This window comes from Vibrio sp. bablab_jr001, from assembly GCF_016464285.1.
GTDB classification, from domain to species: Bacteria; Pseudomonadota; Gammaproteobacteria; order Enterobacterales; family Vibrionaceae; genus Vibrio; species Vibrio fluvialis.
In genome coordinates this window covers 1-52,744 of the sequence record NZ_JACDWZ010000106.1, presented here as the reverse complement: position 1 = coordinate 52,744, position 52,744 = coordinate 1, and the positions used below count along the sequence as shown (strand labels likewise).

Here is a 52,744-nt window from a genome sequence, read left to right as displayed (position 1 = left end):
ATCGCGCGGGCGATCATCGAAGGCTCGTCGTGGCTGCTGAGAAAAATGATGGGAATCCACTCCTCATCATAACGACGACGAATTTCCTGAGAGACTTCAAAACCGTCCATATCCGGCATCGAAACATCGAGCAGGATCAGTTCAGGTTCAAAACGCGGATAAATATCCAATGCATCACGTCCGCTCGACGCGACCTCGACAGAATGGCCTAATTGCTTGAGGCGAATCGCGAGTTGCATCCGCTCCAGTTGAATGTCATCAACCAGTAATATCCTCATGGATGAGCCGGAACCTAACATCGACACCTCTTTGCAATACAATCATATGCTTACCTATAGCATAACTTTCTCACGCTTTCACTGCTTTATTTGGCCTGTTGTATTGACTTTTCAGCGGAAGTTTTTAGCATTGCCTTTTTCATTAATGGAAACTTTTTCATGTCAGAAACTACACAAACTGAAGCTCCGAAAGTGGACTTAGAAGCCATTTCTCCAGAACTACGCCAGGTGCTTGAATTCGATCAGGTACCCGAAGAGATGTTCTTGATGGTCACCTCTATTCACGAAGTCTCTGAAGAAGCGGTCCGTGAAGCTTGGGATAGCCTGCCAGCTAGCGCACAAAACGTACTGGACAACTTTGAACAGTTCCACGCGCTGATTTCAGTAAGCCAAGCATTTGCTGGCCTAAACGTGATGGAAGAGTTCCCAACCCTGAATCTTCCAAAAGAGATGACTGAGCAAGATAAAGAAGAATACCGTGCTCAGCTGCTGGATCAGGTACTGCACAGCTGTGTGAAAGACATGGTTAAGCAAATTAAGAAAGCGCGTCGTGATGCGATCCTTAAACGTGATTTCAAAGAAGTGTTTCAGAAGTAATCAACATTTCCGATGAATGAAAGCCCGTTGCCTTTGGTGACGGGCTTTTTTGTTGTTGGATACATACCATTCCCTGCCTGCGTTTTCGTTCCTTCTCACTCCCTATTCATCAAGTTGTCACCTTTCGAGTGCAGAATTGCGCTCCATTTTGGACTTTTTGCACAATAAAAGCACACCTTGACGCTCGAACGCTCATTTATTATGATCAAGATCAAAATTGCTTCAGGGAAAACTCCGCTTTTGTGCGGTTTAGTGTTTTCATACGAGCATTAAGATACAAAAACGAAAATCAAGGCCAATAAAATGAAACAGAACTTAAGCTCAACACGTTTTACTGAAAATGAAGTGCTCGACATCATCATTGTTGGTGGTGGTATCAATGGCGCAGGTATCGCAGCCGACGCTGCGGGTCGTGGACTGAAAGTGGGTATGTATGAAGCGCAGGATTTTGCCGGCGCAACCTCTTCTGCCAGCTCTAAGCTTATCCATGGTGGTCTGCGCTATCTTGAGCATTATGAGTTTCGTTTAGTGAGTGAAGCACTTGCCGAGCGTGAAGTTCTGTTGAAAAAAGCGCCTCACATTGTAAAGCCGATGCGTTTTCGTTTGCCGCATCGCCCGTTCCTGCGTCCAGCCTGGATGATTCGTATTGGTCTGTTCCTGTACGATAACCTAGGTAAACGTACTTCTTTGCCAGCGAGTAAGAAAGTTGCGCTGAAGGCAGGCGAAGTGATGAAACCGGAAATGAAAATTGGCTTTGAATATTCAGATTGCTGGGTCGATGACGCTCGTTTGGTGATCCTGAACGCGATTCAAGCTCAAGAGCTGGGGTCAGAAGTGATGAACTACTGCCGCGTCGAACACGCAAGCCGCGACGGCGATATCTGGACAGTGACACTGTTTGATGAGCGTACACAACAACGTTTCGTGCGTAAGAGTCACGCTCTGGTTAACGCAACGGGCCCTTGGGTTAAGCAGTTTTTGGACGAAAGCATCCATGTTCGCTCCCCTTACGGCATTCGCCTGATCAAAGGCTCACACATTATCGTGCCGAAGATTCATAACGAAGAACAGGCGTACATTCTGCAAAATGAAGACCAGCGTATCGTATTCGTGATTCCGTACCTGGGTAAATACTCGATGATCGGTACCACTGACGTGGAATACAAAGGCGACCCGCGCAAAGTGGCAATTTCGCAGGAAGAGCGCCAGTATCTGGTCGATATCGTCAATAAACACTTTGTACGCGAAATCAGCACATCAGATATCGTATCTGAATTCAGCGGTGTGCGTCCTTTGTGTGATGATGAATCCAACTCACCACAAGCGATCACGCGTGACTACACGCTGTCGTTGGATCAACAAGGTGAAGAAGCACCACTACTGTCTATCTTTGGCGGTAAACTGACCACATACCGTAAACTGGCTGAGTCCGCGATGAAGCATTTGTCGCCATTCTTCCCGAACATGAAAACAAACTGGACCAACGAATCTACACTGCCAGGCGGCGAAGATTATGTGTACAGCAACATCCGTAACGAACTGAAACGTCAGTACCCGTTCGTCAACGATGCCACGCTGGATCGCTGGCTAACTTGTTACGGCAGCCGTACCCGCAAACTACTGGCCGATGTCGCATCCATTGAAGATCTGGGTACCCAATTCAGCGATACGCTGTTCCAACGTGAAGTGGACTACCTGATTGAAAACGAATATGCCTACAAAGTGGATGATATTTTCTGGCGTCGCAGCAAATTGGGTATCGATCACGACAGTGCCACGATTGAACAGGTTGCTCAATACCTTGCAAAGTGTCACTCCTCACACGTTGAGCCTGCCCTCAAAGCCGTGATTTAACTTTCGCTCTGTTCAAGCCTTGATTAAAAAAGCCACCTTCGGGTGGCTTTTGCTTTTCTCTCAGCTTTCACTGTGACGCAGCGCTTCCAGTTTGTTTTTCAACAATGCGGGCAACGTATAAAGCAACAGCAAGCGAATAGCGTGGTTAACCATCACAAACGCGGGTTCTAAACCCAGCAGCAGGGCTACCGCGGTCATCGCTTCGACACTGCCCGGAACCCAAGACAGTAGCATGACCATCCAAGGAATTCCGAGTAAAAGAGAGGCGATATAGGAAGTTACAATCGCAACCGACATCCCAATGATGGTGACCATCACCCCCGCTTTTGAATAGGAAACGGCTTCACGCAGTGTAGTCTCGGCCAATCTGGCACCAATCAATACGCCCAATAAAGAGGTGGAAAAGAGCACCAACCATACGGGCACCGCAATGGAAACTGGCGCCATAATCCCGTTACACGCAGCGGCAATGACTAACGAAGCGATCATGTAAGGCGCCGGGATACCGAATCGTACCGATAACTTGCCGCTCACCATACTGATGGCGACGATTCCAGCCAGCACACTCCACTGCTCTAAATCCAGCGTGATACTCTCTTTCACCACTTCCGCAGCATTACTGGAGACAATACCAGCCAGAATAATCAGGATGATTAAGCGCACTGAGTGGGCATAAACGACTTTCGGTGACGGCTTGCTTTCTGATTCACTGATCACCAGTATCGCAGCCATCGCGCCCGGCACTGCTGCCAATAACGATTCGAACGGATTCCAGCCTTCACGTTTATGCAGCCACCAGAAGCTGCATCCCGTTTGCAACATCAAGCAAATCACCAAGCCAACAATCACGGGCACACTGATGGTATGCGCCAATTCAGCGATTGATATCGTCGCGCCAACGCTGATACCCAGCACGACCTGAATAAACATCAGTAACGTTTTAGGGATACGCAACGCATGGTGAAAGCGCTTACGCAGAAGGATCACCGCAAATGCCGACAAAAACAGTCCGGTCAGCGGCAAGGTAACAATCTGTGCAGCCAGAGAACCGACCGCCGCAATCGCCAGAATTTGCGCCAGATTAGTGATAGAAGCTCGTTCGAACATGTTTCGCTCTTTTAATACCACAAGGACAACCATCAAGGTCGCCGTTCATAAGAAGATGCAAGTTGAAATTTTTGTGCTGAATACAATGAACGCCGTCACCTGAGTCCTAAACGCTCTCAATGCGCAGCCATCTGCACAAAAAGGCGAAGAAAAACGGGCAGAGAACGAACAGATAGCAGCGTCGTGCCATTCTACCTCTACCCAAGATCAATTGCATCGACACACTCAGGTCACTGCGCGTAAACAGGGTGATAGCATCGTTTTTAATGCCTGATTAAGATACGCCATGCGCTGAGGTAATACGCGGTGACGTTTGTGTATCAGATATAAGGTTTCATACACTTGGGTTTCGCTCTGCCATACCGCAATGCTGCTCTGATCAACAAAGCTACTGATCGCCGACTTCGGTAACAAAGTAAACCCCAACCCTTTCGCAACAGGTATCAGTATCTGATTGATTTGATTTACATAACTTTTCACTTTGAGACGGGCGGTATCCAGATTGCGAAGCGCTTCATCATCACAGCGTGACAAGTAAAGTGACAAGTAATGCTCCGCATCAGGGTGACTGACTAATCCCAGTTCCAACAGCGTTTCTGCTCGATGGCAGCGCTGCTCATACCCTTTGGGCACCACAATAAACAACGGCTCCTGCCCGATTTCTTCTACTTGCAACATGCTTTGATTAGGCACGTAAGTCACAATGCCCACATCCGCGTCTCCATCCTCGATTTGACGCATGATGCGCAGATTAGGCGCTGCTTCCACTTCAATCGATAACCCAGGATGTTGATGCTGAATATCCAAAAGCTGCGGATATAACGTCAACGCCATCGCTCCCGAACACGCCAACTTATAGCGGCCAGAAAAAGGATCATCCTCACCGAGTTTAATCAGTAGGTTACGTTCATTTTGTTCTTGTTGGCAGGCGTAGTCATACACCATTTTGCCCTGCTCAGTGATCTCAAATGTTTTATTGATGCGCTTAATCAGGGTATGACCACACGCTTCTTCAAGTTTCCTGACATGCTGACTCACCCCTGGCTGGGTCATAAACAGCTTATCGGCGGTCTGGGTAAAGTGACCCGTTTCAATCAGAGTTTTGAAGGTTGCCAACCAGTTCGGATTCAACATAGCTTCACCATAATAATAAATTATCAAAATAAGAATATATGATAATTTTTATCGCATCTACGTTTTGCTTAATCTGTGCCTGTTCCAAAACACAAATCAAAACAAACGAGGTCATTATGTCTAATACTTATCCACGCGTTTTCTCTCACATTGGCATCTCAGTGCCCGATCTGGATGCGGCCGTAAAATTTTATACTGAAGTGCTGGGCTGGTACGTCATTATGCAGCCTACTGAAATTATTGAAGATGATTCAGCGATCGGCGAAATGTGTACCGACGTGTTTGGCTCAGGCTGGGAACGTTTTCGTATCGCTCATCTGTCAACTGGCGATCGGATTGGTATTGAGCTGTTTGAATTCAAGAACCAACAAAATCCGGAAGACAACTTCGAATACTGGAAAACAGGTATCTTCCACTTTGCGGTGCAAGATCCAGACATTGAAGCACTTGCTGAAAAAATCGTCGCCGCTGGCGGTAAAAAACGCATGGCCGCACCACGATTCTATTACCCGGGTGAAAAGCCTTATCGCATGATTTACATGGAAGACCCATTCGGTAACATTCTTGAGCTTTATAGCCACAGCTACGAACTTCACTACTCTGCTGGCGCCTACAACTGATCAAAGTATCAGCCACCTGCTTGATTAACGCAGGTGGCTGATGTTGTTCAAGCTCTGCTTTGACGAGCAGACAGCCACTTTCTGCTCCAGAGCTGATTTAGCTGGCCACACAATACAATCACCAACGCACCAATCAAAACCGGTGTTACCAGAAATGACCAACTTTGCCCGGTTAACATGATCAGCAACGGATTAGCGCCTGCCGGCGGATGCGTAGTTTTGGTCACTAACATCAAACTGATCGCAAACCCTGTGGCAATCGCCAAGCTCCATGGCTCCACGGGCAGCCAATGCACAAATACAAGCCCCACCGACGCCGTAATCAGGTGACCGAAAATCACGTTCTTTGGTTGCGCCAAGGGACTGTCCGGCACACCAAATACCAAAACTGCCGTAGCCCCAAATGGCGCCATTAACCATAGCCCCGCACTGCTCCAGGCATCTGCGTAAGAAAGTAAACCAATCGCACAGGTTGCCGCGAATCCGGCGAGCAAAGCGGACTTCAAATGATTCATTCTGTTTCTCCTTGTAAGTAGACCAACTTGTCTACCAATTTAAAATAGACAAGTCTGTCTACCTATGTCAACATCAATTTTATCGACACGGGAGAAACGTATGAGTGACAAGCGCGAGCAGTTGATCCAAACCGCACTGCTGCTGTTTTATCAATATGGTATTCGGGCGATTGGGATTAACGAAGTGCTCAAACAATCGGGCATTGCTAAGAAAACGCTCTATCACCACTTCAGCAGCAAAGAAGATTTGGTGCTGGCAGCATTGCAATATCGTGATGCCATCTTTCTTGATTGGTTGCGCGGAGAAGTTAAATCCTTTCATCCAGGCTTAGAGGCCATGCAAGGATTGTTTACCGCGCTGGATCGCTGGTTTCACAACGACGTACCAGAACTGAATCCGTTTCGCGGCTGCTTTTTTATCAACACCGCCGTTGAGTATCGGGAAGATAATCCGCATTTGGCCGAGTACTGTCGAGCGCACAAAGCCAAAGTCCGCGACTTAGTGCGTCAATGCCTGACCGACGAACAAGCCCAGCAGGCAGAGTTGCTGGACACGTTGTGTGTGCTGAAAGAAGGAGCCATTGTGACAGCGCAGGTCAACGGCGACATGAATGCCGCCCGGCCCATTCTGAGTTTGCTGCCACGTTTGTTGGCTTAATTATTGGCGCGCGACCAGATTAGTTGGTTGCCCTTTGGCAAACGCCACAACGTTATCAAAGGCATGCTTGAAATAGAGCTCGTAGCTTTGACGCTCGACGTAGCCCAGATGCGGCGTGCACAGCACATTGGTAAGGTTTAGTAACGGCTGCGAGCCTGATTCACAAGGTTCTTGCTCATACACATCAACCGCGGCAAGGCGGGTTGGGCATTCTGTCATTGCACGATACAACGCGTTAGGTTCCACCAGCTCTGCACGACTGGTGTTCACAAACAATGCATCCGATTTCATCGCGGCAAGATCCTGATACGTCACAATGCCGCGCGTGGCCTCATTCAGTCTCAGATGCAACGAGATAATATCTGCGCTGGCGAAGAATTCGGCCTGACTTTCCGCAGCGCTGAAACCGTGCTCACCGGCAAGTTGGCGTGATGCCTCACTGCCCCACACTAACACTGGCATACCAAACACCTTGGCATACTGCGCGATTTTCTGGCCAATTTTGCCATAACCCCAGATACCGAGAGTTTGCCCGGCAAGCACTCGCCCTAGCCCTAGTCCGTCATTTTGCTGCCAATACCCTTGTTGAAACTGCGTTATATACTGCGGAATATGGCGAGAGGCGGACATAATCAGTGCCCAACACAACTCTGCAGGAGCAGTCGGTGAGCCAATCCCCTCTGCGATCTCAACGTCATAGCGATGACACAGATCGACATCAATATGATTACTGATTTTACCCGTTTGGCTGATGAGCTTCAGGTTGGGACAGCGCGCCAGCAATGATTCGGTGATCACGGTGCGTTCACGGATCAGCACCAAGGCATCAAAAGGCGCTAAAGCAAGCGCCAACGCTTCTTCCGTCTCAAACGTGTGGTTAAACACCGTCACGTTATAGCCATCCAACAGTTGAAAGACTTTCAACCCGCGTACTACATCCTGATAGTCATCCAGAATTGCGATCTTCATTGTCATTAGTCCGTTTGTTTCACGTAGTTAATTGGATTTTTGATTTTATTGTCTGATGCGTCACACGGACTTATAGATCAGGTATTCCCCTTTGCCGACCGTGAGCAGACTGGTGGTAAATTCGTCACGCTGTTCAAAGTAGTCGACAAAAGTTTGTATCTCGTTTGCGTGTGAAATGGCGTTGTCGACCACAATCACGCCACCTGGTTTTAAGCGCGCTAACACAGGTTCAATCAATTGAGGATATACACTGCGCTGAGTATCCATAAACACCAAATCAATCTCTTGGGGTGCATGGTGTATCTGTTCAAGCACATCGCCGACTAATATATCGATCGAATGTTCAACCCCAACCCGCTTAAAGTTGGCCATGGCCTCTGCCACTTTATGTTCGCTGCGCTCGATCGTAAAGATTTGCCCGCCTTCAGGCAGTGCAGCCGCGAACCATAGCGTGGAATAGCCATTTGATGTACCCAGTTCCAGTATGCGTTTTACCTGACAGCTTTTGACTAACCAATAGAGAAACTCTCCGGTATCACGGGTGATGTTAAGGTACTTGAAATTTCTATCCTGCTGCTGAGCGTCATTGTTGATTCCCTGCTGTTCCAGTGCATTCAACAGAGTCTGCATCTCAGGGCTGAGTTTGTTTTGCATGTTGCTCCTCCTTCTGCCACACCGTTTACCGCTTTATTGCAACCAGCTAAATGAGCGTCGCAAAAACGCGGTGCCGTTTTCGGTAATGCGTTCACCATGCGCCATCACGATTTGATGGGGTTGCCAGGTCAACATAGTATCGAGATGCTGCTTCGCCTCGCGTTTATGGAAGGTAAAGCTGAGACGCCAATCCAGTGGCATTTTTCCGTGAGGTGCCACCACACCGGCTGCTTTGGCTAGGGACATTTTCCAGCCGCCAAACGCTTTGGGTGAGAAGTTTTCAATCAGGTCAGTCACAATCAGCGTCGCACTAGCGCGATGAAAAAAGACCGCCTCCTGCATCACCTTAGAACCGGTAAAGAGCAGATATGCGAACTCTTCATGCCAAGGGCTAACGAACTCTGCATTCAACACGCCATCAAAGCGGAGATCCGGCCGTTTATCGATCACCTGCTGTGTACCGTAGGTACGAGCATTAGGATAGGCTTGTTGCCAGTCATGGACGAACAGATGGTGCAGATGATTGGGCGCGATCAAGTATTCCACCTCCCCCAACGCATCAATCTCTTGTTGCAGTTCAGGTGTCAGACGAATCGGACTATGAATCCAGAGTTTATAGTTAGCTTGCCTGACCACCGTCATTCGAGTGGTATAAGGCAAAGTAAAGAAAGGCACCGCCTCTCCATCTACAATCCAGATATTTTCGCCAATTGCATGCATGTTGCACCTCTCTGTTGGAGTTTCACACGTTCAGTTGATACACAATTTCTCGTACGACAGGAATGACCGATACCACTAATAAGGTCGCCATCACCCAGTTAAACCATTGTCGTTGCTTTGGAGACTGAAGCCATTTTTTGAGTAACGACCCAAACATCAGCCATACGCCGACACAAGGAAAAGAGACAACAAAAAAGGTCGCCGCGATAGTCAGATTCTGAGTGACAAAGTTTGCTCCTACCGTGGTGAAAGCCGCAATCGCTCCAGTTGCCACCACCCAGGCTTTGGCATTCACCCACTGGAAAAGTGCCCCTTTCATAAAACCAAACGGTTGAGTTTGTGCCGCCGTCTGAATGGCATCCGATGAGCGGGCAATCAACCAGGCAAGATAAAGTAAATAGGCCGTACCGATGCATTTAATGAGCAGGTGCAACATGGGAAAGAGATCAAACAGCTGGCCAAATCCAAGCCCGACCAACAGCAGCATCACCGTAAAACCGACACAAATCCCGGTCAGCAGAGGCAAACTCTTCTTTACGCCAAAGTTAAGCCCCGACGTCATCACCATAATGTTATTGGGGCCGGGCGTAACCGATGAGGAGATCGCAAACAGAATCGTTGCCCACAAATATTCCATATCCCATTCTCCTTAGTTAAAGGGATCTGCTCACCGAGCGGTCCGTTTCAATCCAGTAACGCGCCAGTTCACACCCAAATACATCTCCCCAGATCAGGCTTTCAAACACGCCACCATTGCGTTCAATTACCCCTCTCGACGCCCAGTTGTTCGAGTCCGCGACCAGCAGTGCACGTTCAATGCCTAAATCGTGTGCGTGTTGCAGAGCAAGAGACAGCATTTGGCACCCGGCCCCTTTTCTACGATGTGATGGCGCAACGTCGTAACCGATATGACCACATTCCAGACGCAAAAAGTCATTCTCAATATGGTGCCTGATACGGATGGCGCCAATAACTCGCTCTTCATCATCCACCAGCCAGAAATGGTTGCAAGGCACATAGCCCGGTGGTAAACCAATGCCCCGAGCTTGATCATTAAGTTGCAGCACATATTGTCCGAAATCATGCTGACTGGGTTCGTAATAAGCGGCATTGTCAGGATCATGGGCAACAAAATCCTGATAAAAATTCGCAAATGCACGCTGATAATTGAGATGAGGAGACACTAGTTTCAATACTTATTCCCTTCAGACAAAAAGAGCCCGATTTCGGGCTCTTTAAACATCAAGCGATCCATTAAAACTTAACGACTTCACCCGTCAGCGCGACACCCGCGATTACCGCACCGGCGCCGCATTGGAATGTCTCTTTATTCGAAGTCAGGTTGTTTTTGTAGTTCGATTTGATATTGATCACCGCGTTTCCGCCTTCCTTAACGGCGCGATCTTTCAGAGCCAACATCGCAGAAAGAAATACCCACTGGCACGCTTCTTCATCCGTTTTGTTGAACGAGTTGGTTTTTTTGTTGGTTTTAAACTCACCCATCGCTTTCACCACTTTTGGGTGCTTTTGATCACCAAAGAAAAAGCGAATGTCGTCGCCCAATTTAGCCTTGGCGGCTTCTTGGCTTAACGCATCTTTAATCGAGTAATTACCAATATCATCACGGGCATAAGCCGAAGCAGAGCAAAGCACTAAAGCGGAAAGGATCGCAGGAAGGATCTTTTTCATTGTTTTATCCTGAAAATGGTGGAACTGCGGCAATTGATTTGCCTTGTTAAGAAACTCATACCATATCGGTTTACCAAGCCGCCTGTAAACAACTTATTGATGCAGCAAATCATTTACAGGCTGTAGTTCTCAGTTTCGCAACCGGAAAGAGTCACCTAATCCGCACATTGGCAGATTTCGGTGGTGGTCATGGCTTTAATCGGGACTCGAAAACTGGAGATATGTGACAACACAAAAGAGTGGTGATGACGAATCAGTTCCGCTGAAGCATGCGGTTTATCGTGCGTAGTATGGGCATCGGTTGCCAGTTTGATGGCGTACCCCAATGCTGCCGCACGACGAGTGGTAGTATCAACGCAGAAATCCGAGGCATACCCGCAAATGATCAGCTCATCGATATCCTGCTCTTCCAACAACGAACGCAGATCCGTGTGATGGAACGAATCCGGCGTGGTTTTGCGAACGAACAGATCACCTTCTTCGGTATTCAAATCGTGCTGCAGTTGCCAGCCTTCACTCTCATACTTGAGTTCAGGGTATTCCGGCTCTTCATGCTGAATAAAGATAACGGGATAGCCTTGCTCTCGGGCCCATTTGCTCAGGGTATTGATATTGCGAATCACATCTTTAGCCGCGTAAGGCTTGGGGACAGGTTCGAAAAGGGATTCCTGAACATCGATAATCAGTAACGCTTTATTTTTCATACCACATCTCTCTGAATCTTTGTGCAATCATCTGAATATACTTTCAAATGACCTTAACCTTCTCTCAACAAGCATAATTCACCTTCGGCGATCCTTCATTGTTGAGTTTTATTCCAATCATATTCCATTTGTCTTGTGGTACGTTCTGCCAAAGACATTGAGTCAAGTACTGACACCAGATACAAACTCATATCAATGCCGGCAGAAATCCCGGCCGACGTCGTGATATTGCCGCTGCGAACCCAACGCACCTTTTCCTGCACATCAAGCGCCGGAAACATCGATCTCAAATCGGCGATGTCTTCCCAGTGCGTGGTCACTGGCTGGTCAGTTAAAACACCAGCCTGCGCGAGCAAAAAGGCTCCGGTGCACACAGAAGCCACTTCTTTGGCCTCTCTTGCAGCGCCGCGAATCCAATCGAGAACTTCAGTCTTTTCCAGTTCTGCGGTGTGTACACCACCAACCACAATCAAAACATCAATCGGTGGATGATTCTGGAAGCAATAATGGGGATTCACCAAATACCCACCGCGCGCCTTGACCAAGGTGTCATGTTGCGCCACGAAAAAGACATTCCAATCATTGCCTGCCAAACGTTTTGCTGTACTGAGCACCTCAAACGGCCCGGAAAAATCGAGCACTTCAGCGTCATCATAAATATAAATCGCGATATTCATCCCTGAACCCTTATTTGTTATCTATTCGACACGTTGTGTGTAGTGGTCGAATGCTGTCACCTTCACATAGCCGTGGGATTCATACAGCGCTTTCGCCTGTTCATTATCGACCGCAGTCGCCAGTTTTACTGTGAGCGCCTGCGTCTCTTTGGCATAGTGACTAATATGTGTGAGCAATAGTCCAGCAACACCCTGACGACGCGCCGCAGAGGAAACAAACAGATCGTTCAGATACCACATCCTTTTCATCGCCACCGATGAAAAGGATGGATACAACTGGGCAAATCCGAGCAGCTTGCTGTCGTGTTGCACCACGAAAATCACCGAGTCCCGCGCATCTAACCGCTGCGCGATAAAATCGCGCGCGGCGCTGAGGTTGGCGGGTTGATTGTAGAACTGGCGGTAAGCATCAAACAGTTCCGCCACCGCGCTTAAATCCGAAGATGTTGCTTGTACAACCTGCATCCTTACTTCCTTGCAGTTACAGCACGATTTGCGTCGTGACTTCAGTTTTGACGGAATTCGCAATAAAGCAGTTTTCATGCGACTGATGATGCATTTTTTCCAGCATTTCAAGATTAGGTTGCTTGTCGCCAGAGAAGACCACTTTTGGTTTTAACACCACTTTGGTCAATGCCACTTTACCCTGTTCATTCGGTTCAAGTGTTCCGACTGCATTATCTTCGTAGGATTCGATCACATAACGTTTCTTGGCTGCAATCGACAAAAACACCAGCATATGACAACTCGACAATGCCGCAACCATCGCTTCTTCCGGATCGACGTTGGCTTCCACTGAGAGTGGTAGCGGCACAATGTGAGGAGATGCCGAAGCCGGGACGGTGATGCCACCATCAAATTGCCATTCGTGACCACGACTGTACTGATTATCACTGAACACTTCGTCCGGCTGACGTTGCCACTTGACGGTTGCGCCATACTGCGACATGCATTTCTCCTGTTGCTTAAGTTCTCGATACGGTAGATAGCCACGCGCCAGCGCCTACAAACACGCCGCCAGTCAGACGGTTAAACAGCTTGGCGCGTCCTTTGGCCAGAATCCAGGTGGAAGATTTCGCGCCCAGATAGGCATAAAAGCACAACCACGACAGCTCCATGATCATGAAAGTCGAGGCAAAAATGGCATACTGGGTAAACAGCTCTGCTTGCGGGTCAATAAATTGAGGGAACAAGGCTGTGAAAAACAGAATGGCTTTGGGGTTACTGGCTCCGACGATAAAACCACTCACGTAATGGGAACGATAGCCCGCAACCTGACTGCTCTCGCCATTGGCCATTTCATAGTGATCTTGTGTTGAGGTCAGTGCTTTTAAACCAAGGTATGCCAGATAAGCCGCGCCCAGCCATTTCACCACATTAAAGATGATTTCTGATGAAGCGATAAGGACGCCAAGACCAGTAAACGACAGGGTCATGATTCCCGTAATGGCCGTCAGGCTGCCTAACGCGGTCGCGAACGCGCGACGCCAGCCAGAGACCACACCTTTAGTCATGCACAACAGAGAACTCGGCCCAGGTGATGCAGTTAAAATCAGCACAGCCAGGGCGTAAACCATCCAGGTTTCAATCGACATAGGAAACTCCTTTTCCTGAGTTAATAAATTAGGGTTGCTGCATCATGCCAGTGCAACTGACGATGCCATCTTATGCGGTTTATCCTGACCGCGCAGAAATTCAACCATACGCATAAAACGATGAAATGTTAACCAATTTTTATGCTATGCCGTGCACTAGGCTTAGCCAAGCACGCCACTGGCATACAAGCGCTGATATTCCATAACCGCCAGCTTGTCGGCGTCAGTTTCCACCGCATTTGGATCAATATTCGCCCAGAAGACTTCATCCGCCTCATGACAGGCGATATCGCCGCTCCATTGCGGAATCACGTAATAATGCAGAAGCTGTAACTCTCCGGTCGGGTGATACAGAGAACAGAGGTATACCGATTTTTGTGGGGAAACGGCCAACTCTTCATCAAGCTCACGAAGCAGCGCATCGGTCTGGTTTTCCCCCAGTTCAATATGCCCGCCCGGAATCGCGACGATGTTTGGATCATGCGTTTTCGCGGCAGAGCGCTTTTCCAGCAGCATCTGATCATTCTTAACCAGCAAAAACGACACACATTCAAACACTTCCATTTTGACTTCCTTCTTCGATGATGCCTGTGCTGACTTTACGCCATACTCGGATGAAAACGACTCCAGCTCAACAAGAGCACAGCGGCGAATGCCACCCAAACCAGTGTCGCCAAACTCAGCGTCCACACCAGATTATATTTGTAACTGAAATAGTACACGGAGAGCAGATAGGCAGCATATGGAATCAGCGAATAAAGGCCAAACAGTGCCGTGACGCGCAGCTCCTCCATCGTCCGTTCGCTGCCGACAATATAATGCGCAATCAACGCAAAAGTAGGAAACAGTGGCACTAAACCGGAAATGAAAAAGCTTTTACTTTTAGACAGCAGCGCAATCAGCAAAACCGCAAACGCGCCAAGTAAGCATTTGAAAAACAGAGCGACCATGGATAATCCCTTACAACTGATCTTTCATCCCATACGCGTTGTTTTCTATCATGCCAGCGGGGCAAGCCCGACAACACGGTGACACAGAAAACGCGTATCGCATGTACAAGGGGTCAATATAGGGTTATGCAACCGGATGTGAAAACCAAATTATCACTCTGTGAGAATTCAAAGGCTATGCAAGGTAAATTTCCACTCGCTCTTTACCTCCGCCAATATTCTTCCGCTTGAGACGAATGGCGCCGACTTCGCCCGTCCTTTTCAGATGGGTACCGCCACACGGTACTTTAGCAAACCCCTCAACTTGCCAGTAACGGCGCTCTTCGGTTTCATCGGAAAACGCACTGATGATCGGTGAATCTTGCGCGATGATCTTGTTCGCTTGCTCGGTAAGTTCTGGCAGCAAAGGCGCGATGCTCTCTGGCCAATAGAAATCGATGCGACTCTTATCCTGTGAGATGTGCGCGCCGATTTTCTCAACTTCTGAAAATTTCTGGTAGAACAATTCCAACACCACTTCAGCGGCGAAATGTAACTTCATCAGTTGATAACGACGCGGCCAGTCGATTTGAACCCACACCTCTTCGCCCACACCAAACGCGGCATCTTGCTCCAGGGTATAACGAATGGTTCGCCCTTGTTTTTCAGCCTTTGTCACCGCAATGCCAGCAATGGTACCGCTGTCGCTTTCCTGACCACCAGATTCTGCATAGAAAATGGTTTCTTCCAGTTCAACCTGTGAGCCTTCGACCCAGCTAACTCTGGTTAAATGTTCGGTTTGATAGGGATTAGCCCAAAATTGCTTTTTACACATTCCTTGTGTCTCTCTCATAATATGCAGTGCTGACGCTTAACTGTTTTGTTCGTCTAACACGCGGGCTTTATATGCATTCCACGCCTGCTGCTCTGTCTGCAACGCCACTTTCTGCTGTGCTTTGACTTCGTCCCAACCGATGCCCTGTTCAATCGCGCTGATGCGCTGCTCATATTTTTTGCATGCACGGGCAATCACACTTTCCAGTTTGATCTCACTCTCTTTTTCCAGCGCCAGCAGCAAATTGAGGTAATCCCAAAGAACATCTCCGAGTTCTTCTTCCAGATAGCAGCGTCGCTCGTGAGGGATCTCTTCTTCAACTTCCTGCAGCTCGGATTGAATTTCATGCAGATAGGTCTGAGCGCCCTGAAACCAATCACTGGATTGGTCGATATCGCTTTTGCGCTGCGCAATCGCCAGCAACGCTTCTACGTTTGAGCCCAGCGCCTGAGTTAGTGTTTCCATTGACCTCTCTCTTCGAGAATAACGTTTGAATCCTGCACGACGCGCAAGATGCCATTTTCCAGTACTTGGTATTCGGTATTACCGTTGAAGAAGTGATACCCCAGAAAGCGACAAGGTGTTTTACCATCCTTACACATCAAGTGCAGCGTTTCGCCTTTAAGCGCGATTAGCTTTCCGCTTTCTTTGGCGTGGCCTACATACGTGACATTGTCACAGGAGACATTGCCTTCTTCACACTGCGAAGTCACTTCCACCACATAATGCGGCGTTTCTAACGTGGCACTCAGCACTGGCATCGCCATGAAAGCCAGAACTAAACACCACAGACGAGGTTGAAATTTCAAAACACTTTTACTCACTAGTGACAAACGGATAATTAGACAGCTCAATCAGGTTTCCATCCGGATCGCGCACATACACCGAGCGAATAGGCCCGACAGCACCAGTGCGGGTGACCGGACCTTCTTCAATCTCAATACCATGCTCTTGCAGGGTGACAATAACCATATCAAGCGGCGTGTGAGTGATAAAGCACAGGTCTGCGCTTCCGGCCTGAACTGTGCGAGCTTTGGGTTCAAATTCCGCCCCCAACAGATGGAGATTAATTTTCTGATTACCAAAACTGAGTGCGCGACGTCCTTCACCAAAAGTGACCGGCGTCATACCCAGAATCTCGCTGTAGAATGCGACGGTCGCCTCAATGTCCGCGACCGTCAGCACCCAATGATCTAAATGGCTGATCTGCATATATTATTCCAGCCATTCCAACGCTTGGGCATAATCATCAAAAAATCGGATTTCACCGGAGATGAACCAACTGCCAATCTTGGCCGCTAACTCTTGCCAACCGGGCTTACCATACAGCGCGATCTTATCGAAGTCCGAGCCGTGTTTGAGGCCCAGCTTAAAATCGTCCCACGCGGCGCGCAGCTCCCAGCCTTCCAGCTCAGTGGCATCAAACAGCACTTTGACTTTCGGCTCATTGACTTTTACCAGCGCCGCATCAAGCATGGGTGTCATAATTTCATAGTCTTGATGAGTCAGGGTTCCTACGGCCTTGATGACCACAAAAAACTGTTCATCTACCCTATCTAACCCGATGGAAATGCCGTGTCGTTGAAAACTCATAACGCTTCCTTACACTGTGTATTGGATTACTTTGCCAGTTCAACCCAGGTGCCCTGAGTTAACTGTTCCAGTTCGCTTGAGTGTAGTTCAAACAAGGAGTTCGGCGTGCCAGCCGCCGCCCAAATGGCGTCATAAAGTTTGAGCGCCGGGTCAAGTATGGTGGTCACTTGCGCATGATGGGCAACTGGCGGAACGCCACCGATCGCATAGCCGACTTTCTCACGCACAAAATCAGCGTCCGCTTTGCTCAACTTAATGCCCGTGGCTTGCTCCACTTTGCGTGTACACACCATGTTCGCACCAGACGCAACGATCAGTACGGGTTCACCTGTCGCTTTATTTTTGAAGATCAGCGACTTTGCGATTTGACCAATCGTGCAACCGACCGCTTCTGCTGCTTCCGCCGCCGTACGGGTTGAGGCAGGCATTTGCCTGACCACAAATTGCTGCCCATGGCGGGAGAGAAAATCCTGAACGCGTTGCGATGAGGCTTTGAGATCCTGGCTCATGACGTTGACTTCCTTGTTGATGATTTGACTACAAACATAACGCGCCACCTATGTGGCCGCAACCCGTTTGACCAGCGCTCGGCTTATCTCTGCTCCACGGGTTGTGGTAACAACGCAGCAAAATCGCGGATAGACATGAGCGCACGACTCAGATCGTTGTGGCGGTTAAACTCGTGTTGAATTGCAATCACGTCGCAGCCGCTTGCGCAGCCAGCCTCAATGCCTGCTGTAGAATCTTCGAATACCAGCGCGTCTTTTGCTGCAACATTGAGCCTTTTTAATGCCAGCAGGTAAGCTTCGGGATGCGGCTTGTGTTGGGTGACATGCTCCTGAGTAATGACCAGATCAAACGCTTCGGTTAAATCCAGCGACGACAGGATACGTTCCACCATCCATGTCGCCGCAGAACTGACCACTGCACAGCGTTTATGCTGTCGTTTCAGTTCGGCTATGTAGTTCTTCGCGCCCGGAGTCAGGGTTAACGTTTCATTAAGCAGGCGCTCGTAGTGAGTTCGAAAATGACGGTTGAATTCGGCTAAATCGGGAGAAATACCGGCATGGCGAAAAAAGTGTCCGGTCACCGTTGGCCAGTTTTCTCCCATTACCTGCTTGTAAATATTGTGGTCGACAGTCTGTCCGTACTCCTGGCAAGCCAGTGCTAGCGCCTGACCTTTCAACGGTTCTGAATTCACTAATGTGCCATCCATATCGAACAGATAAGCCTGATAATCCTTCAATGGGAACTCCTTTGACGTTGGCAGAATGGTTTTTGTTTAATTGTCTACGTAGGGCTTCAGCTCCACGACATTGCCTTCGGGATCATCAAGGTATACTGAGCGCCCAAAACCTTGCGCGCCATAACGCTTGGCGAAATCCGAATGCGCAATATTATGACCATCGAGAAAGGTCGCCAGTTCCCCTTCATCGACTGGCGTAATCTGCAAGCAAAAATGATCGACATTGCGTCCGTCCTGCTCAGGCGCTTTACCGCCCAGTTGCCCGAGCTCGCTATCTACGGTCACGATATCGATCAGCGCATTGCCCGCACGAAGCTGTGTGAGCCCCTGCGGAAATTCCCGTTCAAGCTGACAGCCCAGTATGGTTTGATAAAAATGCAGCATCTGATCCAGTTTGGTAGTGCGCAGCACTATGTGGTCCAGCCCGTGTATCTTGATCATGGTTATTCTCCTTAACTCACCCCGCGTGTTTATGCCTTGGCAAACGCCTTGAGCGCATCCCCTTCAAAGCGAAAATACTGTTTTTCCGCCACTTGGGTGGCATGAATTTTCTGATAAAACGCCGCCGCACCCGGGTTGGTGGTTTCCGCGGTCCAGTCGAGGCGCAAACACTGTTTATCCAGCGCTTCTCTGGCAAGGTATTTCATCAACTGCTCGCCCACACCGAGCCCTCGCGCCTGCTGCGATACAAACAAATCTTTCATATACATCTGCCCGGACAAACGCGGCGCGGGATACATAATGGTGTACGTGGCAAAACCAACTATCTGATCATTTACACTGGCCGCAACCAAGCGGACTCCGGAATGATCAGCGAACAGACCGTGTTGCAGATAATCAAGAATATCGCATTCGCTCGCCGCATCGTGACCAAAATAGTAACGTTCGAGCTCTGAAAAAATAGGCACCAGCAAGTGAGCTTGATGCGAAGTGATCGGGAGAATGTTCATGTGATAAATCGTCCTTTTCTTCAGCCATGTATCCGTACTAGAGAATGGCCTTTTTGCTGAAAATGCTTCGCCAAGCTGCGCTTAGTCTCTACAATAGCGCCTCTTTAACGACTTTGCTGTAAATGAATGAAACTGAGTAAACGCCTGCAAAACCTTGATAGCCTCGTCACACAACACTATGACCACATCTGGGACTGCTGTTGTGACCATGGATTTTTGGGCATGACGTTGCTAAAACGTCAGGCGGCCACGCAAGTGCATTTCGTCGATATTGTGCTGGACTTGATGGATTTACTGCACCAGCGTCTGGAGCGCTATTTTCCGTGTCAAGCCGGGTTTGACTGGCAGATACATTGCCAGGATGTCGGCACTTTGCCTCTTGCTCAATATGAGGGAAAGCATCTGGTGATCATCGCCGGCGTTGGCGGAGATTTAATGTCAGAGTTGGTTAAAGCGATTATTCATGCTCATCCGAATACGACGATCGAGTTTCTGCTGTGTCCGGTCCATCATACTTACACCTTGCGCTCCCTGTTACAGGAATTAGGCGCGCAGTGCATCAGCGAAACCTTGCTGGAAGAGAACAGCCGTTATTACGAAGTGCTGCACGTAGTGACCCGTTCTCAAACACATCAACATCGTACCTTGAGCAAAGTCGGAGAGCAGATCTGGCAGCAGCGCGAGCTAGCCAAACGCTATCATGCCAAGTTGCTGGCACACTATGCCCGCATGCAACAGAGTACGCCCGACAAAGTCGCGCCCATTCTGACGGCCTATCAGGCAATCAGATTTGACGATTAACGCCCACCGGCAAGATCAATAAACGAGCCGGTCACATACGAGGCTTCCTCTGACAGCAACCACGCGATAGCATTCGCGACTTCTTCCGGAGTCCCGCCCCGTTTCAATGGAATGTTAGGTGCCAGTCGGTCCACGCGTCCCGGTTCGCCGCCGTCGGCATGCATCTCCGTATAGATAAAGCCCGGACGGACAGCATTCACGCGGATGCCCTGTTCGGCCACTTCCAGCGACAACCCTTTGGTCAATGAGTCCATCGCGCCTTTGGATGCAGCATAGTCAACATATTCGAATGGTGCGCCGCTGCGTGAAGCCGCAGAAGAGACGTTCACAATCGCGCCACCAGAAGGCATCTGTTTAAGTGCTTCCCGGCAACATAAAAAGCAGCTGGTCACATTCGTGTTCATCACATGGTTAAACCGTTCGAGGCTCATGTCTGCCAATCGGCTCTGCTTATCCAATATGCCCGCATTATTGACCAGATGCGTCACCACGCCAAAACGTTGCTGAGTAGCAGCGAAAAGCGCTTCGACCTCCTGCTCATTGGCTACGTCGGCCTGCATGGCAAACGCGCGACCACCCATGTCGGCAATGGCACCCACCACTTGATCGGCACTGGCCTGATTCGCACGGTAGTTGACACACACCGCATACCCTTGTTTTGCGAGCAACTTAGACGTTGCCGCTCCAATACCCCGACTTCCGCCAGTCACAATCACAACTTTATTCATACTCTTCCCTGATACGGCATCCTTCCAACTGAATTAGGATGCCTTGGTATTATGATGGAGCTCAAACAGCGTACGGTAGGAATGATGCTCGCGCTGCTGCTCCGTTAATCCAAACGTCGCAGCCAGTTCGAGGAGCTGCGCACGGTATTGTTCAAGCGCGCTGTCGTCATCCGTCATAATGGCGAACTCGGCAAATTCTCCGATTCCCGGCAGGACATCGACCGTAATGTGAAAATCGCCGACAAAATAGATACTGCGAGTCTTTTGCATCGTTAACACACATTCATAACCCAAGGTGACGAGCATGCTTTTCGCGGCTTCGACATCAGTAATATTGGTTGCCTGACAGCGGTCATCGCCCGGCCCTTTTACAATCCACAAGCGGTTACCAGATGGCTGCATGTCACGAATGCACAGCGCTTTACTCTGCTCACGCAAAGTACGTTGCGGCGTATCGAAATAGTCATCACGCTCGTAATTGTCTTCCAGCATAATGTCATGCGGGATCTGGCTTAACTGTTTAAGAAACTGGGCTTTAGAAGCGATGCGATATTTCAGCTCCACTTCATAACGACCCGAAAAATGAGATTGACTCATGAATGAAGGCTCCTATCACACCAAGGCGATCAAACGCTACTCAGTGTGTACAACGGGATAGTTCAGAAAACGCGCTTCCTAGCCATAAGGCACCTTAACAAAAAGGCTGCAGTAGTTGCAGCCTTCCCACTCTTATTTATCGACCAGATCACGCGTCATGAATTTGCTGTTTGGGTCTGCTTGGTAATTGGCAAAAGGCTCGCAATAGCGAAAACCGTTTTTCTCATACAGCGTACGCGCCGGAATAAAAAACGTTTCAGATCCGGTTTCCAGGCTCAATTTTTGATAACCACGCACCTTAGCTTCGTTGATCAAATGTGATAAAAGCTGCGATGCCACACCGCGATTACGGGCCGTCGATGAGGTTCGCATCGATTTGATTTCCCCATGTTGCGCGTCCAACTCTTTCAGCGCAACACAGCCTAGCACTTCACCGTCATCTTTCGCCGCCCAAAACGTGATTGAAGGGTGTTTAAGCGCTTCGACATCCAGAGCGTGTACACTTTCTGGTGGTGATGTGGCGTACATGTCCGCCAGATGTTCTTCCAACAGACGAACAACGCCTGAACCTTGTAAATTATCGACTGCAATCTCCATTGCCTGATGTGTCCTTGCTTTTACGATACAAAGGTCACATTCTTCATGGCAATCCACGTGACGTCAATGCGAATCTCAGTTTACTTAATCAGCTGCAATATAGGTTTAAACTCAGCAGTGCGACAATCTTCCACCAGCTCATAAAGACACATTTCCACCGAAGTAAGGTGCGCGCCGAGTTGGGCCATTTTGTGCAGCCCCAGCGCTAAGTTGGCTTCAGCACGTGAGGAGACGCAGTCTTGCACCACTTCAACGTGCAAGCCATCTGCGAGCAATCCGCAAACGGTCTGGTAAACACAAATATGCGCTTCGATACCACACACCAGCCAGTTTGTGACCCCGGTGCGGTTAATCGCGTCCACAAAAGCCGTTTCTTTTCCTGCACCAAAGTGAAATTTTTCAATGGGTTGTGAACTACGCGACAACAGTTCACACAATTCCGGATGCGTTTCTCCGAGCTTGTGCGGATTTTGCTCCAGCCAGATGATTGGCAATTCCAGAATCTGTGCGCCCTGTATCAGCGCTTTCACGTTGTGAATCAGAGCATCACTGTGTTGAACGATTTGCGCTAATCGGCCCTGAATGTCGACCACGATAAGGCCAGTATTGTGTTTACCGAGCATAGCGAGTTCCTACTCTTCTATCAGTTCTGCCAACGAATGGATCATCGCACCAGAGTACGGCTTGTCCGCCATCTGATGAGAAGGGTTATACCAGATGGCCTGCATGCCAGCATCGAGTGCGGGGAATACATCTTTATCTAGGGTATCACCCACCATGGTGACGTCAGCTGCAATGGCATCCAAGCGGTCCAAAATCCGTTCAAAAAATTCTGGCGTACCTTTGGCAATGCCAAGCGTCTGTTTGCAAAAATAGCCCTGAATGAATTCATCCAGCCCGACACGCGCAAACGCTCGTTGAATGTCTTCTTCACTTGAATCATCCGCATTGGTAGCAATGTAAATTTCGGCATGCAGGCTGAGCATTCGCAGCGCTTCCAGCGCTTGAGGAGTAGCTTCGACACTTGGCCAGTCACACATTTTTCCCGTCTGAGATGGATTATCGACCATGAGGGTATCTCCCCAGTCGAACAAGTAAATAGACGTCATGATTCCACTCTCCTCACTCGAGCATTCATCACGCTCATGTTTTTACTCACTCAGCGTGTGCAGTTTTTCCTGATCGAGATATTTCTCGAACGCACCCATGTAGCTTTGTACGTTCTGATCGCCCATCAGTTCAGAGAATGCGACCTCACCAACCACACTGAATGCCTGTTGAATCGCTGCAGGACCATATTCGCTGTAGGCAAGCTTAGTCTGTTCATAGCAATCTTGTGCCAGCAAACGGGTCACCAGTTTGCCCATATACTGGCTCGACTGATCTTTATCGCCCGCAGTGACATTAGCGTAGGATTTGATCTCATAATGAGATGCCATGGCGAAGAACACCCATTTCGCCAATTCTTTACGCTCACGCCCATTCATTGAATCGGTCAAACAGCTTTGTAGCTTACCCACCGAATTGCTCTCCTGAGCAAATGCAGGCAGCGCATTCATGCTCATCAACATAATCAAACCTAGCGTTACTGACTTTTTCATCATCCTTACCTTACTTGTTTAAGAAACTTGTCGTTGTGAACTGGTTGACTAGAACGCAGAGTTTGGCAGCTTGAGAAATTCCAGCTCCTCTGCGGTCGATTGCCGGCCTAAAATCGCATTGCGATGCGGATAGCGACCAAAGCGTTCAATGATCGCTTTATGTTGCATTTCAAAGTCAAGGTTCACTTGCTCGCCAAGCTCACTGTAGAGATCCATGGCGGCGGCATGAATCAAACGCGATTCGCTGTGCATGAATGGCAGGTAAAGGAACACCTGCTCACTTTTAGTCAGTTGCTTGTGAAAGCCCTTTTCAATCGCAAACTGCGCAAGCGTCAGCGCCTGCGGATCCTGTGCAAACGCTTTGGGCGTATCGCGAAAAATATTGCGCGAGAACTGATCGAGCACGATGACTTCAGCCAACGCGCCTTGCGGGCATTGTCGCCAATGAAACAGCTCGCCTTTTACCGCTTGCTCATGCAGCGGTGTAAAACGGTCACGAATTTGATCGTCGAGCGAAACATCCTTTTTCCACCACATCTCAGGGGTCAGCTCGTTGAACCAGAAAGTCAGAACACTTTGATACATGCCACGCTCCTCAAGGTTGAATTAAAAGTATATACGCTGACAACTTATTGCTACTGAAGAAAGAGAGAGTGACCTGCCGTTGTCACGACAGGTCAAGCTGCATAATGTGTTGCGGCCCTGCTGCACCACCGAGATACAACTCACCAGTGTCTTCGAATCCGCCGCCAAGATAGCAGTGGCGCGCACCGGGGTTTTTACAATTCACCGTGAGATAGATGCGATGAAACTGAGGATAAAGGCGCTGCAAATACTCTTTCAGTAACCGGGCCGCCTGTTTACCATATCCATTCCCCTGCGCTTGTTGAGAGACAAAGAAAGCTCGCAAACCGAGATGATGGCTACCAGCAAAATCGTATTGTTGACTATAGAGGGTATCGATGAGAAAAAAGCCCACCACTTGGCCATCCGCCAACATCAGGTGCGGATGAATTTTGTCATCGATATTGACCAGAATTTCGTCAATCGTACCGACAAACTTCACTTGTTCATCGGCCACATGAAGTTCTGCAACCTGAGTGAGATGTTGCGGTTGCATCGGTTGAAGAGTCAGCACGTTAGAGTCCTTTCACTATGAATCACAATGAATACTCTAACGTAAACAGAAAGTTAAAATAACCCCGGTGGCTCACGGTTCACGCAAGTGACCGGGGAGAAAGCCACATCAGGCTGATTTTGAACGAATAAACAGGACTTTCATCAGAACCATTCCCACCAGCACCAGAATGGAAGAAAGTGCCAGAATCGGGTCCAACACTTCCATGGCAATAAACTGGCCGTAAAGCAGGAACAAACCGACAACCATGATCAAGACGCCTACTTGATGGATCCAAAACTGCACTTTTGCCAGCGAAGTGTCGCCGTTGGTTAGCCACAACTTGTGGCATAAACCATAAATGAACGACACCACAAACCCTGCCAGCATAATGTGAGCATGAGTGACTAACTGACCGTGATTGTGCGAAGCAGCCATGTAAATACCCAACAGCATCCCCAAAATCGCGTAACCCAAACTGCTTGTAACGAATTTCTTATCCATGCTCGATCTCCCCACCGAGACAAAAGACTCAGGTGCGAAGCTCGCATGACGACGATGATTTTGTTTTTCGGTTCGCACCCACCTCGATAACACTAGACCTTACACCGTCAGATTACCAAACTGCATACGCTTTAAGCAGTGATGTGCATATTTAAAAATCAGCGAGTTGCCAATTTTTGCAACACAACACCCAATCTTCCTTTGTCTCTGCCGCCATCCGGTTCGTTGACCAGTTCATGGCGCAGAATCCGAAAACCCATTTCCCGGCAATGGCGCAGCAACACCGGAACCGGGAAAGCATCATAGAAGAATTCATGCCCTAACATGATATCGGTAAAAGGCGGCAGATCCGCATCGCTACCACCGCTCGACAAAATCACCACACCTTCGGGTTCCAAGGCTTCAAAGACTTTACCCAGCAAGGTCAGATGTTCATGGCGTGGCAGGTGGAACATACTGTCCCAGATAATGACGCCGTGATAATGACCTACGGGCTCAAACGATTCGAGTTCACTCTGAATCCATTCCTGTTGTGGCATAGCTCTTTGAGCAAGGCTTAACAGCCGCTCAGAGCGATCAACGCCCGTCAGGGTAAAGCCGCGCTCAGTCATCATTGCCGCAATGGGAATACCATGGCCACAACCCAGGTCTAATACTCGGCCTTGGGGCGGGATGTAACAGCGAAACAGTTCAAACAGCGCAAGGTCAGGTGCAGGTAAATGCGTGCGAAGCCGATTCCAATCCTCGGCAATGGCATCATAGTCCGTTTTCATGGCTCCTCCGGATTATTTGAGTTCCTCGGCCGACAGCATCGTCCACGCGCTGCCATGTTGGGTGAAGCCAATCTTCGGGTAATAATCCACCGCTTGCGGCGCAGCCAGCAGAATGACTCGGCAACCAGGTTTAAGCGCAGCGAAAGTGTGTCGAATGAGCCCTTTGCCAATACCCAGAGCCTGAACCTGTTCAGAAACGGCCAGATCAGACAGATAGCAGCAATAACAGAAATCTGTTACCGAACGAGCAACGCCCACCAACCTGTCACCCATCCAGGCGGTCACGAGTAAATTACAGTGGTTCAGCATACCTTCAATACACTCGCGATCTTCCGTTGGCCGGCGAGGGCCCAACGATGTTTCATTCAACAGCGTGATGAATTGATCAACGCTGATTTGACGTTCGGAAAAGTATTCCACCTGCATGCGTCACTCCCTGTGATAACTGTTTAATGTCAGACGGTTACCAACATAACGCTGCTTTAAGCAGCGTACAACCTGCGAAAGCAGAAATATCTCAATATCCCCAAGGTTTCTCTGTTTTTAGATCGCCCATTTGGGACTAGACTGTGGATAGAGTCTTATCCCATTCACTCCTATCCAAATTAAGGAATCATCATGATCGAACAAGGACAACACCTGCCAGAAGGTACACTGAGCCAGCTAACGAAAGACGGTATGGTTAACCACAACGTTAAAGAACTGTTTGCCGGCAAAAAAGTGGTACTGTTTGCTGTACCAGGTGCCTTCACGCCAACCTGTTCAGAAGCACACCTGCCAGGTTACGTCGTTCAAGCAGACAAACTGAAAGAAAAAGGCGTCGACATCATCGCCTGTGTTGCGGTAAACGATGCATTCGTCATGAAAGCTTGGGGCGAAGCGCAAAACGCATCTGAACTGATGATGCTGGCAGACGGCGACGCAAGTTTCACGAAAGCACTGGGCCTGGAAATGGACACCGCTGGCTTTGGCGGCGTACGCTCACAACGTTACGCGATGATCATTGAAGACGGCGTTGTGACGACTCTGAACGTAGAAGCGCCAAAATCGTTTGAAGTGAGCAAAGTTGAAGCGATTCTAGAAGCGCTATAATCATTACCGATAAGAAAAACGGAAGGCTTGGCCTTCCGTTTTTTTGTTTGTGTTATTCCGACTTACTGAGCGCAGCCTGCGGAGCACGCCGGGCAAGCATTTTTATCACCATGCCGCCGAGTACCGATACCGATAATCCGCATAAAATCAGAACCGCTCCCATCACTTCCAAGTGACTCATGGTTTCATCCAGCAACAAGCTGGAACTTACCATCCCCACCACCGGGATCAACAGCGCAAAAGGTGTCACCGATGCGGACGGGTAATGATTCAACAGCCAACCCCAGATGGCGAACGCCACCAAAGTAGAAATGTAACCAACGTAAATCACTGACCACCAGGCCTGCACACTGGTCGCAGCCAGTACTGCCAGCGGGTCACGAGTTTCGACCAGATACGAGATAGCAAACAGCGGTAGTGGCGGAACCAAACTCGCCCAAACCATGAAATGCAGCAGATTGACGTTTTTAATCCGTTTCATGATCAGGTTGGAAATCGACCAGAACAAGGCCGCGCATAAAATCAGTGTCACGCCAGTCAGTGTTACGTTGCCGTTAGCGGTAAAGAAAAACAGGCTAAAACCGATCGCCGCGATCGCAATCCCGAAAAACTGTGCTTTGGTGATCTTTTCTTTAAGTAACAGCACACTGAGAAGCACAGTGAAAATCACCTGCGCTTGAAGCAACAGCGATGAGATACCCGCTGAGGCATCACTTTTCATCGCGACAAACAGGAAGCTGAATTTCAACACGCCGAGGAACATCCCTACACCAATGACATTCCATATCGACGTTTTCGGGAAGGGAATAAAAAACACGGCCGGAATCGCGACAATCAAGAATCGCAATCCTGAAAACATGATGGGCGGTAATTCTTCAAGGCCAAATTTGATGACCGAGAAATTCAGTCCCCAAATCAACACCACCAGCAATGATCCCAATACACTTCGAATATCCATTTCTGTCTGTTCCTTTGCCACTGACGATGGCGATTACTGTTTTGCTGACAAATACTTTAACGATCGGCAGGATGATTGACACCATCATTCGTGACAACGTCACCCAAATCAAAAGGATTAACCCCTTCCAGACAACCAACGTTGTAACCATACTGATGGGGATTGGAGCGACGCTGATGATGCGTGTAAATACCACAAACCGAACAAAAATAGTGCTTCGCGGTTTGAGTATTGAACTGATAGAGACGCAGCGCTTCCTGCCCTTTCACAATGCGTATCGCATCCAGTGTCACCGATGCCACAATGGCCCCTTTACGGCGACAAATAGAACAATCGCAACGGCGTGGATCCACAATGCCATCAGGCAAGCTGAGTTCCAACTCGACAGCGCCGCAATGGCAGGTTGCACGATGTTTTTCCCGAATAACCGTTGGGCCGACTTGTTTGATCATATTTCCTTCCTTTGAATGATGGCTGTGCTGCTCGCATGACACGGGTTACCGTTCCGCCAGCACCTCTTTAAAGGCAAACATTCCGTTCAATGCTGCGGGAAACCCGGCATAAACCGACATTTGCAGTATCACTTCCTTAAGTTCATCTTCAGTGCAACCGACATTGAGTGCGGCGTTAAGATGCACTTTTAACTGTGGTGTGCAATTGCCCAAAGCAGTCAGCGCCGCGACGGTGGCAATTTCACGCGACTTAAGATCCAGCCCTTCCCGGCTGTAGATGTCGCCAAACGGGTATTCCACCGTAAAGCGCGCCAAATCAGGACAGATATCCTGCAGGCTTTCCATCACTTTCTGACCCGCGTCACCATCGATTTCATTGAGTTTGGCCAGGCCGGCCGTAAAACGAGAGTGTGTCATTTCGATTCTCCTGTTAAATGAACAAAAGAACCTTACAAGTTAGAGTGCACTCTAAGTCAATGGATTTCCTGCGCTTTATACCATTCGATTTTTCTGTCCAGCGCTTGGAGATGGCTCAGTTGAGTGTCCAGATGGGCTTTGAGTTGTTTTCGATGTTCTTCAAGCAGTTGCTGACGTTCCGAATGACTTACTGTGCCACAAGCTCGTAGCTCTGCATACTGCAAAATGTCACCCAGTGGCATTCCGGTCTCTTTTAAACGGACAATAAACCGTACCCAGTCGACTTCTTTACTGGTGTAAACACGGCGTCCGCTCGGTGTCCGCTGGACATTTTTCAGCAGGCCTATTTTTTCGTAATAGCGCAGTGTATAGGTACTCAACCCGGTGAGTTCGGAAAATGCTTTGATATTCATTGAAACCTCGCTGAATCGATCTAACTGGCCGTGTGCCACTGTTCGCGGGTAATGTGGTAAAGGCAATGGCACTGTAGCGGATGGCCTTCGGGTAAGGCGGGATGAAGGAAATCTGCGTGACAGTTTTGCATACCCAATTTGCTCATCACTCGTTGCGATGGCTGATTAGTTAAAGCAGTGAACGCCAACACTTGCCTCAGGTCAAGCACAGCAAAGGCAAAGTGGAGTGCAGCCCTCGCGGCTTCGGTTGCGATGCCCTTCCCCCAGCAAGGTGATGCCAGACGCCAGCCAATTTCGACACAAGGCGCAAATGGCAGAGCACTGGTTTCTGCTTGCCGATGCAAACCGACAAAGCCGAGAAAATCGCCCGTTTCTTTATACTCGACTGCCCAGAATCCCCAACCGTTTTCGGCAATCAAAGATTGAATTCGTTTCGCCAGAGCATCACTCTCAGCCTGACTCAAAACGGCAGGGAAATGTTTCATTACCAGGACATCAGCGTTGATCTTAGCGAAGGCAGGGAAATCACTGTCACGCCATTGACGAAGAATAAGGCGTTCCGTTTCGAGGCAGGCTATTCGGCCCGCCTCGTATGTTAACTGGGGCTCAGGAGGCATGACTCAAGCTTGTTTGTCAAACGTTGGCACACCTTCCGGTAACACCACCCAACTCAGTTTTTCACTTACCCAGACGTGCGCTGAAGGTTCAAACAGCGTGTCGTCTTTTAGGCCTACAGGTTTAAGTTTGAGCTTGATAATCTCTGGTTGCGCAGGGTTGAACTGGTAAATACGGTTGCCGCAGGTGCTGCAGGAATAACCGTCATTCAAATTACCGCTGGCGGCAATGCGTCCCCATTTGATCATTTCGCCGCTGAATTCAATCGCATCGGCGGGAATCATAGCAGTCACACTAAACGGTGCCGTCGAAAGCTTCTGGCACTCCTGACAATGGCAGGCAATCACTTTTTTCGGCGCGGCGTGAAGTTTGTAGCTCACTTGGCCACACTGACATGACGCTTCTAATGGGTAGTCCATACATATTTCCTATCGGTAAGAGTAAAGCGCGGTATCGGTCATCGGGCATGCCGCCCAAGCACCAAAGAAAGTGAGTAGCACGTCATCATCACCCACTCCGGATAAATGAGCGACGGCTAATTGGTAAAAATAATGTTTCATTTTTAACAGATGCACAACTCAATTTCTCGCCATATTTTAAAAAAGCAAATAATGATAATTATGTGAGGAAGTTCCATGAAAGTAATGATTCAGTATACTCAAACCGGCATGTACAAAGATGAAGCCTGGGAATCACCAGCACTTCATATTAAAGGCCAGCTGCACGCTGTGTCACCTTCGTATGCCGTTCAGCTTATCCAACGTAATCAGGCGTGCCTGTACACGGATGAGAACAACAATCTCGTCATCAACTCATAATGATGAAGTGGGTTTGTTGTCTTTGGGGAATGATTGTAAATAACGATTAACAGAGTACACAGTTCTACGCTCAACGAGCTTGGTGCTCTCTCAGGGAATCCATGGTATCGGCGCTAAACCGGAACACACCAACAGGAGTAAGGTTTTCATGGATGATTCAATAGCAGCGACTCATTACACTACATGAGTCGCTGTTTTTCAGGCTTCCGCACTGGTAGGGTCAATCACCGCATTCACCGGGTAGATTGCACTGACCGGGAACTCTCCCATCTCCGCATGCTTGCGAATCAGCGCTTCATCAGGCGCAATGTACACACAATACACTTTATCCGGCGTCACGTAGCTCTCAACCCACTGAATTTTCGGGCCTAAAACTTCCAACACGTTACATGATTTCTGTGAAATCGCTCTGAGATCGTCCTGCGTCAGGCTACCCGCCCCCGCAAGATCCCGTTCAATAACATATTTAGGCATACTTACCTCCTGTTTGTACCCGGTAAGTATAGACCAGCGATCTCGCGTTCATAAGTTGACAGACCAGTCACTGCAAGGCTTGAGCGCATAGTGGCATATTTCAACGGCGGTTGAATTTGGCTCGTTTTCTGGCAGCACAGCGCAATAGAATATCCGCCTTTTCAGGCTCGCTTGATCGTGTCCAGGCAAGAATTTCTTCTAGCGTACGAAAACAGCCCAGACAGACATCGTTGTCGTCCAGGCAGCAGTTACGGATACAGGGGGACGGAACAGCCGATTCGGATTCAGTGCTTGCCATAGCGATTAAACCAGCGATTTGGTCAGATAATAGCGTTCAGTGGACACCGGATGATCGTGCAGGATCATCTGCACTTCGTAACCCAGTTTTTCATAAAACGGTTTGGCTTGAAAACTGAACGTATCAAGCAGACAAGCCTGGCATCCTTTCTCACGGGCAAACGCCTCAGCCTGCAGCAGCAGATCACTGCCCAGTCCACGACCTTTGCGGTTTTTATCGACCCAAAGAAACTTAACCATGAGCCAATGGCCAAAAATTTCACCATAAAGCCCTCCCGTTTTGACACCGTGTTCATCTTCCGTGAAACAGGCGATATCGGTACGGTACACATCGCCTAAATGCGGAAAATTGTGTTCGCGTAAGCCATTTCGGATGATCTCTATTTCGGCTTCCGTTGGTGTGGTGGTGATGGTCACTGACATATTAACTTCCTGATAATCCAGCATTAACGTTTCGTTATAATGCCTACACCATGCCACCAGAATAGAAAAAAAGCCAGACGATAAACGCAGGCTTTTTCAGTTTAACCGGGCATGTTAGCAGTTGCCCTTTTTGGCCTGCCCCGGAGGACAGAAACGGCCATAATCACCATCGTGTGAATCGCTTGATCTGACTTTCACGTCAACATCATCAACACGACCTTCCACACGGGTAAGCTGGCAGCCAAACAAGGTAAACGACACTGCGGCAATCAAAAGATAGTTTTTCATCGGACCTTACTCATTAGTGAGTTTTATATCGATATTTGATATTGAAAACTTTAACCAACCAAAGTCCGATGAATGTTCAGCGTACGTCAGAGCTTTTCAATAATTGCGCCGCTTGACGGGGATCGCGTAGATGAATAAAGCGTATGTGACTAAAGTCAGCGTCTTGCATCATCGTCAAATAACGCTGACGATTTTTGTAGTAAGTCTTTAGCGTCCACCACACGATGGAATCACGGCTGAAGAAACTTTTACGCAGCGACTCCCGGTTCCCTGTCCCGGGCCACAATTCACGGCCAGACAAGCTACGTGATACGGCCCGCTTTATCGCCTGGCAAGTGGTGCGCGTAAATGAGTAATCCAGCCAGATGACGGTATCCACCCTCTGCCACTTGACTGGTACAGTGCGATTGTAATTACCATCCAGCACCCATGCATCGCCATTTAACGCCTGCTCAACGCGAACGAAGAATTCTGCATCCGGTGTTTCTTCCCAGTTGGGTTGCCAGAATAAGGCATCCATCTCGATGTAAGGCGCGCAGATCTGCTGGCTAAGTTGACGGCCAAACGTCGATTTGCCGCTTCCACTGGTCCCAACGACATTAATTCGTTTCATGCTGGATCTCTCCCATCACCGATGAAAACCTTGATTCAGACTATTTAAGTGGAAACACTTTCTCAAAGTACTCGAGAACGATATCAGACTCTTCGTTGAACGCCACGCCAACTTCCTGAGCGTACTGCGTAAAGAAATCGATGTGAGCTGCACGCCACCACGCGTACGAACCATCTCCCTCACCTTCAAGCGCAGCGAATTCCGCACTGATTTGATTGAAGGGCATCACTTCGACTTTGTTGAGGCGAATAATACACACGGGCTCCTGCTGCCAATTGAGAACAACCGTTATGCGTCCAACTTCTGGCAATGGTTCACTGTCGGCATCATAGCCCGCTTTCAGGCTGCATGAAGCGCGTTTAACATCGTCATTTATTAGGCGAGCGCACTCGTTCGCGTTGTATTCATCCGCGCAGAAATATTCCGCCGAGATCTGTGGAATGGCTTCTTTTTGTGATGACGACAATGTCGCTAAGTATTCATCCAGCAATGCCTGTTGATCGGGGGTCATAAATGCTCCTTTATTGTGTTAAATGCGTTTACCTTTCCATGCATAAAAAACGGCCAACTTGGCCGCTTAGGTCGCGCTAGAGGCAGATTAAACCGTTTGAGCCATCAACCACGCTGGTAACTCGCGTTTTGTCCAGCGGGCAAAACCCATTTTCTCAGCGAGATAAAAACGTCGGTAGGCACTGACCGCATCGCCACGGATTTTGTATTCATCCGGCATCGCTTGAGCAAACTCGGTCAGCCCAATCGATGGATACGTGTGCTGCTGAATCAGCTCCAATACTGCCATAGATTTGTGGTCTACCGATTTATCGTAACGAAACTTATATTCTGTATTCAATTCACGAACAAGCTCGGTCAACCAGAGAAAATTATCGTAAGATTCTTCAACCCACAAAACACAAGGATGTTTCAAGTGAGTTGACTTGTAAGGTGTCTCAAAACCCTTTTTATTCAAAGCTGTACATAGCAATTGTACGCTTTCCAGAATCATTTTGACGACGTGTTGATCGCAATGATATTGCGCACATAACTTAATATCGTCATCCAGAATAAAAATATTCACGCCCCAACTCCCACGCTGCGATTTCCATAAACCTTCTTCTTACGCAAAAGTGGCGCGCAGGATCGATCAAATAGGTTGATTGAGCTATTTTTCGACACTAACTGGATAAGACAGCGAACATTGCGCCAATAATTGGGTGACGGCCCGCTGTTGATACCAATTATTAAACACCAGCTCACAGGCCGATACGTTCAATCTGCCAAATGAATGTTGGCGAAACTGCTGACACAGTTTACGCAGCGCTTTAGCATCATTCATAGGCGAACGGAAGCGTACTGCGCTGGCATGTGCGGTGACCAACTTATAGCGGCTATCGACGCTCGTTCTTAGTCCTGATTTTTTAAAACCACTCCTCAATTGATCGCGCAATTGACTCAACCCATTTCCGATGGGGTACCCCTGAATCACGATACATTCCGGCGAAGCACTGACTCCGCGAAATTCAATTTCTATCGGCTCAACGTGACTTAAAGCTTGCAGAAACACATCCGCATAGTGGTCAATGTCGATATCCGACAACTGAAAACCCGCTTCACAAGAGATAACCGACAACAGGGTTAAATGAAGTTCGTTTTGCGGATAGAAATATTGCTCTGGTTCCAGCTTTCGGACCTGATGCAAAAACTCGTCGATATTTGCCGTCACTAACGGGCTGTTGGGTTGCAAATAGGCGAGCGCAGTAATACCCCGACGCGTATCGGCTTTATCTTTGAGATAAGGATCCTGCACATACCGCTCATCACGAACGGCTTCACTGAAGCTGTCCCACATGTTTTGGTAAATGGATTCTATCATTGCAAGCAATTGGCTGATCTATAGGCCACTATGATACCCAGCAACACGATGGCCTTTGTTAAGCGAGCGACAAACCACCATCGACCACCAACGTATGCCCGACGATATAACTCGCTTTTGCTGAAATTAAAAACTCAACGGCGTCGACGATTTCATCAGGTCGGGCAAAACGTTCCATCGGTACCACTGCAGATACATCGTCACGTATTGAGGGGACTTCTAACTGGCGTTCATCCCATCTTGGCGTCCAGGTAACACCTGGTGCAACGGCGTTGATACGGATGCCTTGGGCAATATTTTCCAGAGCCAACGAACGAGTCAGCCCTTCCAGAGCATGCTTGGCGGCACTGTACATGGCTGCATTTGGCGTTGGTCTCAGGCCATTGACTGAGCTGATATTGACAATCGAGGCACCAGACGACATCAAGCCAAGTTCATACTTCAGGCATAACGCTTGTGCCCAAAAATCCTGATTGAGCGTATCTTTGAGCAGGTAGTCGGCGACAGTCTCATACGCACCGCGCGATGCCAATGCTGGTGAAGCATTATTCACCGCGACATCCAGTTTCCCATACCGCGCGTCGATAGTGCCGAAGAAGCAAATGACCGCCTGTTCATCAGCAATATCCAAGGCGTGATAATCGACGGATTCCAATTGGGGATAATGCGCCACAGCCTGTTGCCAGGTCGTTGGGTTTCGCGAGCAAGTGATAACCTGATAGCCAAGGGCCAACAAACGCAAAACCATTTCAAGGCCGATGCCTTTCGAGCCTCCAGTCACTAGCGCAGCTTTCATCGACTTCTCCTATATATTCCTTTTCATGTCTGAGCGAATTACATCTCTTCGCTGTAGCGATCCCTGCCGATTCGGCCAAGATGCGTGTGGGTAAAGCCACTGCCGTATTTCAACCCATAGCCCAGCGCTCTATCAAACCCGATATGCGCGATCCAGATTGTGGCTAACGACAAAGCTAAAGATCCCCCAAGAATTACGCCAACAGCGGCCAATCCCAGTGGGATAAGTAGAGAATGCGTGATGTTATAAGCGACTGCGCCTACTACAGGGTTGAACAGATAACCTAGCAGCGCGATATCAGGCACAAGAAACAGCCAGCCAAACAAGCTCCAGCTAAATCCGGAGGTAGAGTAGAAAAGCAAAGAAATCAGAAGGATACAAAGCCCTTCCAAACGCAGTAAAATTTTAGGCTGACCAGTAACAAATGACATGTTGATTCCTTGCAACCCTCGATGCCTGAAAGAGCACCGGAAAGACTTTTAATTAGTACCACGATACCCGTGAAGCGCCATAGAAAACGGCGATAGTGAGAAATTTGAAGGGGCTTGGCCTGCTCAATATTGCAGGCCAAAGAAAGGATTATCAGGTAAACGTATTGATATACAGCGCTTCAACCTTATCTCTTGCCCACTGTGTCTTTCTTAAAAACTTGAGTGACGATTTGATCGACGGATCATTCTCAAAACAGTTCACTCGGACTTCGCGATACAAACCATTCCAACCATAATGTTCAACTAAACGAGTCAGGATTTTCTCAAGGGTTAATCCATGCAACGGATTATTAGGTTGTGGTTGGCTCATCAATTCTATTCCAATATCGAAGTAATTCGCCGCTGAATACCAGCGGCACAAGCGGGCAGTCTAACAGATTCGAAGCATTCCACCCTATTCCTTTGTTCAAGGCTGGCGAGCCTTAATCATTTGCCTGTAAAGGCAACGAACCATTCATTGGGCATTAGATTGAACGATTGACGTTAAGCAACACTGAAAAGCGCGCAGACTACGGACAGTATTGCATACTCTTTAACTGTTACCTCATCTCTGTTTTTATACTCAGCCAAGCACTCTTTGATCGTTTCTGCCGTCACTGGTTTACCGCTGACAACGAATCCTTGCTCGGTAAGTTGTACCAGCTCTTCACGATATGTCGCAGCATGAACATCAATATAGGTGAGTGTGGTTTCTTTTTGCAAAAATTGTACGGTGACCATCAAGGCTCCTTTTCCGTGACACATAAAACGACGCATTCAGACTGTTCACGCCACGTTGAGAGCTATGGGTTCATACACATTGTCGATGTAGCCATACGCTAGCATAGACGACATCAGGATTGGAGAGAGTGAACGCTGAAACAAGCGATCAGCTACAGTTATTCTCCTGCATAACGAGTTTTTTATAAATTAAACGACAATCAAGAAGTTAGTTTAATGTCCGCGCGATGCGCGATCTCCGTATCAAAACCATCAATACTATTTTGGTTTTTCTTCAGCCAGTATTGCTCAATACCTTCCACGCCTTGGCGATCTGACCATTTAGCCAAGTCATCGCGGTCGCCCTCATAATTGAAATAAGGTACTGACATTCCGCACGATGACTGCACCATATCAATATCCAAAAGAAAGATTTGGCGCGATGCGACACTGGCCGGAAAGAGCCCGACATACTGAGGCCATTCACTATCCTTACTGTGCAGTACTTTAGCTTCACCGTAAGCACGCAGAATCAAAGGAGCACCATCAAATGCACAGAACATCACCGTCATTCGCGTATTTCTAAGCACGTGTGCCGCGGACTCGTTTCCACTCCCGGTCAAATTCAACCAAGCAATTTGCGTTGGACTGATCACTCTTAGTGAATCACCGCCTTTAGGAGAGATATTGACCCGCCCACTCTCTGCCGCCGTTCCCACAAAGTAGATCTTCTGCTGTGCGATAAACTCGATATGTTGATCCGATAATGAAGAAAATTGCTTACCCATGCGGATGCCTCCCTGACGTGATATTGATTTCCATGAAGAAGAAGTTGACGACCAAGCCATACTAACGGCTCTTGTTATGCATTGGATAGCATTATTGAGTCATTTTTTCGGTATCGGTTGGGTCAGAACCCGACTTGTCGGTCCACTCATTAAATTAAATAGTTTGTTACATTTACTAACAATAAATATAATAACCATTCTTATTTGGTTTAACTGAGATATTCATAGATGAAAAAATTCCTTCTGCTGCCACTCCTTCTGAGCGCAAGCCTGCCAGCACTGGCTGACACTCCTACTTTCGAGATTGAAATTAAGGATCACCAATTCCACCCAGCACAACTCGAGATTCCGGCACATCAACAGGTAAAACTGATTGTGAAAAACCTTGATGACACGGCTGAAGAATTTGAAGGTGAAGATTTCCATGCTGAAAAAGTGATCGCAGGCCACGGTGAAGCAACCATTTTGGTTGGTCCTTTCGGCCCGGGCGAATTTGAGTTTATCGGTGAATTTCATGAAGACACCGCTAAAGGTGCTTTGATCGTTAAGTAAGTGAGGAAGACTCATGCTGAGTTCCGCAATTATTGTCTTTCGAGAGGTGCTGGAAGCCGCGCTTATTGTCACGATTCTGATGGCAGCCACTAAAGGCTTACCTGGCCGAACTCGCTGGATTTTCGGAGGTGTCACCGCTGGTCTCTTTGGCGCTTTAGCCGTCGCCTTCTCCGCAGGTGCCATTGCGTCAACATTTGAAGGTATGGGGCAAGAACTGTTTAATGCTGGTATCTTGTTGACGGCAGTATTGATGCTTGCATGGCACAACATCTGGATGTCAAAGCATGCTCGCGAACTAGTAGCTCACTTAAAGCAGGTCAGCTCCAAAGTGAACGAAGGCTCATTGCCACTTTACTTCCTATCTGTGGCCACTGGCCTTGCGGTACTACGCGAAGGTTCGGAAGTGGTTCTGTTCCTTTATGGTGTCGCGGCTGGCGGTGATTCGGGTATATCGCTGCTGACAGGCGGAATCTTTGGCGTCGTTTCGGGCATCATTGCAGGTGCTCTGCTCTACTTCGGCCTCTTACGCATTCCGACTCATCTGCTGTTCAAAGTGACGGGCTGGATGATTCTGTTCTTAGCTGCAGGCCTCGCGGCATCAGCAGCTGGTTATTTGATGCAAGCGGGCATTCTGACCGCTCAGGCACCATTATGGAACTCCAGTTCTATCTTGTCTGAACGTTCAATCGCTGGTCAGCTACTGCATATTTTGGTTGGCTATCAAGCTCGGCCAACTGCGATTCAGCTTGCTTTTTACCTCGCTACCCTTGTGCTTATCTCTGTTGGCATGCGTTGGGCGAGTCGTTCTGAGTCCGCATCACGCAAAGTTTCCAAAATCTAAATCTCTCTACGGCTCCTTCGGGGCCGTATTTTCCCCTGCCAAATCCTCTGCCTCTATTTGTCAAAAACACCCACCTCAAGAACTGGAATACTACCGACGAAATTGTTAAATGGCCGAACACATCTGCGCGAGTTCGCTGACAAGTAACTTCGTATGAAATTGAGGGACGAGAGCTCTAGAAGGTATTTGAACTAAGAGACGAAGAATTCCAGAAAAGAAAAAAGGAGAGCAAATGCTCTCCTTCTCTTAAACCGGTTCTGCTAATTACAGAGCAGCTTTCGCTTTTTCTACAAGAACAGCAAACGCTGCTTTGTCGAATACTGCGATATCAGCCAGGATCTTACGGTCGATCTCGATTGATGCTTTCTTAAGACCGTTGATGAAACGGCTGTAAGATAGACCATTTTGACGAGAAGCCGCGTTGATACGTGCAATCCACAGTTGACGGAATTGACGTTTCTTAGCGCGACGGTCACGGTAAGCGTATTGACCAGCTTTAGTAACTGCTTGGAAAGCTACGCGGTAAACACGTGAACGTGCACCGTAGTAACCTTTAGCTTGTTTCAGAACTTTCTTATGACGTGCACGAGCTTGTACACCACGTTTTACGCGAGGCATTATGCTTCTCCTAAACTAAACGAATTAAAAACTAAAAACAAATTAAGCGTATGGCAGACAACGAACGATACCCGCAACTTCACATTTAGGAAGAATTGAGTTTGGACGTAGTTGACGTTTGTTCTTAGTTGTACGCTTAGTCAGGATGTGACGTTTGGTAGCGTGTTTGAACTTAAAACCACCAGCAGTTTTCTTGAAACGCTTAGCAGCACCTTTGTTGTTTTTCATCTTAGGCATGATGAATAACTCCGCATTGTAGTAGTTTAATAAACAACGTAATTAGGGCGAATAAAACCCAACCTCGTTACCTTAAGCAACTCGGCCAGGTTTATTACTTGCAAGCCGTTAATTACTTCTTCTTAGGGGCTAGAACCATGATCATCTGACGACCTTCAATCTTCGTTGGGAAAGATTCCACAACAGCAAATTCTGCAGTGTCCTCTTTCAAACGATTCAGAACGTCAACACCGATGTCTTGGTGAGCCATCTCTCGGCCACGGAAGCGAATTGTTACTTTCACTTTGTTGCCTTCTTCAAGGAAACCGGTCAGGTTGCGTAGTTTTACCTGATAGTCTCCAATATCAGTCCCAGGACGGAATTTAACTTCCTTAATCTGGATCTGTTTTTGCTTCTTCTTCTGCTCTTTAGCAGCTTTGCTCTTTTCGAAGAGGAATTTGCCATAGTCCATTACACGACAGACTGGTGGCTCGGCGTTAGGGCTGATCTCTACAAGATCCATACCAGCTTCTTCGGCTGCTGCTAGTGCTTCTTGGATCGAAACGATACCAACAGACTCACCGTCAGCGCCTGTTAAACGAACTTCACGAACGCCACGAATTTCACCGTTTAAACGGTGCTGGTTTTGTTTGGCCGGTACTTGGCCACGTCTTCCGCCTTTAATAGTTTATTCCTCCAGATTTAACTTACGGGCAGCAATCTCGGTCTGGATATGTGAAATAAAGTCATCCAGTTTAAACTTACCAAGATCTTTACCTTTACGTGTACGTACTGCAATTTCTCCGGCTTCCATTTCTTGGTCGCCACAAACCAACATGTACGGGACACGCTTTAAAGTGTGTTCGCGGATTTTAAAGCCTATCTTCTCATTTCTCAAGTCCGCTTTTGCTCGAATACCACATTTTTGTAGCTTTTGAGCCACTTCCTGAGCGTAATCAGCTTGTTTGTCTGTAATATTTACGACAACTGCTTGCTCTGGCGCCAACCAAGTTGGGAAGAAACCTGCGTATTCTTCGATAAGAATACCGATAAAACGCTCTAATGAGCCTAAAATCGCGCGGTGAATCATTACAGGTACCAAACGCTCGTTGTTCTCACCTACGTATGTTGCGCCTAGACGCGAAGGCAGGTTGAAGTCGAGTTGCACAGTACCACACTGCCACGCACGGTCCAGACAGTCGTATAGCGTGAATTCGATCTTAGGACCGTAGAATGCACCCTCACCCTCTTGAATTTCGTAAGCGATACCCATCGCTTCCAGAGAGTATTTCAGTGCTTCTTCTGATTTGTCCCAAATCTCATCACTACCTACGCGTTTTTCTGGGCGAGTAGACAGTTTCACGGCAATGTTTTCGAAACCGAAAGTAGTGTATGTGTCGTACACCATCTTGATGCACGATGTCACTTCTTCCTGAATTTGGTCTTCAGTACAGAAGATATGAGCATCGTCCTGAGTAAAGCCACGAACACGCATGATACCGTGCAGCGAACCCGATGGCTCGTTACGGTGACATGAACCAAATTCTGCCATACGCAGTGGCAGATCGCGGTACGATTTCAGACCTTGGTTAAAGATCTGCACGTGACCCGGACAGTTCATTGGCTTGATTGCGTAATCACGGTTCTCAGATGACGTTGTAAACATCGCATCTGCGTATTTGTCCCAGTGACCTGAACGTTCCCAAAGAACGCGATCCATCATCAGAGGACCTTTTACTTCCTGGTAACCGTATTCTGTCAGCTTGTGACGAATAAAGACTTCCAGATCACGGAAAATAGACCAGCCATTGTGATGCCAGAACACCATACCTGGTGCTTCTTGCTGCATATGGAACAGGTCAAGCTGCTTACCGATCTTACGGTGGTCACGTTTCGCCGCTTCTTCCAGACGAGTCAGGTGAGCTTGCAGCGCTTTTTTATCGTGGAACGCAGTACCGTAGATACGTTGTAGCATTTTGTTATTGCTGTCGCCACGCCAGTAGGCACCTGCCACGTTCAACAGTTTGAAGTGTTGGCAGAAGCCCATATTTGGCACATGCGGACCGCGACACATGTCGATGTATTCTTCATGGTGGTAAAGACCAGGACGATCATCGCGAGCAACGTTTTGGTCCAAGATTTCCATCTTGTATGGTTCTTGGCGCGCTTCAAATGTGTCACGCGCTTCCTGCCAGCTGACTTTATTTTTAACAACCTGATATTTGGTTTTCGCCAGCTCTTTCATGCGAGCTTCGATCTTCTCGATGTCGTCTTGTGACAGAGATTCTTCTAGATCGATATCGTAGTAGAAGCCGCTATCGATAGTTGGACCGATCGCCATTTTTGCTTGTGGGTAAAGTTGCTTCAGCGCATGGCCAAGCAAGTGGGCACAAGAGTGACGAACAATTTCCAGACCATCGACTTCATCTTTCGTGGTGATGATTTCAAGGCTTGCGTCGTTTTCGATCAAATCGCACGCATCAACACGAACACCATCAACACGGCCTGCAATGGTCGCTTTCGCCAGACCAGGACCGATAGATTGTGCAACTTCTAGAGTAGAAACCGGGTTGTCAAATTGACGCTGACTGCCGTCAGGAAGAGTAATAATAGGCATGAGATATCCTTACAGTGGTGTTGCACACTAAGCAACACATGTTCAGTTTGATTAAGTGAGCCATCGATGATCACTCGGTAACACGAATACCGGATTATCAACGGAAACCGAATTGTACCTAGCTCACATAACGAATGTAAAGTAAGAATATTTCAGGGAAAAGAAAAAGCCCGCAGATTATCCGCGGGCTCTCTTTATATATAGCAGCGTGAACTATTACGCTTCAGTGCGACGACGGCTGTGACCGCGTTCACCACGATGGTTACCACGGTGATCGCCACCACGGTTGCGATCGAAACGACGCTCACCACCTTCACGGCTGCCGCCTTCGCGGTTACCACGGAAGCCACCTTCACGACGACCACCTTCGCGGCTACCACCTTCACGGTTACCACGGAAACCACCTTCACGACGGCTGTTACCGCCTTCGCGACGACCACGAGACTCACGGAAGTCATCGAAATCACATACAACAGCGCCAACTTCTTTCTGACGAATACGCAGCTTACGCAGTTTACCCGTGACATCAGCAGACATTTCTTTCGGCAGCTGAACAAATGTGTGGCCTTGAGCCAGTTTGATGGCACCGATAGAGCCTTTAGTCAGACCCAGTTCGTTAGCCAGTGCACCAACGATGTCTTTTACTTGAACGCCTTGATCGCGGCCCACTTGCAGCTGGTATGTTTCCCAGTCAGTGTTTGCAGCGAACTCACCACGGCCACCAAACTCACGACGACCTTCACGACGGTCACCACCTTCACGACGCTCGCGACGACGTGCTTTGTCACGTTCCATTGCTTCTAGCATTGGGTCTTCACCAACGTAGAACAGAGGACGTTTACCTTGCTGACGTTTCAGCAGGATTGCAGCCAGAGTCGTTGCATCCAGTTCCAGAGAAGCTTGCAGTTTCTCAACCAGCTCAGAGAATTTCTCCAGAGAAGTGTGCTCTTTCTCTGCTTCCAGCTCAACAGCCAGTTGGCTCAGACGTGCTTCAGCCACTTTATCGCGGTGTGGAAGTTGGATCTCTTCCATAGAAGAACGAGTAACACGTTCGATAGTACGTAGCATGCGGATTTGGTTAGTACGAACCAGCAGGATCGCTTTACCTTTACGTCCAGCACGACCAGTACGGCCGATACGGTGGATGTATGATTCCACATCGAACGGAATGTCGTAGTTAAATACGTGAGTGATACGTGGCACATCAAGACCACGAGCAACAACATCAGTTGCTACCAGAATATCGATCACGCCTTGTTTGATATGATCAACAGTACGCTCACGCAGAGACTGCGGAATGTCACCGTGTAGTGCCGCAGCTTTGAAGCCACGTGCACATAGCCAATCAGCCAGGCGCTCAGTATCTTGGCGAGTACGTACGAACACGATAGACGCGTCAGTTTCTTCAGTTTCAAGAAGACGAGCCATCGCTTCATCTTTCTCTACGCCTTTTACAACCCAGAATTGCTGCTCTACTTTAGCAACAGTTTGGTTAGAACCGGCAACGTCAACACGAGCAGGTTCACGTAGGAAGCGATCAACGATGTCTTTTACCATTGGAGGCATGGTTGCAGAGAACAGAACACGCTGTGCTGTTTCTGGTGCTTGTTCCATGATCCAAGTTACGTCGTCAACGAAGCCCATTTTCAGCATTTCATCCGCTTCATCCAGAACGAATGTATGACATTCGTCCAGGTGCAGACGTTCACGGCTGATCAGGTCTTTAACGCGGCCTGGAGTACCGACAACGATATGTGCGCCAGATTTAAGAGCGCGCATTTGATCTACGATAGAAGCACCACCGTAGATTTCTAGAACTTTCAAACCCTTGATGTTCTGACCCAGATTTTTAATTTCTGCCGCTACCTGGATAGCCAGTTCGCGGGTTGGAGCCATTACGATTGCTTGTGGCTTGTACTGAGACAAATCCAATTTGTTCAGTAGTGGCAGCGAGAATGCTGCGGTTTTGCCTGTACCTGTTTGTGCTTTACCTAGTGCGTCGCGGCCTTCCAGAAGAAGAGGAATTGCAGCAGCCTGAATTGGAGTTGGAGAAACGAAGCCCATTTCGTTAAGGGCAGAAAGGATTGCACTGTTTAGTGCTAAGTCACTGAATTGAATGACAGATTCTTGCATGGGGATCCCACTAAAATAATGAATAACCAAGGTCCCACGTGCTTTACCATTCCAACTAATCCAAGAAAGTTGCTGAATCCGTTCAGATGCGGACGAGTATCAAAAAGCATCAAGCCACTAGGGACATCTAAGGGAGGCGGATTATTCCCTAAACGCATAAAAAAAGCTAGAAAAAATTGAAATTCATCACAATTTTTTCTCAGTAGTGATAAAATGCCGCCTCAGTAACGTGCTAACAGCCCTAATTCCAAGAAATTAGCTGATAATTTCAGCAATTAAACTAGGTTCAACCAGCGCTGAAAATCACGTTTTCGGTAGTAATAATCATAGTCAATGATTATAGTGTGCCCAATTAACCGAGTCAGAAATAAAAAAGATGTTTCAAGATAACCCGCTACTTGCCCAATTAAAGCAACAGATTCAAGAAAACCTGCCAAAAAAAGAAGGTCAAATTAAAGCGACCGACAAAGGTTTTGGTTTTCTCGAAGTCGACAGTAAAACCAGCTTCTTTATTCCGCCACCATACATGAAGAAATGTATGCATGGCGACAAAGTGGTGGCCATCATCCGTACGGAGAAAGAGCGCGAAGTCGCTGAGCCGCAAGAACTGATCGAACAATCGCTGAACCGCTTTATCGGCCGGGTTAAACTCCACAAAGGCAAACTGAACGTTGCTCCGGATCACCCGCAACTAAAAAAAATGCCGCTCAAGGCAAAGACCAAGAAAGGTCTGAACCCTGAAGATTTTAAAGAGGGCGATTGGGTTGTCGCCCATCTGACTCGTCATCCGCTGAAAGACGACAATGGTTTCTTTGCCGAGATTTCAGAAAAAATCACCGACGCCGATGACAAGATTGCACCTTGGTGGGTGACGTTGGCCGAAAACGATCTGCCAAACTGCGAACCTGCAGGAATCGAAAACTGGGAACTTAAGGACGACGCCGATCTTGAGCGTACGGATCTGACGACTATTCCATTCGTCACCATTGATGGTGAGTCAACCAAAGATATGGACGATGCGCTGTATGCGAAGAAGCTGGAAAACGGTAGTTTCGCTCTTACTATTGCTATCGCCGATCCGACCGCCTACATCACACCTGAAGATGATATGGATAAAGTGGCGCGCGAACGTGGCTTCACTATCTATCTACCTGGCCGCAACATTCCAATGTTGCCACGCGATCTGGCAGATGAATTGTGTTCATTGATCGAAAATGAAGTGCGCCCTGCCCTGTGCTGCACGGTAACCGTCGATAAAGATGGTGTGATTGGTGATGACATTCGCTTCTTTGCAGCCAACATTAAGTCGCATGCCCGTCTGGTCTACGATCACGTTTCAGACTGGCTCGAAACGGGCTCAAGCGACGCCTGGCAACCAAGTGAAGAGATTGCTCAGGTTGTCCGTGACCTTTACGAGTTTTCTCAGGCACGTGCAAACTGGCGTGAGACACACGCGGTTGTTTTCCCTGATCGCCCTGACTATCGTTTCGAACTGAGTGAAGACAACGATGTCGTCGCCATTCACGCCGATTCTCGTCGCACGGCAAACCGTCTGGTTGAAGAATCGATGATTACCGCGAATATCTGTGCAGGTAAAACACTACAGGCCGCATTTGGTACTGGTGTGTTCAACACACACGCTGGCTTTAAGCCGGAGAAAGTCGCGGATATCGTTGAGCTGATGAACTCGCACGGAGCACAATGCAGCGAAGAGAGCGTAAACACGGTTGAAGGTTTTGCCGCTTTGCGTCGCTGGCTGTCTACCCAAGAGACTTCTTATCTGGATAACCGTATCCGTAAGAGCCAGAGCTACAGTGAAATTGGTAACCAACCACTGCCTCATTTTGCAATGGGCCTGGACGTTTATGCGACCTGGACATCACCGATTCGTAAGTACGGCGACATGATCAACCATCGCATGCTGAAAGCACATATTCTGGGTAAAGAATCTGTGCAAAAGCCAGATGAAACAGTTGGCGAAGAACTGGCTCTGCACCGCAAACACCATAAGATTGCAGAACGCAACGTGGCTGACTGGTTGTATGCCCGCACTCTGGCAGAAGAGCCAGCAAAAGAGACTCGCTTCACCGCTGAAATCTTCGATATCAACCGTCCTGGCATGCGTGTTCGCTTACTAGAAAACGGCGCAATGGCTTTCATCCCTGGCGCGCTGATTGTTGATAATAAAGAGCGTATCGAGTGTAACGGCGAAGAAGGTACAGTATCCATCGATAAAGAAGTCGTGTACAAACTGGGCGATACGCTGGAAGTGGTTCTGACTGAAGTAAATCAAGAAAACCGCAGCGTAGTGGCTAAGCCGACTCAGGTTTTTGCAGATGCGCCAGCCGCTCCAGAAGCCACCGAAGAGCCAACCGAGGCTTAATTATTAACGCTCAAAAAAGGCATTCAAATGAATGCCTTTTTTATTGTCCCCGTTTTGTCCATCAGAACCAGAAATAGGATTTAGGGTCTTTTTCTACTTCCCGAATCAACGCGGTCAGATCACCACTTTTGGATAAATAAGGGTATGGCATCCATTCCGGAGATTCACCCAGACCAGAAGGTACATACAACGCCCACAGCCGGGACTCTTCTTCCCAGACCACTTTGGCCACCGGGCTGGTGTAATCACAATGGGCCGAGTCCAACTTGAAGTGGCTCTGAATAAACTGCACCCCATTTTCAATGGATTCAAATCCGGATTTGCCCAATTCCGCGGGTAAACTCTGATTTCGATTGTGACAAACCAGCTCCGCTCTTCGTTCTATCTGACGCTGCAGTAAACTAATAACCGCCATGACTCCCTCAACGCCTTACTCAACCCGCCGACCGACTCAGTATCTCCTGAAAGAACTGAATTTTCTATGATCTCAATGTGTTTTGAGTATAACCCATCCCCCTTAAACCGGAGACATTTCACACAATCCCATGGGAACAGGCTGATGATTCACAAAAATGTCATCTAAGCGACATAACATAATGCCCTGTTCTATTACCTATTTTTGGAGTTCACTTATGCTACGGGTCGCGCTTGCTGCTCTTTGCTCACTTTCTCTTTTGACCTCTTTTGCGCAAGCGAGCGAGATTAATGTCTCTGGTTCCACGTCGGTTGCCCGCATCATGGATGTGCTCGCAGAAGAATACAATGCAACACACCCGAATAGTTACATCGCGGTTCAAGGTGTCGGTTCTACCGCAGGGATCACTCTGCTGAAAAAAGGCGTGGCGCACATTGCCATGAGTTCTCGTTATCTGACCGAAAGCGAAGAAGAGGATTCTCTCAATACCTTTTTACTTGCTTATGATGGTTTGGCGGTCGTGGTGAACCGCGCGAATCCTGTCAGCGATCTGTCGCGTGAACAGCTGTATGACATTTACAAAGGCAAAATTAATAACTGGAAGCAAGTCGGCGGTAACGATCAGAAAATCGCAGTAGTAACACGCGAAGCCTCTTCGGGTACCCGTTACAGTTTTGAAAGTCTGCTCGGGCTAACCAAAATCATTAATGATCGTTTGGTGTCGGACATTAACCCAAATAACCTGGTGGTCAACAGCAACAGCATGGTGAAAACTCTGGTTAACCACAACTCGCAGGCGATTGGTTTCATCTCAACAGGCTCAGTAGATAAGTCGGTTAAGGCGATTAAGTTTGAAGGCATCGATGCAACGTCTAAAACCATTGCCGATCACAAATACGCATTGTCACGTCCTTTCCTTATCCTGCACTACACTGACAAGGACAGCAAAGAAGCAAAAGCGTTTCTCGATTTCCTGCGCTCAGAGAGAGCCAAAGCGCTGATTGTCGAGTACGGATACATTCCGGTCGGCGAATATAAATAACGCCCACAAAAAAGGAGAGCCTCAGCTCTCCTTTTTCATTTTTAATACGCTTAAAAGTGCAGTTGAATCACCGAGACCACCACGCAACCGGGGCGGCGAACGCCTTCAATCTCAACCTTTATTTCACGCTCGATTTCCAAGCCTTTCTTGATTGGCGTCACTTTAGACAGCGTACTCACTGCGCGAACCCGACTACCCGATTTCACCGGATAAGGAAAACGTACCGAATTCAGACCAATATTCACGACCAGCTTCGCGGTCGGGAAAAGTGAGTTATCCGCATCCACACTGTCTGTCAGTTTTGGCAGCAGAGCTAACGTCAGAAAACCATGAGCGATCGTTGTTTTAAAAGGCGACTCAGCTTCTGCCCTTTCAGGGTTAGTATGAATCCATTGCATATCTTCCGTGACAGCACCAAATTGGTTAATGCGATCCTGATCCACCAGAATCCAGTCACCCGTATGGATAACTTCACCAATGTTTGGCATCAGTTCGTCATACACAGCCTGAGCTTCTGGCTTAAGCACGATAGGCTCCGGCATCTGTACATCTTCATTCGCTGGCTGATGAAACTCTTTTACCCAAGAGAACAGCTGACGATTGTTGGCTTTGCCTAAGAATTCGTCCCAGTATTCGCGCATAGCAGGAGACACCCACTGCTTAAATTCAGCGTGCTTAACAAGATTTTCTGCACGATGTTTAAATAGATCCGCGACTTTCATCAAAACCTCATTCTTAACTAAGAAGAAATGCTAACGTCCTAATTTTGAAGTACTTCACAGTAACCTGCAAACACTTTCGGGCGTACATGCGTATACTCAACCTTTATTTTTTGTTAATTTTCAAAAGGTTATCAATAAAACATTATTTTATTAGCATTTCAAAAATTAGAGTAAATACACGAGTATTTTGGGCAAACTTTGTTCTGATTTTTCTATTCGGGCTTGTCGTTAACTGTAGACAATGACGCGTCTAATAAGCAAATTTGTTGATTTTTAAAGCAATATGCATTCGACCACCAAATACGGCAAACGTTCTCAATTGACATGAGGCGAGCGGATAATTTCTTCGTCCACCCAATGCAGCAGCTTTTTGATTGCTTTCGACAGTACCTGATTCTGACGCACAATATAGCCTAAACTGGCCGAAGGAAAAGTCGGTAAGGGTGTGATGGTGGATTGAAGATTGAGCTTGGGATGCAATGCGAAATCCGGAACAATCGCGATACCGAATCCGGCTTCTGCCCAGTCAATCTGTGCATCGACACTGCCGACTTCCATAATGCGATATTTAGGCAATTTTAAGTCCGGCAATGCCGGATCCATTAAATCTCGCGTGCGGGTATCGTGTCCCAGCAAAATTAAGGTTGGCGCTTCAAGATTATCGACCACCTCCCCGTTCTGCCACGCTTCCAAGCCATTTCCCAACGCGCACCACTTCACCTGCTTAAGCTCAGTAAAATGCAGTGGTTGACTCTCTTTTTGTGCCATCACAAAGCCAAGATCCGCTTTGGCACTCTTGACCAGGTCCGCAGCCTGTGACGACGTCGTATTCAGCAACGTCAGATCTATTCCGGGAAATTCCGACTTAAACGATTGGAACGGTCCAATCAGTAACCAGCGGGAAATAATGTCACTGGCAGCAATGGTGAGAGTGCCTTGGCAAAGGTCGTTAATCGCATTGAGATCGGCTTGGCAACTTTGTAGCTCCATCAACGTATTTTGCGCGCTCTGCAACAAACGTTCACCCGCCTGAGTCAGACGAAAGGGATTACGTTCAATGAGCTTTACCCGTGTGCTCTGTTCAAGCTGTTTGATGTGTAAACTGACGTTTGGCTGGGTCATGTGCAACTCGCTGGCGGCTTTCCCAAAGTGCTCAAGACGAGCCAACGTCACAAATGTGTTGAGCCAGTGGAGATCAAGCATATCAGCTCCTGAACGATAGAAAGGACGGTGAAGGCGCGACCTTCAGTACGATAAGCGCTTACATTCAGTCGTTCAAATTATCCCGATATGAATTTCTTATCAAGCCAATAATGATTATTAATTTTTCTTATTTCAGTCCGCCCCCTAGGATAGGTTGGTAACTTTTGAGGAGATTAAAACATGTCGTCTATCGTTGTTGTGGGTGCAAACTGGGGTGATGAAGGTAAAGGCCGTATTGTGGACTATTTGGCAGATAGCGCCGCAGCGAGCATTCGTTTTCAAGGCGGTAATAACGCCGGCCACACCGTTGTAAATGACTTTGGTACATTCAAACTGCATCAGCTGCCAAGCGGCGTGTTTAACCCAGGTTGTCTTGCCGTTCTCGGCCCAGGTATGGTTATCAGCCCTGCTCCACTTTCTCAGGAGATTGCGGAAGTAAAAGCGGCAGGTGTTGACGTTAACCTATGCATTTCAGATCGTGCGACGCTATGTCTGCCATTACATGCACTGGAAGATACACTGGAAGAAGAACGCCTCGGTGACGGCGCTTACGGTTCAACACGTCAGGGTATCGCGCCAGCATACGGCGACCGCGTCATGAAGAAAGGTATTCTGGTAGGTTGGTTGAAGCAACCAGAAGTATTGCGTGAGCGTATCCAATTCATGCTGGACTGGAAATTGCCTCAATTGAAAGCGCTTTACCCGTCATTCGAATTTTCTCAAACCGCAGAAGAAATGACCGAATGGCTGTTGGAAGTTTCTGCGCCATGGCGCGACGCGATTTGTAACGTGAGTCAACCGCTCAAAGCGCTGCAAGCGAAGGACGAAAACCTGCTGTTTGAAGCGCAGCTGGGCGCGGGTCGTGACTTAGTTTACGGCGAATACCCATGGACAACTTCTTCCAACGTAACGGCTGCCTATGCTGGTTTGGGTAGTGGCTTGCCAGCACTGCGTCCAGAGCGCGTGATTGCAGTAGCAAAATCATTCAGCTCATCAGTGGGTACCGGTACCCTGATCACGGCGATGGAAGAGCAAGACAGCTTCCGTGAAGCGGCAAACGAATACGGTGCAGTAACAGGTCGTCCACGCGATATGGGCTACTTCGATGCTGTAGCGACCCGCAACGGTGTTGAACTGCAAGCAGCAACTGAAGTTGCGCTGACTAAACTAGACTGTCTGAGCGGCATGCAAGATCTGAAAATCTGCGTCAGCTACGCAGGTGAACACAGTGAAAACCCAATTTGGCCACAAACTTCTGCTCTGGCACCGGTTTACGAACAGATGGAAGGCTGGAACGAAGACATCACAGGCTGCCGCACGTTTGAAAGCCTGCCTCTAGCCGCTCAACATTACGTTCAACGTGTTGAAGAACTGATGGGTGTGCCAGTGAAAATGATCTCTGTGGGCCCAGAACGCGCACAAATGATCCTACGCTAATCAAAAACTAGTGAAACTGAGGCCGACAATTCCTGTCGGCCTTTTTTATATCCAAAATCATCGAACGAGCATGACGTCACCGATTAGCTAAATTTGTAAAAAATGGTTGTATATTGCGCAGTTAGCATCATGACGTATTTACATCACTATCATCGACGAGTATAGTTCGTCGCACTACGGAGAGATGGCTGAGTGGTTGAAAGCACCGGTCTTGAAAACCGGCGTACGTTAATAGCGTACCTAGGGTTCAAATCCCTATCTCTCCGCCACATTTAGAAAGCCCGAGCCCTTGATAGACAAGAGCTCGGGCTTTTTCGTTATGGTAACTTTTTTGGCATGATACGTACAAGTGATACGATCATGTTCTTACTCAAAGACCGCAATACAACTTACTACGCTCGTTACTGCTTTTCAAAAGACCTAGTCGAATTAGGTTTTCCTACAGAGCTGAGACTCTCGCTAAGCACCAAAAAACGTTCAGAAGCTATAGATCGACTGATGGTTATCATTAGTCATATCCGAAGCTATATATCGACTTGTGATACCAAGGGTAATATTCCACTTACGATGTAAAGATTAAGGTCTGAGCTAAAAGTCATCCGTCAGAAAAATTTTAGCCCTGTTATAGATGCTCCCCCCCCAACCTGTAAAACCTGTATTGCCTGTATTGGAGGTCAAACCATCTGTTTCACAGCTTCAGATAAACAAACGACTATTAGATGAATTCATTCGATCGAAAGAAGTTGAAGACATTCTCCCTCGGACTATTCAACAACTGGAATCCCGAATTAGCGCCTTTATAAAATACTCTAAGGTGAATACACTTGAAGCTACTACAAAACATGCGATGAATTTTAGAGATGAGTTATTGGGTTCAGTGAATCGCCACTACTTCTGTAGACGACTTTTAGCCTCATTAAAATACTGACGTTCATACTCTAACGGTGATAGCCCATCATTGGAACTATGCTGTCGTTTCGGGTTGTAAAACATCTCTATATAATTAAACACATCCATCT

77 protein-coding genes and 1 tRNA gene (1 of these 78 cut by a window edge) are annotated in these 52,744 nt (G+C 48.1%); 13 read left to right on the top strand and 65 right to left on the bottom strand.

Annotated elements, in window-relative coordinates; genetic code table 11:
• Positions 1-299: the beginning of a diguanylate cyclase gene (locus JIG40_RS20345; RefSeq protein ID WP_020328447.1), read on the bottom strand. The gene continues 670 nt to the left of window position 1, outside the view; only the first 299 of its 969 coding nucleotides appear in the window; its start codon is at positions 297-299; its stop codon lies off the left edge, out of view.
• A 138-nt stretch (positions 300-437) separates the two neighbouring features.
• Here JIG40_RS20345 and JIG40_RS20340 point away from each other — a divergent pair, with 138 nt between their 5' ends.
• Together JIG40_RS20340 and glpD are read left to right on the top strand one after the other, a co-directional pair.
• Positions 438-875 (top strand): DUF3069 domain-containing protein, encoded by a 438-nt coding sequence (locus JIG40_RS20340; protein ID WP_020328445.1) that lies wholly within the window; start codon positions 438-440, stop codon positions 873-875.
• A 303-nt stretch (positions 876-1,178) separates the two neighbouring features.
• Complete coding sequence (gene glpD / locus JIG40_RS20335; RefSeq protein WP_020328444.1) at positions 1,179-2,729, top strand: glycerol-3-phosphate dehydrogenase; 1,551 nt, start codon at positions 1,179-1,181, stop codon at positions 2,727-2,729.
• A 60-nt stretch (positions 2,730-2,789) separates the two neighbouring features.
• On the opposite strand, the gene JIG40_RS20330 is transcribed toward glpD, so the two are convergent.
• Together JIG40_RS20330 and JIG40_RS20325 are read right to left on the bottom strand one after the other, a co-directional pair.
• Positions 2,790-3,836, bottom strand: a complete 1,047-nt coding sequence (locus JIG40_RS20330) for an AbrB family transcriptional regulator (RefSeq protein ID WP_199465979.1) — start codon at positions 3,834-3,836, stop codon at positions 2,790-2,792.
• Between the two features lie 225 nt (positions 3,837-4,061).
• Positions 4,062-4,970 (bottom strand): LysR family transcriptional regulator, encoded by a 909-nt coding sequence (locus JIG40_RS20325; protein WP_199465978.1) that lies wholly within the window; start codon positions 4,968-4,970, stop codon positions 4,062-4,064.
• Between the two features lie 116 nt (positions 4,971-5,086).
• Between JIG40_RS20325 and JIG40_RS20320 the strand changes: the two genes are divergently transcribed.
• Positions 5,087-5,590: a lactoylglutathione lyase family protein gene (locus JIG40_RS20320; protein WP_020328440.1), complete on the top strand. Its 504-nt coding sequence runs from the start codon at positions 5,087-5,089 to the stop codon at positions 5,588-5,590.
• A 47-nt stretch (positions 5,591-5,637) separates the two neighbouring features.
• On the opposite strand, the gene JIG40_RS20315 is transcribed toward JIG40_RS20320, so the two are convergent.
• Positions 5,638-6,105 carry an HPP family protein gene (locus JIG40_RS20315; RefSeq protein WP_199465977.1) on the bottom strand — a complete coding sequence of 156 codons (468 nt, stop codon included), beginning with the start codon at positions 6,103-6,105 and terminating at the stop codon, positions 5,638-5,640.
• A 100-nt stretch (positions 6,106-6,205) separates the two neighbouring features.
• Here JIG40_RS20315 and JIG40_RS20310 point away from each other — a divergent pair, with 100 nt between their 5' ends.
• Positions 6,206-6,763, top strand: coding sequence for a TetR/AcrR family transcriptional regulator (locus JIG40_RS20310; RefSeq protein WP_199465976.1), 558 nt, complete (start codon positions 6,206-6,208; stop codon positions 6,761-6,763).
• On the opposite strand, the gene JIG40_RS20305 is transcribed toward JIG40_RS20310, so the two are convergent.
• The 22 genes from JIG40_RS20305 to JIG40_RS20200 all read right to left on the bottom strand — a co-directional run bounded on the left by JIG40_RS20305 (position 6,764) and on the right by JIG40_RS20200 (position 19,324).
• Entirely contained in the window at positions 6,764-7,732 is a 969-nt protein-coding gene (locus tag JIG40_RS20305; protein WP_199465975.1) for a D-2-hydroxyacid dehydrogenase family protein, read from the bottom strand. It abuts the gene before it with no gap.
• Positions 7,733-7,792: 60 nt separating this feature from the next.
• Entirely contained in the window at positions 7,793-8,386 is a 594-nt protein-coding gene (locus tag JIG40_RS20300; RefSeq protein ID WP_172571348.1) for an O-methyltransferase, read from the bottom strand.
• A 33-nt stretch (positions 8,387-8,419) separates the two neighbouring features.
• Positions 8,420-9,106, bottom strand: a complete 687-nt coding sequence (locus tag JIG40_RS20295) for a DUF4336 domain-containing protein (RefSeq protein ID WP_199465974.1) — start codon at positions 9,104-9,106, stop codon at positions 8,420-8,422.
• A 22-nt stretch (positions 9,107-9,128) separates the two neighbouring features.
• Entirely contained in the window at positions 9,129-9,743 is a 615-nt protein-coding gene (locus JIG40_RS20290) for a LysE family translocator (RefSeq protein WP_100267772.1), read from the bottom strand.
• Between the two features lie 16 nt (positions 9,744-9,759).
• A complete protein-coding gene (locus JIG40_RS20285; protein ID WP_199465973.1) occupies positions 9,760-10,299 on the bottom strand; it encodes a GNAT family N-acetyltransferase in 540 nt (179 codons plus the stop codon).
• A gap of 61 nt (positions 10,300-10,360) precedes the next feature.
• A complete protein-coding gene (locus tag JIG40_RS20280; protein ID WP_199465972.1) occupies positions 10,361-10,795 on the bottom strand; it encodes an excinuclease in 435 nt (144 codons plus the stop codon).
• A 155-nt stretch (positions 10,796-10,950) separates the two neighbouring features.
• Entirely contained in the window at positions 10,951-11,499 is a 549-nt protein-coding gene (locus JIG40_RS20275) for a cysteine hydrolase family protein (protein WP_020328431.1), read from the bottom strand.
• Between the two features lie 95 nt (positions 11,500-11,594).
• Complete coding sequence (locus tag JIG40_RS20270) at positions 11,595-12,176, bottom strand: DJ-1/PfpI family protein (RefSeq protein WP_199465971.1); 582 nt, start codon at positions 12,174-12,176, stop codon at positions 11,595-11,597.
• A gap of 21 nt (positions 12,177-12,197) precedes the next feature.
• Positions 12,198-12,641 carry a GNAT family N-acetyltransferase gene (locus JIG40_RS20265; protein ID WP_199465970.1) on the bottom strand — a complete coding sequence of 148 codons (444 nt, stop codon included), beginning with the start codon at positions 12,639-12,641 and terminating at the stop codon, positions 12,198-12,200.
• A gap of 16 nt (positions 12,642-12,657) precedes the next feature.
• Positions 12,658-13,125, bottom strand: a complete 468-nt coding sequence (locus tag JIG40_RS20260; RefSeq protein WP_158143237.1) for an OsmC family protein — start codon at positions 13,123-13,125, stop codon at positions 12,658-12,660.
• 16 nt (positions 13,126-13,141) lie between these two features.
• Positions 13,142-13,771, bottom strand: coding sequence for a LysE family translocator (locus JIG40_RS20255; RefSeq protein ID WP_199465969.1), 630 nt, complete (start codon positions 13,769-13,771; stop codon positions 13,142-13,144).
• Positions 13,772-13,933: 162 nt separating this feature from the next.
• The gene (locus JIG40_RS20250; RefSeq protein ID WP_199465968.1) at positions 13,934-14,335 is read right to left on the bottom strand and encodes an NUDIX domain-containing protein; all 402 of its coding nucleotides are present in this window, start codon (positions 14,333-14,335) and stop codon (positions 13,934-13,936) included.
• Between the two features lie 35 nt (positions 14,336-14,370).
• The gene (locus JIG40_RS20245) at positions 14,371-14,721 is read right to left on the bottom strand and encodes a GlpM family protein (protein WP_020432717.1); all 351 of its coding nucleotides are present in this window, start codon (positions 14,719-14,721) and stop codon (positions 14,371-14,373) included.
• 175 nt (positions 14,722-14,896) lie between these two features.
• Entirely contained in the window at positions 14,897-15,535 is a 639-nt protein-coding gene (locus JIG40_RS20240) for an alanyl-tRNA editing protein (RefSeq protein ID WP_199465967.1), read from the bottom strand.
• Between the two features lie 36 nt (positions 15,536-15,571).
• Entirely contained in the window at positions 15,572-16,000 is a 429-nt protein-coding gene (locus tag JIG40_RS20235; protein WP_199465966.1) for a MazG nucleotide pyrophosphohydrolase domain-containing protein, read from the bottom strand.
• Complete coding sequence (locus JIG40_RS20230) at positions 15,988-16,344, bottom strand: hypothetical protein (protein WP_199465965.1); 357 nt, start codon at positions 16,342-16,344, stop codon at positions 15,988-15,990. The genes JIG40_RS20235 and JIG40_RS20230 overlap by 13 nt, the downstream gene beginning before the upstream one ends.
• Positions 16,345-16,351: 7 nt before the next feature.
• Positions 16,352-16,747 carry a VOC family protein gene (locus tag JIG40_RS20225; RefSeq protein WP_100267768.1) on the bottom strand — a complete coding sequence of 132 codons (396 nt, stop codon included), beginning with the start codon at positions 16,745-16,747 and terminating at the stop codon, positions 16,352-16,354.
• A 3-nt stretch (positions 16,748-16,750) separates the two neighbouring features.
• Positions 16,751-17,128 (bottom strand): STAS/SEC14 domain-containing protein, encoded by a 378-nt coding sequence (locus JIG40_RS20220; RefSeq protein WP_020328418.1) that lies wholly within the window; start codon positions 17,126-17,128, stop codon positions 16,751-16,753.
• A gap of 26 nt (positions 17,129-17,154) precedes the next feature.
• A complete protein-coding gene (locus JIG40_RS20215) occupies positions 17,155-17,637 on the bottom strand; it encodes a YbaK/EbsC family protein (RefSeq protein ID WP_020328417.1) in 483 nt (160 codons plus the stop codon).
• An 83-nt stretch (positions 17,638-17,720) separates the two neighbouring features.
• On the bottom strand, positions 17,721-18,374 hold the full coding sequence (locus JIG40_RS20210) for an HAD family phosphatase (RefSeq protein ID WP_199465964.1): 654 nt from the start codon (positions 18,372-18,374) through the stop codon (positions 17,721-17,723).
• Between the two features lie 36 nt (positions 18,375-18,410).
• Positions 18,411-18,815 (bottom strand): VOC family protein, encoded by a 405-nt coding sequence (locus JIG40_RS20205; protein ID WP_199465963.1) that lies wholly within the window; start codon positions 18,813-18,815, stop codon positions 18,411-18,413.
• 29 nt (positions 18,816-18,844) lie between these two features.
• Entirely contained in the window at positions 18,845-19,324 is a 480-nt protein-coding gene (locus tag JIG40_RS20200) for a GNAT family N-acetyltransferase (RefSeq protein ID WP_075989561.1), read from the bottom strand.
• A gap of 126 nt (positions 19,325-19,450) precedes the next feature.
• On the opposite strand from JIG40_RS20200, the gene JIG40_RS20195 reads away from it, so the two are divergent.
• Positions 19,451-20,125: a tRNA (adenine(22)-N(1))-methyltransferase TrmK gene (locus JIG40_RS20195; protein ID WP_199465962.1), complete on the top strand. Its 675-nt coding sequence runs from the start codon at positions 19,451-19,453 to the stop codon at positions 20,123-20,125.
• Here the strand turns inward: JIG40_RS20195 and JIG40_RS20190 are convergent.
• The 11 genes from JIG40_RS20190 to JIG40_RS20140 all read right to left on the bottom strand — a co-directional run bounded on the left by JIG40_RS20190 (position 20,122) and on the right by JIG40_RS20140 (position 26,468).
• Positions 20,122-20,853 carry a glucose 1-dehydrogenase gene (locus tag JIG40_RS20190; protein ID WP_199465961.1) on the bottom strand — a complete coding sequence of 244 codons (732 nt, stop codon included), beginning with the start codon at positions 20,851-20,853 and terminating at the stop codon, positions 20,122-20,124. The two genes, JIG40_RS20195 and JIG40_RS20190, sit on opposite strands and share 4 nt — an antisense overlap.
• Positions 20,854-20,886: 33 nt before the next feature.
• Positions 20,887-21,450 (bottom strand): class IV adenylate cyclase, encoded by a 564-nt coding sequence (cyaB, locus tag JIG40_RS20185; protein WP_055452673.1) that lies wholly within the window; start codon positions 21,448-21,450, stop codon positions 20,887-20,889.
• A gap of 132 nt (positions 21,451-21,582) precedes the next feature.
• A complete protein-coding gene (locus JIG40_RS20180; protein ID WP_020328409.1) occupies positions 21,583-22,047 on the bottom strand; it encodes a GNAT family N-acetyltransferase in 465 nt (154 codons plus the stop codon).
• A gap of 80 nt (positions 22,048-22,127) precedes the next feature.
• Positions 22,128-22,670, bottom strand: a complete 543-nt coding sequence (locus JIG40_RS20175) for an isochorismatase family protein (RefSeq protein ID WP_199465960.1) — start codon at positions 22,668-22,670, stop codon at positions 22,128-22,130.
• 9 nt (positions 22,671-22,679) lie between these two features.
• Positions 22,680-23,156: an HAD family hydrolase gene (locus JIG40_RS20170; protein ID WP_020328407.1), complete on the bottom strand. Its 477-nt coding sequence runs from the start codon at positions 23,154-23,156 to the stop codon at positions 22,680-22,682.
• A gap of 42 nt (positions 23,157-23,198) precedes the next feature.
• Positions 23,199-23,648: a hypothetical protein gene (locus JIG40_RS20165; protein ID WP_233975969.1), complete on the bottom strand. Its 450-nt coding sequence runs from the start codon at positions 23,646-23,648 to the stop codon at positions 23,199-23,201.
• Positions 23,649-23,696: 48 nt separating this feature from the next.
• On the bottom strand, positions 23,697-24,233 hold the full coding sequence (locus tag JIG40_RS20160; RefSeq protein ID WP_024374549.1) for a DUF924 family protein: 537 nt from the start codon (positions 24,231-24,233) through the stop codon (positions 23,697-23,699).
• A gap of 82 nt (positions 24,234-24,315) precedes the next feature.
• A complete protein-coding gene (locus JIG40_RS20155; protein WP_024374548.1) occupies positions 24,316-24,786 on the bottom strand; it encodes a GNAT family N-acetyltransferase in 471 nt (156 codons plus the stop codon).
• Positions 24,787-24,894: 108 nt separating this feature from the next.
• Positions 24,895-25,269, bottom strand: a complete 375-nt coding sequence (locus tag JIG40_RS20150; RefSeq protein ID WP_020328403.1) for a hypothetical protein — start codon at positions 25,267-25,269, stop codon at positions 24,895-24,897.
• A gap of 158 nt (positions 25,270-25,427) precedes the next feature.
• Positions 25,428-26,042 carry a class I SAM-dependent methyltransferase gene (locus JIG40_RS20145; RefSeq protein ID WP_199465959.1) on the bottom strand — a complete coding sequence of 205 codons (615 nt, stop codon included), beginning with the start codon at positions 26,040-26,042 and terminating at the stop codon, positions 25,428-25,430.
• A gap of 12 nt (positions 26,043-26,054) precedes the next feature.
• The gene (locus JIG40_RS20140) at positions 26,055-26,468 is read right to left on the bottom strand and encodes a GNAT family N-acetyltransferase (protein ID WP_199465958.1); all 414 of its coding nucleotides are present in this window, start codon (positions 26,466-26,468) and stop codon (positions 26,055-26,057) included.
• A gap of 192 nt (positions 26,469-26,660) precedes the next feature.
• Here JIG40_RS20140 and JIG40_RS20135 point away from each other — a divergent pair, with 192 nt between their 5' ends.
• Entirely contained in the window at positions 26,661-27,134 is a 474-nt protein-coding gene (locus JIG40_RS20135) for a peroxiredoxin (RefSeq protein WP_020328400.1), read from the top strand.
• Between the two features lie 52 nt (positions 27,135-27,186).
• Here JIG40_RS20135 and JIG40_RS20130 read toward each other — a convergent pair whose 3' ends face one another.
• The 6 genes from JIG40_RS20130 to JIG40_RS20105 are packed head-to-tail and all read right to left on the bottom strand — an operon-like array spanning position 27,187 to position 30,408.
• Positions 27,187-28,092: an EamA family transporter gene (locus JIG40_RS20130; protein WP_199465957.1), complete on the bottom strand. Its 906-nt coding sequence runs from the start codon at positions 28,090-28,092 to the stop codon at positions 27,187-27,189.
• Between the two features lie 56 nt (positions 28,093-28,148).
• The gene (locus JIG40_RS20125; RefSeq protein ID WP_020328398.1) at positions 28,149-28,544 is read right to left on the bottom strand and encodes a GFA family protein; all 396 of its coding nucleotides are present in this window, start codon (positions 28,542-28,544) and stop codon (positions 28,149-28,151) included.
• A 45-nt stretch (positions 28,545-28,589) separates the two neighbouring features.
• On the bottom strand, positions 28,590-28,961 hold the full coding sequence (locus tag JIG40_RS20120) for a carboxymuconolactone decarboxylase family protein (RefSeq protein ID WP_020328397.1): 372 nt from the start codon (positions 28,959-28,961) through the stop codon (positions 28,590-28,592).
• Positions 28,962-29,017: 56 nt separating this feature from the next.
• Entirely contained in the window at positions 29,018-29,374 is a 357-nt protein-coding gene (locus JIG40_RS20115; protein WP_020328396.1) for a MerR family transcriptional regulator, read from the bottom strand.
• Between the two features lie 20 nt (positions 29,375-29,394).
• A complete protein-coding gene (locus JIG40_RS20110; RefSeq protein WP_199465956.1) occupies positions 29,395-29,991 on the bottom strand; it encodes a GNAT family N-acetyltransferase in 597 nt (198 codons plus the stop codon).
• A gap of 3 nt (positions 29,992-29,994) precedes the next feature.
• The gene (locus JIG40_RS20105; RefSeq protein ID WP_055452664.1) at positions 29,995-30,408 is read right to left on the bottom strand and encodes a GFA family protein; all 414 of its coding nucleotides are present in this window, start codon (positions 30,406-30,408) and stop codon (positions 29,995-29,997) included.
• A gap of 216 nt (positions 30,409-30,624) precedes the next feature.
• Here JIG40_RS20105 and JIG40_RS20100 point away from each other — a divergent pair, with 216 nt between their 5' ends.
• The gene (locus JIG40_RS20100) at positions 30,625-30,807 is read left to right on the top strand and encodes a hypothetical protein (protein ID WP_020328392.1); all 183 of its coding nucleotides are present in this window, start codon (positions 30,625-30,627) and stop codon (positions 30,805-30,807) included.
• Between the two features lie 198 nt (positions 30,808-31,005).
• Here the strand turns inward: JIG40_RS20100 and JIG40_RS20095 are convergent, their stop codons facing one another.
• The 13 genes from JIG40_RS20095 to JIG40_RS20035 form a co-directional block, all read right to left on the bottom strand.
• On the bottom strand, positions 31,006-31,281 hold the full coding sequence (locus JIG40_RS20095) for a DUF4242 domain-containing protein (RefSeq protein WP_020328390.1): 276 nt from the start codon (positions 31,279-31,281) through the stop codon (positions 31,006-31,008).
• Positions 31,282-31,381: 100 nt separating this feature from the next.
• Complete coding sequence (locus tag JIG40_RS20090) at positions 31,382-31,579, bottom strand: DUF1289 domain-containing protein (protein ID WP_199465955.1); 198 nt, start codon at positions 31,577-31,579, stop codon at positions 31,382-31,384.
• Positions 31,580-31,584: 5 nt separating this feature from the next.
• Positions 31,585-32,001 carry a GNAT family N-acetyltransferase gene (locus tag JIG40_RS20085; RefSeq protein ID WP_047462413.1) on the bottom strand — a complete coding sequence of 139 codons (417 nt, stop codon included), beginning with the start codon at positions 31,999-32,001 and terminating at the stop codon, positions 31,585-31,587.
• Between the two features lie 114 nt (positions 32,002-32,115).
• Positions 32,116-32,289: a hypothetical protein gene (locus JIG40_RS20080; protein ID WP_020328387.1), complete on the bottom strand. Its 174-nt coding sequence runs from the start codon at positions 32,287-32,289 to the stop codon at positions 32,116-32,118.
• Positions 32,290-32,365: 76 nt separating this feature from the next.
• Positions 32,366-32,902, bottom strand: a complete 537-nt coding sequence (locus JIG40_RS20075) for an adenylate kinase (protein ID WP_199465954.1) — start codon at positions 32,900-32,902, stop codon at positions 32,366-32,368.
• 40 nt (positions 32,903-32,942) lie between these two features.
• Positions 32,943-33,413, bottom strand: coding sequence for an ASCH domain-containing protein (locus tag JIG40_RS20070; RefSeq protein ID WP_199465953.1), 471 nt, complete (start codon positions 33,411-33,413; stop codon positions 32,943-32,945).
• 87 nt (positions 33,414-33,500) lie between these two features.
• On the bottom strand, positions 33,501-33,977 hold the full coding sequence (locus JIG40_RS20065; protein WP_199465952.1) for a pyrimidine dimer DNA glycosylase/endonuclease V: 477 nt from the start codon (positions 33,975-33,977) through the stop codon (positions 33,501-33,503).
• Between the two features lie 84 nt (positions 33,978-34,061).
• The gene (locus tag JIG40_RS20060) at positions 34,062-34,772 is read right to left on the bottom strand and encodes a hypothetical protein (protein WP_199465951.1); all 711 of its coding nucleotides are present in this window, start codon (positions 34,770-34,772) and stop codon (positions 34,062-34,064) included.
• Between the two features lie 58 nt (positions 34,773-34,830).
• On the bottom strand, positions 34,831-35,568 hold the full coding sequence (locus JIG40_RS20055) for an SDR family oxidoreductase (protein ID WP_024374538.1): 738 nt from the start codon (positions 35,566-35,568) through the stop codon (positions 34,831-34,833).
• Positions 35,569-35,606: 38 nt separating this feature from the next.
• Positions 35,607-35,999, bottom strand: a complete 393-nt coding sequence (locus tag JIG40_RS20050) for a DUF4260 domain-containing protein (RefSeq protein ID WP_020328380.1) — start codon at positions 35,997-35,999, stop codon at positions 35,607-35,609.
• 151 nt (positions 36,000-36,150) lie between these two features.
• On the bottom strand, positions 36,151-36,369 hold the full coding sequence (locus JIG40_RS20045) for a VF530 family protein (protein ID WP_020328379.1): 219 nt from the start codon (positions 36,367-36,369) through the stop codon (positions 36,151-36,153).
• 173 nt (positions 36,370-36,542) lie between these two features.
• Positions 36,543-36,779, bottom strand: coding sequence for a hypothetical protein (locus tag JIG40_RS20040; protein ID WP_024374536.1), 237 nt, complete (start codon positions 36,777-36,779; stop codon positions 36,543-36,545).
• A gap of 200 nt (positions 36,780-36,979) precedes the next feature.
• Positions 36,980-37,546: a pyridoxamine 5'-phosphate oxidase family protein gene (locus JIG40_RS20035; RefSeq protein ID WP_199465950.1), complete on the bottom strand. Its 567-nt coding sequence runs from the start codon at positions 37,544-37,546 to the stop codon at positions 36,980-36,982.
• A 228-nt stretch (positions 37,547-37,774) separates the two neighbouring features.
• Here JIG40_RS20035 and JIG40_RS20030 point away from each other — a divergent pair, with 228 nt between their 5' ends.
• Together JIG40_RS20030 and JIG40_RS20025 are read left to right on the top strand one after the other, a co-directional pair.
• Positions 37,775-38,098, top strand: a complete 324-nt coding sequence (locus tag JIG40_RS20030) for a cupredoxin domain-containing protein (protein ID WP_020328377.1) — start codon at positions 37,775-37,777, stop codon at positions 38,096-38,098.
• Between the two features lie 13 nt (positions 38,099-38,111).
• Positions 38,112-38,939, top strand: a complete 828-nt coding sequence (locus tag JIG40_RS20025) for an FTR1 family protein (RefSeq protein ID WP_020328375.1) — start codon at positions 38,112-38,114, stop codon at positions 38,937-38,939.
• 264 nt (positions 38,940-39,203) lie between these two features.
• Here the strand turns inward: JIG40_RS20025 and rplT are convergent, their stop codons facing one another.
• From rplT to JIG40_RS20000, 5 genes are all read right to left on the bottom strand, one after another.
• Complete coding sequence (rplT, locus tag JIG40_RS20020) at positions 39,204-39,557, bottom strand: 50S ribosomal protein L20 (protein WP_004727974.1); 354 nt, start codon at positions 39,555-39,557, stop codon at positions 39,204-39,206.
• A gap of 42 nt (positions 39,558-39,599) precedes the next feature.
• A complete protein-coding gene (gene rpmI / locus JIG40_RS20015) occupies positions 39,600-39,794 on the bottom strand; it encodes a 50S ribosomal protein L35 (RefSeq protein WP_004727973.1) in 195 nt (64 codons plus the stop codon).
• Between the two features lie 112 nt (positions 39,795-39,906).
• Complete coding sequence (gene infC / locus JIG40_RS20010; RefSeq protein WP_075989580.1) at positions 39,907-40,458, bottom strand: translation initiation factor IF-3; 552 nt, start codon at positions 40,456-40,458, stop codon at positions 39,907-39,909.
• 3 nt (positions 40,459-40,461) lie between these two features.
• Positions 40,462-42,390 carry a threonine--tRNA ligase gene (thrS, locus tag JIG40_RS20005; protein ID WP_020328371.1) on the bottom strand — a complete coding sequence of 643 codons (1,929 nt, stop codon included), beginning with the start codon at positions 42,388-42,390 and terminating at the stop codon, positions 40,462-40,464.
• 216 nt (positions 42,391-42,606) lie between these two features.
• Positions 42,607-44,523, bottom strand: coding sequence for a DEAD/DEAH box helicase (locus JIG40_RS20000; protein WP_020328370.1), 1,917 nt, complete (start codon positions 44,521-44,523; stop codon positions 42,607-42,609).
• 376 nt (positions 44,524-44,899) lie between these two features.
• On the opposite strand from JIG40_RS20000, the gene rnb reads away from it, so the two are divergent.
• Positions 44,900-46,906 carry an exoribonuclease II gene (rnb, locus tag JIG40_RS19995; protein WP_020328369.1) on the top strand — a complete coding sequence of 669 codons (2,007 nt, stop codon included), beginning with the start codon at positions 44,900-44,902 and terminating at the stop codon, positions 46,904-46,906.
• 61 nt (positions 46,907-46,967) lie between these two features.
• Here rnb and JIG40_RS19990 read toward each other — a convergent pair whose 3' ends face one another.
• Positions 46,968-47,321, bottom strand: a complete 354-nt coding sequence (locus JIG40_RS19990) for a DUF3024 domain-containing protein (RefSeq protein ID WP_199465949.1) — start codon at positions 47,319-47,321, stop codon at positions 46,968-46,970.
• Between the two features lie 217 nt (positions 47,322-47,538).
• On the opposite strand from JIG40_RS19990, the gene JIG40_RS19985 reads away from it, so the two are divergent.
• Positions 47,539-48,363, top strand: coding sequence for a phosphate ABC transporter substrate-binding protein (locus JIG40_RS19985; RefSeq protein ID WP_158152058.1), 825 nt, complete (start codon positions 47,539-47,541; stop codon positions 48,361-48,363).
• Positions 48,364-48,413: 50 nt separating this feature from the next.
• Here JIG40_RS19985 and JIG40_RS19980 read toward each other — a convergent pair whose 3' ends face one another.
• Together JIG40_RS19980 and JIG40_RS19975 are read right to left on the bottom strand one after the other, a co-directional pair.
• Entirely contained in the window at positions 48,414-49,085 is a 672-nt protein-coding gene (locus tag JIG40_RS19980) for a MaoC family dehydratase (protein ID WP_032080368.1), read from the bottom strand.
• A 315-nt stretch (positions 49,086-49,400) separates the two neighbouring features.
• The gene (locus JIG40_RS19975; RefSeq protein ID WP_020328364.1) at positions 49,401-50,288 is read right to left on the bottom strand and encodes a LysR family transcriptional regulator; all 888 of its coding nucleotides are present in this window, start codon (positions 50,286-50,288) and stop codon (positions 49,401-49,403) included.
• A gap of 180 nt (positions 50,289-50,468) precedes the next feature.
• Between JIG40_RS19975 and JIG40_RS19970 the strand changes: the two genes are divergently transcribed.
• Together JIG40_RS19970 and JIG40_RS19965 are read left to right on the top strand one after the other, a co-directional pair.
• The gene (locus JIG40_RS19970) at positions 50,469-51,725 is read left to right on the top strand and encodes an adenylosuccinate synthetase (RefSeq protein ID WP_024375570.1); all 1,257 of its coding nucleotides are present in this window, start codon (positions 50,469-50,471) and stop codon (positions 51,723-51,725) included.
• A gap of 178 nt (positions 51,726-51,903) precedes the next feature.
• Positions 51,904-51,994, top strand: a tRNA-Ser gene (locus JIG40_RS19965).
• A 619-nt stretch (positions 51,995-52,613) separates the two neighbouring features.
• Here JIG40_RS19965 and JIG40_RS19960 read toward each other — a convergent pair.
• A partial coding sequence (locus JIG40_RS19960; protein ID WP_199464714.1) for an IS3 family transposase occupies positions 52,614-52,744 on the bottom strand: 131 nt, incomplete at its 5' end.

Bases quoted from the DNA above. Each gene is read 5' to 3' on its own strand.
- JIG40_RS20340 (WP_020328445.1), top strand. From the start codon at position 438: ATGTCAGAAACTACACAAACTGAAGCTCCGAAAGTGGACTTAGAAGCC.
- glpD (WP_020328444.1), top strand. From the start codon at position 1,179: ATGAAACAGAACTTAAGCTCAACACGTTTTACTGAAAATGAAGTGCTC.
- JIG40_RS20330 (WP_199465979.1), bottom strand. From the start codon at position 3,836: ATGTTCGAACGAGCTTCTATCACTAATCTGGCGCAAATTCTGGCGATT.
- JIG40_RS20325 (WP_199465978.1), bottom strand. From the start codon at position 4,970: ATGTTGAATCCGAACTGGTTGGCAACCTTCAAAACTCTGATTGAAACG.
- JIG40_RS20320 (WP_020328440.1), top strand. From the start codon at position 5,087: ATGTCTAATACTTATCCACGCGTTTTCTCTCACATTGGCATCTCAGTG.
- JIG40_RS20315 (WP_199465977.1), bottom strand. From the start codon at position 6,105: ATGAATCATTTGAAGTCCGCTTTGCTCGCCGGATTCGCGGCAACCTGT.
- JIG40_RS20310 (WP_199465976.1), top strand. From the start codon at position 6,206: ATGAGTGACAAGCGCGAGCAGTTGATCCAAACCGCACTGCTGCTGTTT.
- JIG40_RS20305 (WP_199465975.1), bottom strand. From the start codon at position 7,732: ATGAAGATCGCAATTCTGGATGACTATCAGGATGTAGTACGCGGGTTG.
- JIG40_RS20300 (WP_172571348.1), bottom strand. From the start codon at position 8,386: ATGCAAAACAAACTCAGCCCTGAGATGCAGACTCTGTTGAATGCACTG.
- JIG40_RS20295 (WP_199465974.1), bottom strand. From the start codon at position 9,106: ATGCATGCAATTGGCGAAAATATCTGGATTGTAGATGGAGAGGCGGTG.
- JIG40_RS20290 (WP_100267772.1), bottom strand. From the start codon at position 9,743: ATGGAATATTTGTGGGCAACGATTCTGTTTGCGATCTCCTCATCGGTT.
- JIG40_RS20280 (WP_199465972.1), bottom strand. From the start codon at position 10,795: ATGAAAAAGATCCTTCCTGCGATCCTTTCCGCTTTAGTGCTTTGCTCT.
- JIG40_RS20275 (WP_020328431.1), bottom strand. From the start codon at position 11,499: ATGAAAAATAAAGCGTTACTGATTATCGATGTTCAGGAATCCCTTTTC.
- JIG40_RS20270 (WP_199465971.1), bottom strand. From the start codon at position 12,176: ATGAATATCGCGATTTATATTTATGATGACGCTGAAGTGCTCGATTTT.
- JIG40_RS20265 (WP_199465970.1), bottom strand. From the start codon at position 12,641: ATGCAGGTTGTACAAGCAACATCTTCGGATTTAAGCGCGGTGGCGGAA.
- JIG40_RS20260 (WP_158143237.1), bottom strand. From the start codon at position 13,125: ATGTCGCAGTATGGCGCAACCGTCAAGTGGCAACGTCAGCCGGACGAA.
- JIG40_RS20255 (WP_199465969.1), bottom strand. From the start codon at position 13,771: ATGTCGATTGAAACCTGGATGGTTTACGCCCTGGCTGTGCTGATTTTA.
- JIG40_RS20250 (WP_199465968.1), bottom strand. From the start codon at position 14,335: ATGGAAGTGTTTGAATGTGTGTCGTTTTTGCTGGTTAAGAATGATCAG.
- JIG40_RS20245 (WP_020432717.1), bottom strand. From the start codon at position 14,721: ATGGTCGCTCTGTTTTTCAAATGCTTACTTGGCGCGTTTGCGGTTTTG.
- JIG40_RS20240 (WP_199465967.1), bottom strand. From the start codon at position 15,535: ATGTGTAAAAAGCAATTTTGGGCTAATCCCTATCAAACCGAACATTTA.
- JIG40_RS20235 (WP_199465966.1), bottom strand. From the start codon at position 16,000: ATGGAAACACTAACTCAGGCGCTGGGCTCAAACGTAGAAGCGTTGCTG.
- JIG40_RS20225 (WP_100267768.1), bottom strand. From the start codon at position 16,747: ATGCAGATCAGCCATTTAGATCATTGGGTGCTGACGGTCGCGGACATT.
- JIG40_RS20220 (WP_020328418.1), bottom strand. From the start codon at position 17,128: ATGAGTTTTCAACGACACGGCATTTCCATCGGGTTAGATAGGGTAGAT.
- JIG40_RS20215 (WP_020328417.1), bottom strand. From the start codon at position 17,637: ATGAGCCAGGATCTCAAAGCCTCATCGCAACGCGTTCAGGATTTTCTC.
- JIG40_RS20205 (WP_199465963.1), bottom strand. From the start codon at position 18,815: ATGATCAAGATACACGGGCTGGACCACATAGTGCTGCGCACTACCAAA.
- JIG40_RS20200 (WP_075989561.1), bottom strand. From the start codon at position 19,324: ATGAACATTCTCCCGATCACTTCGCATCAAGCTCACTTGCTGGTGCCT.
- JIG40_RS20195 (WP_199465962.1), top strand. From the start codon at position 19,451: ATGAAACTGAGTAAACGCCTGCAAAACCTTGATAGCCTCGTCACACAA.
- JIG40_RS20190 (WP_199465961.1), bottom strand. From the start codon at position 20,853: ATGAATAAAGTTGTGATTGTGACTGGCGGAAGTCGGGGTATTGGAGCG.
- cyaB (WP_055452673.1), bottom strand. From the start codon at position 21,450: ATGAGTCAATCTCATTTTTCGGGTCGTTATGAAGTGGAGCTGAAATAT.
- JIG40_RS20180 (WP_020328409.1), bottom strand. From the start codon at position 22,047: ATGGAGATTGCAGTCGATAATTTACAAGGTTCAGGCGTTGTTCGTCTG.
- JIG40_RS20175 (WP_199465960.1), bottom strand. From the start codon at position 22,670: ATGCTCGGTAAACACAATACTGGCCTTATCGTGGTCGACATTCAGGGC.
- JIG40_RS20170 (WP_020328407.1), bottom strand. From the start codon at position 23,156: ATGACGTCTATTTACTTGTTCGACTGGGGAGATACCCTCATGGTCGAT.
- JIG40_RS20165 (WP_233975969.1), bottom strand. From the start codon at position 23,648: ATGAAAAAGTCAGTAACGCTAGGTTTGATTATGTTGATGAGCATGAAT.
- JIG40_RS20160 (WP_024374549.1), bottom strand. From the start codon at position 24,233: ATGTATCAAAGTGTTCTGACTTTCTGGTTCAACGAGCTGACCCCTGAG.
- JIG40_RS20150 (WP_020328403.1), bottom strand. From the start codon at position 25,269: ATGGATAAGAAATTCGTTACAAGCAGTTTGGGTTACGCGATTTTGGGG.
- JIG40_RS20145 (WP_199465959.1), bottom strand. From the start codon at position 26,042: ATGAAAACGGACTATGATGCCATTGCCGAGGATTGGAATCGGCTTCGC.
- JIG40_RS20140 (WP_199465958.1), bottom strand. From the start codon at position 26,468: ATGCAGGTGGAATACTTTTCCGAACGTCAAATCAGCGTTGATCAATTC.
- JIG40_RS20135 (WP_020328400.1), top strand. From the start codon at position 26,661: ATGATCGAACAAGGACAACACCTGCCAGAAGGTACACTGAGCCAGCTA.
- JIG40_RS20130 (WP_199465957.1), bottom strand. From the start codon at position 28,092: ATGGATATTCGAAGTGTATTGGGATCATTGCTGGTGGTGTTGATTTGG.
- JIG40_RS20125 (WP_020328398.1), bottom strand. From the start codon at position 28,544: ATGATCAAACAAGTCGGCCCAACGGTTATTCGGGAAAAACATCGTGCA.
- JIG40_RS20120 (WP_020328397.1), bottom strand. From the start codon at position 28,961: ATGACACACTCTCGTTTTACGGCCGGCCTGGCCAAACTCAATGAAATC.
- JIG40_RS20115 (WP_020328396.1), bottom strand. From the start codon at position 29,374: ATGAATATCAAAGCATTTTCCGAACTCACCGGGTTGAGTACCTATACA.
- JIG40_RS20110 (WP_199465956.1), bottom strand. From the start codon at position 29,991: ATGCCTCCTGAGCCCCAGTTAACATACGAGGCGGGCCGAATAGCCTGC.
- JIG40_RS20105 (WP_055452664.1), bottom strand. From the start codon at position 30,408: ATGGACTACCCATTAGAAGCGTCATGTCAGTGTGGCCAAGTGAGCTAC.
- JIG40_RS20100 (WP_020328392.1), top strand. From the start codon at position 30,625: ATGAAAGTAATGATTCAGTATACTCAAACCGGCATGTACAAAGATGAA.
- JIG40_RS20095 (WP_020328390.1), bottom strand. From the start codon at position 31,281: ATGCCTAAATATGTTATTGAACGGGATCTTGCGGGGGCGGGTAGCCTG.
- JIG40_RS20090 (WP_199465955.1), bottom strand. From the start codon at position 31,579: ATGGCAAGCACTGAATCCGAATCGGCTGTTCCGTCCCCCTGTATCCGT.
- JIG40_RS20085 (WP_047462413.1), bottom strand. From the start codon at position 32,001: ATGTCAGTGACCATCACCACCACACCAACGGAAGCCGAAATAGAGATC.
- JIG40_RS20080 (WP_020328387.1), bottom strand. From the start codon at position 32,289: ATGAAAAACTATCTTTTGATTGCCGCAGTGTCGTTTACCTTGTTTGGC.
- JIG40_RS20075 (WP_199465954.1), bottom strand. From the start codon at position 32,902: ATGAAACGAATTAATGTCGTTGGGACCAGTGGAAGCGGCAAATCGACG.
- JIG40_RS20070 (WP_199465953.1), bottom strand. From the start codon at position 33,413: ATGACCCCCGATCAACAGGCATTGCTGGATGAATACTTAGCGACATTG.
- JIG40_RS20060 (WP_199465951.1), bottom strand. From the start codon at position 34,772: ATGATAGAATCCATTTACCAAAACATGTGGGACAGCTTCAGTGAAGCC.
- JIG40_RS20055 (WP_024374538.1), bottom strand. From the start codon at position 35,568: ATGAAAGCTGCGCTAGTGACTGGAGGCTCGAAAGGCATCGGCCTTGAA.
- JIG40_RS20050 (WP_020328380.1), bottom strand. From the start codon at position 35,999: ATGTCATTTGTTACTGGTCAGCCTAAAATTTTACTGCGTTTGGAAGGG.
- JIG40_RS20045 (WP_020328379.1), bottom strand. From the start codon at position 36,369: ATGAGCCAACCACAACCTAATAATCCGTTGCATGGATTAACCCTTGAG.
- JIG40_RS20040 (WP_024374536.1), bottom strand. From the start codon at position 36,779: ATGGTCACCGTACAATTTTTGCAAAAAGAAACCACACTCACCTATATT.
- JIG40_RS20035 (WP_199465950.1), bottom strand. From the start codon at position 37,546: ATGGGTAAGCAATTTTCTTCATTATCGGATCAACATATCGAGTTTATC.
- JIG40_RS20030 (WP_020328377.1), top strand. From the start codon at position 37,775: ATGAAAAAATTCCTTCTGCTGCCACTCCTTCTGAGCGCAAGCCTGCCA.
- JIG40_RS20025 (WP_020328375.1), top strand. From the start codon at position 38,112: ATGCTGAGTTCCGCAATTATTGTCTTTCGAGAGGTGCTGGAAGCCGCG.
- rplT (WP_004727974.1), bottom strand. From the start codon at position 39,557: ATGCCTCGCGTAAAACGTGGTGTACAAGCTCGTGCACGTCATAAGAAA.
- rpmI (WP_004727973.1), bottom strand. From the start codon at position 39,794: ATGCCTAAGATGAAAAACAACAAAGGTGCTGCTAAGCGTTTCAAGAAA.
- thrS (WP_020328371.1), bottom strand. From the start codon at position 42,390: ATGCCTATTATTACTCTTCCTGACGGCAGTCAGCGTCAATTTGACAAC.
- JIG40_RS20000 (WP_020328370.1), bottom strand. From the start codon at position 44,523: ATGCAAGAATCTGTCATTCAATTCAGTGACTTAGCACTAAACAGTGCA.
- rnb (WP_020328369.1), top strand. From the start codon at position 44,900: ATGTTTCAAGATAACCCGCTACTTGCCCAATTAAAGCAACAGATTCAA.
- JIG40_RS19990 (WP_199465949.1), bottom strand. From the start codon at position 47,321: ATGGCGGTTATTAGTTTACTGCAGCGTCAGATAGAACGAAGAGCGGAG.
- JIG40_RS19985 (WP_158152058.1), top strand. From the start codon at position 47,539: ATGCTACGGGTCGCGCTTGCTGCTCTTTGCTCACTTTCTCTTTTGACC.
- JIG40_RS19980 (WP_032080368.1), bottom strand. From the start codon at position 49,085: ATGAAAGTCGCGGATCTATTTAAACATCGTGCAGAAAATCTTGTTAAG.
- JIG40_RS19975 (WP_020328364.1), bottom strand. From the start codon at position 50,288: ATGCTTGATCTCCACTGGCTCAACACATTTGTGACGTTGGCTCGTCTT.
- JIG40_RS19970 (WP_024375570.1), top strand. From the start codon at position 50,469: ATGTCGTCTATCGTTGTTGTGGGTGCAAACTGGGGTGATGAAGGTAAA.